Genomic DNA, 57,432 nt, shown 5'->3' with positions numbered 1-57,432 from the left:
TATTGCTGGGCAGGCTGGTCGCTCAATTTATCCAGAATCTGCATTTGCCCACCAAAACCGTTCACAACGACTTCGGTGGAGTAGCGATCCTGACCATTGCTGTCCTGCCACTTTCGGGTCTGGAGCTTGCCTTCGATGTAGAGCTTGCTACCCTTGCGAACCAGCTGCTGGGCAATTTCTGTCAGCTTGCCGAAGATGACAATGCGGTGCCATTCGGTTCTTTCCTGTTGTTGCCCGTGCTGGTCTTTCCACCTTTCCGATGTGGCAAGGCTGATGTTTGCTATCGCATCACCGCCGGGGGTGAATCGAACCACCGGATCCTGCCCGACATTACCTACAAGAATGACTTTATTGATGCCTCTGGCCATCGTGATATCTCCTGATGCTTTTATTGGTTGCCCGGTACAGCGAGAATTTAATCACGATCGTACAGGCAAGATTTATTCACAGGTTTGACTTTCCTTTTGGGGTTCAGTGCCGTCAGAGGGCTTTTACTGTCCATGAGATGGAACTCTCTCCTTTGAAGGGCTCCAGATCTTTCGCGGAGACTTCTGGTACCATCGCTTTAAAAGCAGCCTTCCATCTCACTGCTCCATCTTTATGGGTGGGATAGAGATGCAGATTGTCGCCTTTGGTTTTCAGGCCGCCGGTGAGATTGATCAGTTTTTCTCTGGCCTGATCCAGCTGGGTGTCTGCGATTTTCTTCTGGCTCATAGCTTGCAGGTACTCCAGCTCGGCATCCCGGAAGGTTGCGTCGTTGCGGATAACCACCTTCTGGTATGGGGATTTGATGTCACCAGACTCCAGGTCTGCCTTGTACTGCTCAAGATCCTTTTGAAATTGTTTCCAGCCAGCGATCAGGGCATCACGGCGATAATCCTGTGATTCGTAGTAGACATAGCGAAAGTTTTCCGCCGTACCATCGGAGCAGACCAGCAGGGCTCGTTCAGCTTGTTCAGCAACCAGTAGCTGGTGTTCAAGCTGCCAGTAATAAAGAGGTTCCAGGCCTTCACCTTCGATCTGGGCAACCAGCTTTTTGTTCCACAGCTTGTGTTCAAAAACCAGGGTCTTGTCCAGGTCCAGACCATCGAAGCTGGCCAGCAGTGGGAGGTCATTAATGGTACGAACGGCAGTGACTGGAAACAGTTCCTGTCCTTCACGGCGTTCAACCAGGGGGCGGGCAAGTGCTTCGGCAGCATGACCTTCATCAAACTTTTTCTGCTGGTAAGGGGTGACTACCGGGCGGTAGCCGGTGGCTTTTTGATATAGCAGTTCCACCCGTTTGGTATAGGGGCTGTCGCCCATCATGGCCGGTGCTTCACTGGCGGTGAAATGTCCCAGGCGCAGGGCCAGCCATTCAGGCGAACCCTGTTGTATATCGATCAGTTGCATTTAATGACCCTTTTTCTGAATGGATTGAAGGTGTTTTACCTGTTGGGGTGTTGCAGGAGCTTTACTATTCATACTGATGATGATGTCTTGCACCGTGTTCCGACCGGATTCAATGCGGGCGGTCCAGTCGGGCAGGTTCAGGCGGAAGTCTTCATCGGGGTAGGCTGCGGGTTTTTCCTCTTCTTCCGTTTTGATATCCGGTGAGTAACCATCCACATCTTCATCGGTACAGGCCACGCCGAGGATGCCCACCAATGCAATGCGGCGCAGGTAGGTGACGGCAGACGACATTTGCTGAATAGGGTTTTTCTTGCCACTGCTGTCCATAGGTCCGGACACGGTATTACTGATAGAGTGGCCGGATACATGGCCCAGATGACAGGTAATCGTGATCATGGTTACCGTGACTGGTCGTGTTTCCATGATGCCCGGTTGCAGTTCAAACTCTTTCTGTGTTTGTACCTGCTTCTGGGCTGACTCTTGATCACATCTCTCCAGCGCTGAACTGCCGGGCTATCTGCCAGGTTTTTACCCGATCCTGCAATTTCGCCCAGCCTTCCCATACCACTAACCAGCCGGGCTGCCCTGTATGCTTTGAATCACCCCAACCACCAAGCCGAGCAATCGTTTGAAGCAGCCAAGTGACTGTTGGCGGCTTATCGGGCAACGCTTTTTTTTCATAGGTTAGCCAGAGAACCTGCCATTCATCATCACTGACCACCTCATTCGCGAGTGTTTTTTCACTCCAAAGCTTTCTGTCTTTGTGCTGCCTGTCATTCGGTAACATTAATGCTTCACGGATTTGCATTAGTCTGACAGCGACAAACATTAATATGACCGCAAGTCGTTCAATGTTATCCGGAGATTGCAGACGAAGCCTTTCTACTCCTGCTCCCGATTTCCAAGCCTTATGGAACTCTTCTATTCGCCATCGGAGCTCGTAAAATCGAATGATAGAGCGACAGTCTTCGAATGTTTCAATATCTTCAGTTGTCAATAGTACCCAGTGCAAACGGTCTTCGGAGTCATTGCCAATCTCTTCAGCCGACACAATATTCATAGTTAGTTCTCGTCCAAAAACGCATCAGGCAATCATAATTAGATTGTACGTGCGTTTTGATATTTCCTGAAATTCCAGAGAGCCGCAAAAACTCTTCCCTTTTTTTCTCTAATCTGGGACGGATATTGGAGAAAAACGCGAAAAGCAGGCAGAAAACATCCTCCCACCATGCTGGAAAGGTACTTTCATGTAGCGTGGAGGTGGCTATCAGGATGGTGCCGGGTGTCTGGCCAGAATCACCAGGTTGTAACAGACCACCGATAACCAGCAATGAGAATCAAAACGCTCAGAACCCTTGCAGTGGCAACGTGATAGCCCAAAACATCTCTTTAGCCACGAAATTCCCGCTTCAATACCTGCCCGGAAGCGAAAGAGCGTTTTATACACATACTGACTTTTAGTCATCTCTTCGACTTCAAGTCCGCGCTTCTTATTAAAAGCTACATCGCTGATTCCCATGGCCTTGGCTTTTTCCAAATTAGCGCGACACGCGTATCCGCCGTCACCGCTTGTCTGGCGAGGTACACGACCATAAATTTCTTTTTGTCTTTCCATCATCGGAATGAATTGGTCCGAATCCGCTGGGTTACCTTCCTCAATAACCAGGTCCAGGATCAATCGACTTTTTCCCTGAACCAGGTTCAGTTTATGGCCATACTGTACTTGCCGCCTGTCTTTTACGATGATATCCGTATGGGGTTCATACAGGCTAACCACTTTTTCCTGGGCTGGCACCTTTTCACCCTTAAAGACCCTGCGCTCTGTCTGGGAGACTATTGCATCCACCAGGGGTAACAGGTGATCCACATCGGCCTGCCACTTGTCGGCATCATCAGCCAGGAGACACTGCCCCTGCTGACGGGCGTTTGCTAGCGTGACAGTAGCTTCGATAAGTACCTTCCGGGATTTTCGGGTCAACTACAGCAGTTTTTTATAATGCTGATGCCGCTCTTCTTTGCCAGCGTAGATGCATTTTCTGGCCGCATCTTTTACGGCTCGGTTGTGATGGGTATATTCATAAAGCGGTGTCGCTGTCAGTGTTTGTCCCCGTTCCAGCAGCCGACAAATTTCTTTAACGGAACTGGCTAAAAGATCACTGTCGCAAGGAGGTTTGATATCCGATTCGGTGACTGTGCTGTCAATAGCCACAGTGCGCCCTTTTTCAATACCCTGATCTTTAGCGGTCATTAGCTGACAGTTATTAATCCGTTCCCATGTAGATGCAGTAAGAAGGCTGATGAGCCCATGCAAACTGGAGCGACTGGGGCGCTGGTTTGGTTCGAGGCGACAAAAGTCTCGAAAGAGCATGGAGTCCATCAAAACAAACGACAAGTAGTCATAATCACAATTCAAATACTGTTTCAGGAGTGCCGCACGAAGAACGGATTCTGCTGATAGTCCGTTCCGCCCAGTGTTCTGTTTATCACCAGAACTTAAGTCCTCATAAATCCAGTCATTGAACTGTGGATGGGCGTCAAGCCATTGCGAGATACCGGAAAGCTGGGAGCAGATTTCATGAGGTACGTAATGGAGTTCCATACTACACTGCGGGTTGCGTTTTTTGCGCATTTGGAGTCCTCTGTTTTTGGCAATCCCTTATGTTTCTTGCTCTTGGGAAGTTTAGTCGCCAGATAGCAGTAGGGCTCCACTTAATTTTTCAGGATAAAATCTACAGTTTTCAATTGGTTGTTGTTTTGGACGAGAACTAGTTACCGGTTCCGGCCTGCCGCCTGGCCTTTGCGGCGCCTGTATTGTCATCTTCTTTCTTTTGACCTGCAGCGTTGCCTTTCGCTTCTTTCTACCTCCTTTTTGAGGAACCACTATCGTATATTTCCCCAACACTTCAGTCTGAGCTAAGGAATCAAATAATAAGAGTCGCCATCCACCAGGATTCTGTTTTGTGTAGCTCTTACAACAAACCGCTGTCGGTTATCCAGTTTGTAGTGCATATATTCGTATATATCCGCCCGGTCGCAAACACTGATGATGTCAGGCATTTTACCCCCCATCCTTTGTCTGTGTTTTCAGAGGCTCTTTGCCACTTAAAGTTCTTTTTCCCTCGTAGGTAGCTGACGACGTTGGTTCTTTTTCCCCCGCTGAACGTCCTCTCTAACCCATCGTTTTGATCAATAAGCCCAATGCTTCGCTCTGTATCCGCATCAACCAAGAAGACAGAGTGGACGTGGAATCCTCTGTTTTAGAGCCTTCAGGACCTCCAAGATCACCAAGCTCGGATCTGACAGCATGTTTATAACCCAGGGTTGTTGTATCTTCGAGAGCCAGAAGTAGGCGAGACTGTCTCGCTATTTTGGCAGTTGCCTGAAAGCCTGCCTCAGCTATTGCTTCAGGCTTTACGGCCTCATTCTCAATCAGCCGGTAAGCTCCAGTTACCAGTGCGGTATAACCTTCGCATGAAGATGACAAAGAATTACCGGTATGAGCTGAAAGCTCGGCAGCAACTTTGACAAGTCGTTTTGTACGTCGAGTATCGCCCAAATCAGCACATCCAAAAGTTAGTTCTGACCATGGTTTAGGAGAAAGTGGAAGCATGACCTGTTTTATCAGTGAGAAATGATAGAACAAGGTAGCTATTTGTGATCAAGAGACAGGCTTCTGGGACTGCTCAAACCAGTAACTCAGGCCAACCTTGTGCAGTACCGGCTGCACCGCTTGCACCACATCATCCATGGATGCGTAGCTATACGACATGGTTCCGCCTTTACTGGTGGGGAAACTGGCTTTTTTGCTTTTCTTTACCACCGGTAACTCTTTCTGAAAGGCAGCAAAAGCGTGGTTGAACTGTTGCTTTGCCAGAATCTCCTGACCTTGTTCGTAGAGTTTCATTACCCGTTCAAGGGTTTCTATATCAGAGCCTTTCTCCAGAGCCCTGTTGAGCAGCTGCCCTATTTCGCTAACGGTTGTGGTATCCGGAGCCATCATCGGTGTGGCTTCCTGGGTGATCAGTTGCTGCTCTTTCTTTTTAGCGGGCATGGCGGAGGGCCTCATCGTTGTTGATCCGGTTTCTGACGGCCAGAACCTGGTCGGCAATTTCCATACGGAAACTTTTCTCCAGTGCTTTGGATAATGTGCGGTGCAGTTCACACCAGGCACGGAAATCAACGATGGCTCTTGTAGGATTTCAGACTGCTACTGGGTTGAACATTGCTGAAGCCCTTTATCTACAAAGGTTGTCAGCATATTGTCCGGTAATGTTGCTCAATCCTTGTTTTTCGTGACCTACAGTCAGTTTTCACTGTAGAGCAGTTCGTAATCAAAATAGAGCCTCAACGATTACGGCATCGGTGTTTTCCGGATCCTGACGCCATGCGGTGATTTCGTTCCTGATGACCCGGTAAATCTGGAGAACCGTCATATCCGGAGAAACTTTTCTGACAATGCTGTCTTTCAGCTTGCAGAGCATGCCGTAGTCATAGGTGTATTGATTGATGCTCAGCCAGTCGCTGATGCCGTTGATTACTGGTTCCTCGAGCCGGTTTATTGCTGTCGAATGGTCAGCCATGGCAGTAACCTCGTTTGCTTGCATAGTTGATAATGTCCCAGCCGGAATAACGGGCATTCGGGCCATTGCAGTCGGACACCAGCTGCTTGACCGCCAGCCAGCGAAGGCCCTGCATGGGGTGAAATTCTTCCGCCAGTAGAAAGTGGAGAAAGGAGAGCGGTGTGAATGTCTGAAATCCACTGACCTTGAAGCGCGAGTTTTTCTGAAGATCAGTCAGAAATTCGCTTTCCAGGCCTTCGAGTTGTCGTTCGACGGCGTCTTCGAAGGCTTCAGCAGCATCTATGCTGGCGAGGTAGCGGTTCAGGTCATGGTTGACTACGTCCATAAAACCTCCATAGGTGGTTACTGTGTTTATACAAAACATCATTGTTGTTTATTTAAATAGCATATAGAGTAAAAAAAATAACAGTAATAGTATTTTTAAATCAGTTTCTATCTATTGATATATTTTCTCTTTTTTATGCTGTGAGGTGCTTTATTTAAAGGCGTTGAAGCCAGAACAGAAAAGCGGGATTAGCGAGTTCGAGCGGAGAATGGAATATTCAGGGCGTCAGCGGGTTTTGTATTGGTTGTTATAAAATCTACGTTTTGAGGGGATTTGCGCAGGAGAAGTGACAGGGTGATTGGCAAGGCTGCCCCAGTGAGGGGCAGAGTGGAAGGGATGATTACATTAACGACTGGCTGAAGCCGACCGCCGTACCACGGTAGATGTCGTTGATATCCCCTTCGTAGTTGAAGTTGAGGGTTTCATAGAGGGGGTTGATGACCCGCAGGCTGTGGAGATTCCTGTCCAGCTTTTTCCAGATCCGCAATATCATGCTGCCTTCGTGTTCAATCAGCAGGATCTGGCCACTTTTCGGTGGCATGTCGGCATCGATCTGAACGGTTGCCCCTTCGGGGATATGCCGTATATCCCCCCGGAGCGGGTCGATCATGGTGTCGTTGTCCAGCTGAACCAGGAAACTTCGTTTGCTGTCGGTTTCCATAATCTGGATAGCGGAGCTGGCGATGGTTTTGAACATCTGCTTCTTTTCATCGTACTCCCTGAGCAGGGCAGAGATATCGTCCATGGATATGGTGGGCAGGTGTTTATCCGGCAGACCCTCTTCTCCGGTTTCCAACCAGTTCAGGCTTATCTGGAGGGCTTCGGCCAGCTGCATCTTCTGCTCAAGCCGGGGCTCGCGCTTGCCATTCATCCAGTTACTGACAGTCGGGCGGCTGACACCGCAATGCGCCGCAATCCGGGTATCGGTGATTCCGAGGGCCTTGGCCCGTTCATTGGCTCGTTCAACCCATGTGGTCACGGGGACTCCTTGTCATATCCGGTGGTCTGGTTGGGGGATCCCTGAAATGGGAAACCGTTGAAACAGAATACGCAAAATTGTGAAAAAAATGCAGCGGCATAAGGTAGATGAGTGCCGCTATATTGGTATCGGCCGTTCATCTATTGAAAATATAGGAAAATAACGTGACTATAATATCGGATTAAGGTTAATAAGATAACGGGTGAGGAAAGTATGGGAGCAGAATGGTCATGACAAGGATGTCATTGCTGTGGTGTTGTCTCTGTGGGGTTTTCGTCGGGGGCGGGTTTATCAAGGCTGGCCAGCAAGCTCTGCCGGGAGGTTGCTGATGAGGGAATTTGGCAAGGTGTCGGCCCATTTCTGGATCGACAGCGAGATGGAAACTCTGTCGGACAATGGCAAGTTGCTGGCGCTGTATCTACTGACCACTCATCATGGCAATCTGCTGGGGATCTTCAGGATGCCACTGGGGTACATTGCCACCGATCTGAAATGGGATCTGGAGAAAACGGAGCAAACGTTTGACGAACTGGAAAGCAAACGTTTCGCCAAACGATCGTCAACCGGTGACCTGGTCGTCATCAATAACTACACGAAACACAACCGGACGGATAACAATCGTCAGCTTGACGCTCGTTTACGATTGCTGTTGACGATGCCGGAAAACCTTGACGATCTGCTGCCGGAAGCCGCCAACGTCATCGACGTTATTATTCGCAAAGCCAGAGAAAGCGAGGGCTCCAGCGAAACGTCACAGTTGCTCGAACAGATCCATACCCGATACATGCATGGTGAGGAAAATGTTCGCCCAGAGAAAAGAGAAGAGAGAAAAGAGAAAAGAGAAAAGAGAAGATAAAAGACTTTGTAAGACTTATGTCCGATCTGACGATCAGACGACGGAACGGAGCGAACCGTCAGACGATTCGTTAGTCTCGGCAGAAGCTGAATCGTTAAACGGTTCGTCAAACCAATCGTCAGCCAAATCGTCAAAGAACCGAACGGAGCCAAAAACGACGGCCTACGATGCCTACCCGAATGATTTTATCGAATGGTGGACTCAGTACCCGAAGCGGGAGGGTGACAAAGGCCACAAAAAGCAGACGTTCGGCAAGTACAAAAAACGGCTCAAGGAGGGGCATACCCCGGAATCGCTGTTGGCCAACCTTATGAATTAAGCCCGTTACTGCGATGACACCGGTGCGACGGGTACCCAGTATGTCAAGACCACGGTGGTCTATCTCAATAATCCTGAAAACCTGAGCAACCCATGGACGGTAAATTATGCCGCACGCCAACGAGCTAATCGACGACCAGAGCCGCTTGATCAATTCCTCGAAGCCAACGCGGAACACTACCGGACGGAGACCGGAGCCGGAGGGTATTACTCCGAAACGGATAGCGGACCTGTTTGGGATCATGATCGGCCTGTTCGGTGGGAAATGGGTTCAGAGTCACGGCTCGTCGGATCGAACGGGGCAGTGGTGGGAGACCCTGAAGGATCTGCACCCGAACCAGTTGCTGATGGGGATTCGGCGGGTGCGGCAGGAGGGCAGAGAGTGGCCACCCTCGGCTCCGGAGTTTCGGAAGTTGTGCCAGCCGCTGCCGGAGGAGCTGGGGTTGCCGACTCTGGCCAAAGCCTGGCGGGAAGCTAATGAGCATGCCAGTCAACCGGGGGTTCATGGCTGGAGTCATCGGGCAGTGTATCTGGCAGGTCGGGCGGCAGGTTGGTATGAGTTGCGCAATGCGGGTACTGCGGAAGAGTGTCGGGAAGTTAAACGTAAGTTTGGAGCCGTCTATCAAGAGTTTGTTAATCGTGAATGCCAGGGGTTGCCTCTTGAGGAACGCTTGTCCATCGAACACCAGTTTGATCCGGCGAATCACTCCAATCAGTTGCAGCGGGAGACGATGATGGATCAGGGGATTGATCCTCTGGATGGTCAGGGTGCCAGGGCAAAGCTGAAGGGGATGTTCTGATGGGTGAACTCAGGGATGGCGTTTTGCTGGCGGTGGTTTGGGTAATGCTGGTGATGGTGTTCTGCTGGATTTTTGTGGAGGCGTTGTGATGGGAGCAGAGCTGGAACTGGTTCGCAGTTATCAGCCTCAACCGATTCTGCTGCCAGTGTCGGCTAACGATGAGGAATTTATTCTCAAGCTGAAGCCGGGCCAGATGATCAGCGCTGAGTTTCGCAAGACTCGCAATGGGCTATTTCATCGAAAGTTTATGAAGCTATGCACGTTGGCTTACGGGGTGTTTGAGGAGTTGCCACAGGCACCGGTGAGGATTGCCGGTTCTAACCAGTGGGTAACGCCGCAGCCCAACTTCGATGAGTTCCGTTATTGGGCCGTGGTCAAGGCCGGATTCTATGACGTGTTTGGTTACCCCGATGGCAAGGTGCGAGTGCGGGCCAGAAGCGTAGCGTTCCGGAATATGGATCAGATGGAATTTGAGAAGGTTTATTCAGCGGTGCTGGATGTATTTCTCCGGTATGTGCTGAGCCCCAGGCGTGGTTGGAGCCGGGAGAAGGTCGAGCAGCTGGTGGCGCAGCTGGTGAATTTTGATTAGAGGGCATTGGTCCGGGAGCACAGTACCAAGGATGACGGCATATTCACGGATTGAAGCGAAACTGGCAGATGAGGACCATTGCCCTTGTCTGAACTGTGGCTGGCGTGATTATTGTCAGCAACAACGGGCAGCCTGTGGACGGTTTGCCCTGTATGTGGAATCCGGGGAGAACAGCAGTTTTCCCAGACTCAGTGACCGGCAGATCCGGAGGCTGAGGAGTGGCAAATCACGGTCAGAGCTGGATAGCTTTTACTGGGCTTATCCGACACGGGCGATCTACTACAAGGTATTTGCTGCAGAGTTAAAAGACGATGTGCTGGCGTTGTGTCGAGAGATGACGGTGACCGAGGCCGCCTTTGTGTTGAAGATCGACCGGCGCTATCTGGCTCGTAAACTTAAGGCATGGCAGAAGGCCAGTGACCCGCAGAGAGCGTGATTATCTGCAGACGGTTGCGCAACTGGGCTGCCTTGCCTGTCGGATCAATGGTCTGCATGGTGTTCCGGCGGAAGTGCATCATCAGCGACAGGGGACTGGCATGGGGCGCAGGGCCAGCCACTTTGACACCATGCCGTTGTGCCCGGGGCATCACCGGTTTTATGAAGATGCTATTCATGTCAACGCCAGTCTCTTTGTCCAACGATATGGACAGGAAGAAGCGCTGGTGCGAAAGACGCGGGAAGATGTTGAGTTGTTCCGGGGGAGTTTTGTCGGTTCAGAGATTAGCGAGGATTGGCGGTGAACAATCTGTGTGGGTTTTCAGGGAGTGAGCCCATCCTCTGTACATTGAGTCAACAGGGAGACTGATATGTACCAGGCACTGGAGCAGGCGTTGATACGGATTTTCGGGACACCGGAGCTGATGATGAACGCCGTCAGCTGGCATCGGGATATCAACTCTGGCTACCGGAAAACGGTGTCGGGTATTGAAGCCAGTAGCCGAGATGAACGACTGTGGCATGACGGTCTCTGGCAGAGCCGACTGCGGCAGGGAATGACTCCAGAGTGGCATGACGTTCTGACCATTCGGTATGGCGATGATTACAGTAAACGGATCATGGCCTGGCAGCGGATTCAGCTCCGCTTTTCCAGAGATGAACGCCTGCCGGAACCGATCCGCAGCAATCCAGTGTTGATCAGGCTCTGGCTGATGTATGAACTGCAGCATCCGCAGCTGAGGTCTCGAAAGGGACAATTTGATATCACCGGTAAAAGTGAACGGACAGTCTATCGTTGGAAGAAAATCTGTCGCAGGGTTTGCAGTGAATGGATTACGTTGGCAGAAGATGAGGCCCAGGCCTTGCTGGAGCAGGCGGGCAGTATCCGATACGAATAGCAGGACAGCATTTGACCCCTGACCTTGACTCAGGATGTCAGTAAACGTACGTTAAAACCCTATGTTGGGAAAGTTCCCTGCTACTGATTTTCCATTGCTTAAACCGTTCAAAAAAGCCCGGCCCTGCTGCCGGGTTTTTAGTTTCTGTCACTCCCAAACTGAACCACTATAAAAAAGGGGCTTCATGTTTCACTTTTCCGCTTCGTCCAGGCGACATTTGTCGACTTGTGATGAGCGGCTTCAGCGTGTCTTCAGGAAAGTGATTGAGCATTACGATTGCACGATTATTTGTGGTCATCGGAATGAAGTTGCCCAGATGCTGGCGTTTGAAAGTGGCAAGTCTGAATTGCAGTGGCCAGAGAGTAAACATAATCAACTGCCGAGTAGGGCTGTGGATGTGATGGCTTATCCCATTAACTGGTTTGATTATCAGAGAGCGGCACACTTTGCCGGCTTTGTTCTTGGTGTTGCCCAAGGGATGGGTATCAAACTGCGTTGGGGTGGTGACTGGGACCGAGATGGTGAAATCAAGGATCACCGGTTTAAAGATTACCCGCACTTTGAGCTGGTGGATGATGATTAATTTGAATCCAATGGCTGGGATTGCCAAAGAGTTGATGGGTGGGCTGGATGGTTTGTTTACCTCTGATGAAGAACGAGCCAAAGCTGAACTGTCTTTGAATCACCAGTTACAGCAACCTCATATCCTCCAGGCATTGACCAATATCGAAGAAGCCAAACATCCTTCGGTATTTGTTTCCGGTTGGCGTCCTGCTCTTGGTTGGCTCTGTGTATTGATTCTTGCCTGGACCTGGATTGTTCGGGATCTGGTCATCATTGGTTTGATGCTTGTGGATAAGTCGGAAGTGGTTCAGCAGTTACCCACAGCCGACACCAGTACCGTGATTACTTTGCTGCTTTGTTTGCTGGGCTTGGGAGGTGCCCGAACGCTAGAGAAACTCAAGGGTGTTGCCAGGAGATAGCTATGGGTGATGAAGACCGCTTCAACCGTATAGAGCAAAAGCTGGATGGCATTACCCAGATCCTGCAGACGCTGGCCAAGCACGATGAACGGATGGTGAACCTGGCACTTCGGGAAAAGCGGAGCGAGGAACGGCTGGATGCCATTGAAAAATCGGTACTGAAAAACTCGACCATCAGCAGTGTGATTCAGTGGATTGCTGCGACCACCACAGCGGGCATTATCGCTATTGCCATCAAACAATTTTTTTAATCATGGCCAATCACAGTAAATACACTCCTGAGATGTGTGAGCAGGTGAAGGCGTTGATGAGCACAGGTCTGAGCCGGAAAGCTACCGCAACGGAGATGGGTATCAGCTATAACACGTTTCTGTCGTACATCGACAAGTATGAGGAGTTTGCCGAAGCTGTAGCTCAGGCGGATGTACTGGCGGAGGTGTTCTGGGAAGAGAAATACATGCAGGGAGCACTGGGTATGAACAAGGATGTTTCCCCTGCCATGCTGATTATGTATATGAAAAACCGTTACCACTGGCGGGATCGCCATGAGCAGACCGTGGTAGCGGAAAAGATACCGACGCTGGATGAATGGCTGGAAGAAAAGGACGGGTAAAGCCAGCCAGAGAAAGGCTGCTGACGGAGTTTACCTTCTACGCCAGCAAGTGCCTGAAGATTCGTACCAAGAATGCCAAGGTGATTCCCTTTCAGCTTAACAAGGCTCAGCTTTACCTGGACAGTCGGATTGAGGACCAGCGAGAGCGCACCGGCAAGGTAAGAATTGTAGTGCTCAAAGGCAGGCAGCAGGGCTGCTCCACCTACACTGAAGGCCGGTTTTACTGGCTGGTGAGCAATCGCAAGGGATTAAGAGCCTATATCCTGACCCACGAAGCGGATGCCACCGCCAACCTGTTTGATATGGTGCAGCGATACCACGAAAATCAGCCACCGTTTACCCAGAGGGAACTGAAAAACAAAAGCTCCAAGCTGTTGGAGTTTTATCACGATTCCGGGTATCGGGTGGGAACCGCTGGCAATAAGGGAGCTGGACGTTCATCCACAGCACAATTGTTCCACGGATCGGAAGTGGCGTTCTGGCCTAATGCGGATGAACACCTGGCCGGTGTATTACAGGCAGTACCCAATGAAAACAATACTGAGGTCATTCTGGAGAGCACTGCTAACGGCGTTGGTGGTGTGTTTTATGATTATGTTATGGATGCTGATGCTGGGCGCGGTGATTTTGAACTGGTTTTTATACCTTGGTTCTGGCAGGACGAATACCGTGCCGAAGTCTCCACCGACTTCACGACAGATGCCGACGAAAGATACTTGAAGCAGCAGTATGACCTGGATGATGAACAGCTGCAGTGGCGCCGCCAGAAAATCTATGAGCTGAAATCAGAAGACAAGTTTAAGCAGGAATATCCCTGCAATATTCAGGAAGCGTTTCTGTTTTCTGGTAGACCGGTGTTCGACCCGAAACATACCGAAGCTGCCAGGCTGGAATGCTACTCACCCAAGTGGCAGTGTGAGCTGACACCCAATGGACTGAATCGTCAGAAAGAAGGCTTGTTAAAAATCTGGTACCCACCAGATGGTGCCCAGCAGTACGTGATTGGCTGTGATGTGGCGGAAGGGCTGGCGCCGATCAATGACAAACACAAGCACGGCGATTATTCATCCATCGACGTATTGGACCGTTCCGGGTACCAGGTTGCCCACTGGTCTGGCCATGTAGCACCGGATGACCTGGGCAAGATGCTCAACCATTTGGGGCGTTATTACAACAATGCCCTGATCGGAGTGGAAAGAAACAATCACGGTCTGACCACTATCACCAAGCTGAAAGACCTGAAGTATCCCAATCTCTACATGGAAACTACGGTGGATCAGCGCACCCAAAAGCGCACCAAACGTTTGGGATGGCTCACCACCACCAAATCAAAACCACTGATGATTGACCATCTGGCTGCACTGCTCAGGGATGCTGACGCAGGGATCTGCAATCTCGACACCGTGAAGGAATGCCAGACCTACGTGATAGAAGACAATGGAGCCACCAATGCCCAGGAAGGTTGCTTTGATGATCGGGTGATTAGCTAGTTCTCGTCCAAAAACGCATCAGGCAATCATAATTAAATTGTACGTTCGTTTTGATATTTCCTGAAATTCCAGAGAGCCGCAAAAACTCTTCCCTTTTTTTCTCTAATCTGGGACGGATATTGGAGAAAAACGCGAAAAGCAGGCAGAAAACATCCTCCCACCATGCTGGAAAGGTACTTTCATGTAGCGTGGAGGTGGCTATCAGGATGGTGCCGGGTGTCTGGCCAGAATCACCAGGTTGTAACAGACCACCGATAACCAGCAATGAGAATCAAAACGCTCAGAACCCTTGCAGTGGCAACGTGATAGCCCAAAACATCTCTTTAGCCACGAAATTCCCGCTTCAATACCTGCCCGGAAGCGAAAGAGCGTTTTATACACATACTGACTTTTAGTCATCTCTTCGACTTCAAGTCCGCGCTTCTTATTAAAAGCTACATCGCTGATTCCCATGGCCTTGGCTTTTTCCAAATTAGCGCGACACGCGTATCCGCCGTCACCGCTTGTCTGGCGAGGTACACGACCATAAATTTCTTTTTGTCTTTCCATCATCGGAATGAATTGGTCCGAATCCGCTGGGTTACCTTCCTCAATAACCAGGTCCAGGATCAATCGACTTTTTCCCTGAACCAGGTTCAGTTTATGGCCATACTGTACTTGCCGCCTGTCTTTTACGATGATATCCGTATGGGGTTCATACAGGCTAACCACTTTTTCCTGGGCTGGCACCTTTTCACCCTTAAAGACCCTGCGCTCTGTCTGGGAGACTATTGCATCCACCAGGGGTAACAGGTGATCCACATCGGCCTGCCACTTGTCGGCATCATCAGCCAGGAGACACTGCCCCTGCTGACGGGCGTTTGCTAGCGTGACAGTAGCTTCGATAAGTACCTTCCGGGATTTTCGGGTCAACTGCAGCAGTTTTTTATAATGCTGATGCCGCTCTTCTTTGCCAGCGTAGATGCATTTTCTGGCCGCATCTTTTACGGCTCGGTTGTGATGGGTATATTCATAAAGCGGTGTCGCTGTCAGTGTTTGTCCCCGTTCCAGCAGCCGACAAATTTCTTTAACGGAACTGGCTAAAAGATCACTGTCGCAAGGAGGTTTGATATCCGATTCGGTGACTGTGCTGTCAATAGCCACAGTGCGCCCTTTTTCAATACCCTGATCTTTAGCGGTCATTAGCTGACAGTTATTAATCCGTTCCCATGTAGATGCAGTAAGAAGGCTGATGAGCCCATGCAAACTGGAGCGACTGGGGCGCTGGTTTGGTTCGAGGCGACAAAAGTCTCGAAAGAGCATGGAGTCCATCAAAACAAACGACAAGTAGTCATAATCACAATTCAAATACTGTTTCAGGAGTGCCGCACGAAGAACGGATTCTGCTGATAGTCCGTTCCGCCCAGTGTTCTGTTTATCACCAGAACTTAAGTCCTCATAAATCCAGTCATTGAACTGTGGATGGGCGTCAAGCCATTGCGAGATACCGGAAAGCTGGGAGCAGATTTCATGAGGTACGTAATGGAGTTCCATACTACACTGCGGGTTGCGTTTTTTGCGCATTTGGAGTCCTCTGTTTTTGGCAATCCCTTATGTTTCTTGCTCTTGGGAAGTTTAGTCGCCAGATAGCAGTAGGGCTCCACTTAATTTTTCAGGATAAAATCTACAGTTTTCAATTGGTTGTGTTTTTGGACGAGAACTAGCTACTCGATAGCCCAACAAATGGTGCTAAAGCTGCCAAGACGGAAGATCAATATCAACGAGCTGCAGTATCGCTCCCCAGGGAAGTCCGCGTACTGATGGAAAGGAACATTATTATTTTGTAACTGTTCAGCACCCCCACATAAATCTGGAATTTTCTGATTTTTATACCATCCTCTTAAGCACCATTTTTCCACAATATTCGCCAGCATGATTCCAGAACTACCCGCAACTATGTCGGCTGAGATTCTCTTGAAAGAGAATGCAGAGCTGCGGATGAGAGTTGCCTGTCTGGAAGAGCGATGTCGAGAATTGGAAGAAAAGGTTGGCAAGAACAGTCAAAACAGCAGCAAGCCGCCATCGTCTGATGGTTATCAAAAACCTTGTAAAAACAGTAATTCTCCAGATCATTCTGACGACCTTTCCGCAGATAAAGGTACCGATCCATCGGATGAAAAACCCAATCCTAAAAGTCTGAGACAGTCTTCTGGTAATAAAGCCGGTGGAAAGAAAGGGCATCAGGGCACTTGTCTTAAACAGGTCGATATCCCTGACTATATTGAGTACCTTCCGGTTAAAGAATGCAATAAATGTCAGGCGTCTCTTCTTGATAGTGAGCCGGTCAAATATATTGAACGACAGGTGTTTGAACCAGGGAGACCGGGTGAATTTGAAGTAACGGCCTAACGGCCCATAGAGCTGAAGTAAAAATCTGCACTTGTGGTTGTCGGAATCAGGCTGAATTCCCGGAAGGTGTTACCGCTGCCGCACAATATGGCTCAGCCACACAGGCTATGGCCGTCTATCTTAACCAATACCATTTCCTGCCTTTTAAGCGCGTGTCAGAGTATTTTAATACTCTCTATAAAATGAGTGTAAGTGCAGGCACTGTCGCCAATTTTGTGGCCAGAACCTATGAAAATCTGGCTTCTACTGAAGAGGTTATTCGTGACGCCTTGCGGGAATCGTCTGTTGCCGGAGCCGATGAAACGGGTATGCGGGCCGAGGGCTCTTTGCACTGGCTACACGTTATGCGGGATGAACAATGGACGCTCTACTACTTGTCTGAAAAGCGAGGTCGTGAGGCCATGGACACGATGGGCATACTGCTAACATTTGCAGGCGTTCTGGTTCATGATCATTGGAAATCCTATTTTGCATATGCGGCAACTCACGTACTTTGCAATGCCCATCACCTGAGGGAGCTTTTGGGTGTTGTTGATAGGGACAGCAATCAACTGGCGTTGCGATTGATGAAGCTACTGAGGCTTTCCTGGCATTACTGCAAGGGCTTTAAGACCATAGGTATGCTACAGATGCCAAGTGTTGTCTGTGAACGAATCGAGAAGATTTATGACCGGTTGCTTCAGCGGGCTCTAATGAAAGAAGTCGTCTATATGGAGAAGCAACGAGAGGAGCTTAAGCGCAAGAAAGTCAAGAATACTAAAGCTTACAATCTCTTCAAACGACTCACTGAGTTCAAGGCTGAGACACTGCGCTTCATGTCAGATTTTACCATTCCCTTCGATAACAATGGCAGTGAGCGGGATGTTCGAATGGCCAAGTTAAAGCAGAAAATCTCAGGCTGCTTCAGGAGTGCAGACGGTGGTTCTATGTTTGCACGGATTCGCAGCTATTTGTCGTCTGCCAGAAAACAGGGAATGGACATATATCAATCACTTCATAGAGCTGTTCGGAATTACTGTAATATGCCTTTGCTCAGTGCTGAATAGTTACATTATTTTTACTCAGCAGATGGTTGGGAACTGGCCAGCCATTATGGCCGGTCACCAGCTTGAGTGGCGTCGGCGCAGCGGCAAAAGGAAATAGGACTGGCATGGAACACGGACTGGTTCAGATCGCCACACCCGATGAGGTAACTCAGGCGGAAATAGCAGAAGCCAAGGGTAAAGAGCAGGCCGTAAAAGATGCGTTCGCCTCGGATTTATTCAGCTGCTGGCAAGGTTACCGTGAAGCTCGCCGGGAAGTAGAAGACGAGTGGTTGGATGCCCTGCGTGCGGTGAAAGGTGAATACGGACCAGAGCAGGAAAAGGTGATGGAAGAGCAGCAGGCCCTGAGCCGGGTGTTTATCAAGATCACGGCCACCAAGGTCAATGCTGCCTACTCCCGACTCATTGATCTGCTGTTTCAGAATGTGGATTCCTTTTGGGATATTGTTCCCAGTCCACTGTCTGATATTCCCGCTTCCATTAAGCAGCAGATCCGGATGATGGCTATTCAGGAACTGCTTCCCTATCGACTTGATCCCCGAACCCGAAACCAACTCATCCAGGAACGTAACGATGAAATGCAGCGGGAACTGCTGGCAGAAGCCTTGGAAAAGGCCAATACCGCTGCCATGAAGATGAAGCGGTTGATCAAGGACTACCTGCTCAATGCCAACGCACTCACCGAAATAAAAAAAATGGTTCGTGAGCAGGTAACCCTGGGAACCGGCTGCATCAAGGTAGCTAGTTCTCGTCCAAAAACACAACCAATTGAAAACTGTAGATTTTATCCTGAAAAATTAAGTGGAGCCCTACTGCTATCTGGCGACTAAACTTCCCAAGAGCAAGAAACATAAGGGATTGCCAAAAACAGAGGACTCCAAATGCGCAAAAAACGCAACCCGCAGTGTAGTATGGAACTCCATTACGTACCTCATGAAATCTGCTCCCAGCTTTCCGGTATCTCGCAATGGCTTGACGCCCATCCACAGTTCAATGACTGGATTTATGAGGACTTAAGTTCTGGTGATAAACAGAACACTGGGCGGAACGGACTATCAGCAGAATCCGTTCTTCGTGCGGCACTCCTGAAACAGTATTTGAATTGTGATTATGACTACTTGTCGTTTGTTTTGATGGACTCCATGCTCTTTCGAGACTTTTGTCGCCTCGAACCAAACCAGCGCCCCAGTCGCTCCAGTTTGCATGGGCTCATCAGCCTTCTTACTGCATCTACATGGGAACGGATTAATAACTGTCAGCTAATGACCGCTAAAGATCAGGGTATTGAAAAAGGGCGCACTGTGGCTATTGACAGCACAGTCACCGAATCGGATATCAAACCTCCTTGCGACAGTGATCTTTTAGCCAGTTCCGTTAAAGAAATTTGTCGGCTGCTGGAACGGGGACAAACACTGACAGCGACACCGCTTTATGAATATACCCATCACAACCGAGCCGTAAAAGATGCGGCCAGAAAATGCATCTACGCTGGCAAAGAAGAGCGGCATCAGCATTATAAAAAACTGCTGCAGTTGACCCGAAAATCCCGGAAGGTACTTATCGAAGCTACTGTCACGCTAGCAAACGCCCGTCAGCAGGGGCAGTGTCTCCTGGCTGATGATGCCGACAAGTGGCAGGCCGATGTGGATCACCTGTTACCCCTGGTGGATGCAATAGTCTCCCAGACAGAGCGCAGGGTCTTTAAGGGTGAAAAGGTGCCAGCCCAGGAAAAAGTGGTTAGCCTGTATGAACCCCATACGGATATCATCGTAAAAGACAGGCGGCAAGTACAGTATGGCCATAAACTGAACCTGGTTCAGGGAAAAAGTCGATTGATCCTGGACCTGGTTATTGAGGAAGGTAACCCAGCGGATTCGGACCAATTCATTCCGATGATGGAAAGACAAAAAGAAATTTATGGTCGTGTACCTCGCCAGACAAGCGGTGACGGCGGATACGCGTGTCGCGCTAATTTGGAAAAAGCCAAGGCCATGGGAATCAGCGATGTAGCTTTTAATAAGAAGCGCGGACTTGAAGTCGAAGAGATGACTAAAAGTCAGTATGTGTATAAAACGCTCTTTCGCTTCCGGGCAGGTATTGAAGCGGGAATTTCGTGGCTAAAGAGATGTTTTGGGCTATCACGTTGCCACTGCAAGGGTTCTGAGCGTTTTGATTCTCATTGCTGGTTATCGGTGGTCTGTTACAACCTGGTGATTCTGGCCAGACACCCGGCACCATCCTGATAGCCACCTCCACGCTACATGAAAGTACCTTTCCAGCATGGTGGGAGGATGTTTTCTGCCTGCTTTTCGCGTTTTTCTCCAATATCCGTCCCAGATTAGAGAAAAAAAGGGAAGAGTTTTTGCGGCTCTCTGGAATTTCAGGAAATATCAAAACGAACGTACAATCTAATTATGATTGCCTGATGCGTTTTTGGACGAGAACTAGCTACTTTGAATATCCGGAACCATGAGAAGTGGGAAAGTGAAGGTGATGAATGGAAACTTAACGAGCATCAAAGCATTGAGCCGGATATTGAATGGGCCAGTGTCTTTGATCTGTTTCCCGACCCCTATTCCCATGATCCGGGGAAACCTAATGATCTGTTTCGCCATCATGTGCTGACCAAGCATGAGTTTCGGGAGTTGGCAGGCAGCCCTGGTTTTGAGACCGATACCATTCACGCCATTCTGATGGAGTCTCCCCAGGGTAATCATGTTCCTGAAGATTACGAACGGGAACTGCGCAATATCAACAATAATGATGAGCAGTATGTTACGCCCCAGCGCTTTGATGTGCTGGAGTATTGGGGACCGGTAGATGGCCATCAGCTGATGGAGTATGGCGTTACCGATATTGATGAGCAGGCAGAGTACCAGGCCAATATCTGGATCTGCGATGGCCGGATGATTATGGCCAGACTCAACCCACTGAAACCGGAAGCGATCCCCTACAAGTTTGTTCCCTATGAAAGTGTGCTGCACCGGTTCTGGGGCATCGGTATCCCCTACATGATGAACGACAGTCAGGATGTGATGAACTCCACTGGCAGAGCATTACTGGATAATGCTGCACTGACCGCTGGCCCCATGTTCCAGATGGATGTGAGCAAACTTCCGGAAGGCATGAGCCTGGAAGATGCCAAGAAGATCTACCCCTATCGACTCTGGTTTTATGACGGTGAAGCTGGTGAAGGTCCAATGATTCAGGCCATCAATATCCAGAGCAACCAGAAGGATCTGTCCGGCATTTTTGAAATGTTCCGACGATTTGCGGATGAAGAAACGTCACTCCCCAGTTACACCCATGGCGAACAGACCCAGAGCCTGAACAAAACCGCCAGCGGCATGAGCATGCTGATGACTGCAGCCAATGTGGCTCTGAAAAGCGTAGTGAAAAATATAGACGACTACGCCACGGTTCCCCTGATCGACAGCCTGTTCAATTTCGCCATGCGCTGGAGCGACAGCGAAGATGCCAAGCGGGGCGATCTGGATGTGGTGGCCATGGGCAGTGCCGCGCTGGTGGCCAAAGAGCTGCAATCGGAACGGATGATGAATGCCCTGAATGTCAGCATGAATCCGGTGCTGGGTCCCATGACTGACCACCGCTATCTGTATAACGAATACCTGAAATCCCTGGATATTGATCCGGACAAAGCTCTGAGACCCGAGGAAGAACTCTATGCCCAATCCCATGCACCTGAAGCCGCAGGAGGCGGAAGCCGTTCTGACGATGAGCAATCGTCCGGAGTACGAAGTGGTGGAGGAGTATCTTCTGCGTCGACGCAAGTTGCTGCTGGAGAAACTGGCAACGTGCCAGGATTCAACCAATTTGCGCGTCCTGCAGGGTAGAGTGCAGGAGTTGGATGACATTATCGCCTTGCAGCTCAGGGCAGCGACGTATTTGAAACAGCAGTAAAAACTAATCCGCTTCGGCGGTTTTTTTATGTCCAGGGATGGGCGGTATGCCGGTAACGCATGGAGCGGTTACCGGTGAATGCCTGAAATATGTGGATAAGCCCGAGCCCCACAAAATCAGGCTAAACCAAATGTGGACAAGCCAGAGTGCCCCACAGGGAGAGTGAAGATGGCAATTGATGCCGAAAAGCTGGATCAGGAAACGGATGCCGAACTGGCAGCCTTAATGGGTCTGAAAACGGAAGCCCCTGCTGCTTTTGCACAGCAAGAAGACGAGCAGGACAAGCAGACCGACCAGAACCCGCCCGCTGATGAGTTACCCCCGCCACCTGCACCTGAGCCGGATGCTGCTGACGAAGAGTCAGAGCCGCCTGCCCCAAAAGACAGCGGTGAAGACTGGCAGGACAAGTACACCAAAGCGGAAGAGTCCCGCAAGAATGCCCATGCCCTGATGACCCAGGCCACGCAGAAAGCCGCCGATCTGGAGCGTAGCAATAGCGACCTTCAGCAACAAATGGCAATGCTGCAGGCCAAGGTTGATCTGCTGAGCCAGCAGAGCATCAACCAGCAAGGTGCGCCGTCGTCTAACAGCGAACCAGCGTCGTCGGATCAGTTTCAGGAACTCCGCAAGGATTACCAGGAGCTGGACCCGGTGTTCAACAAACTGGATGAGTCGGAGCAGCTTAACCAGAAACTGGAGCAAAGGCTGGCCGCTATTGAGCAGGCTCGGAAGGAACAGGAGGCCGAGCAGGCCCGACAGGCATTTTGGGAAAAAGTACGAAGCCTTCATCCTGATGTGGAGCAGATTTCCGCCAGTGAAGACTTTAAGGGCTGGTTTGCCAGACAAGGTGCTGACGTACAGGAGTTAAGCCGTGTCAGCCCCCTGGGAGCTGCCCAGGTGATGACACTCTACAAAGAGTCTGCCGGTCTTAATGCTCCCAAGCCCAATCCAGCACAAAAAATACAGCAGGCAAAACAGATGAGCGAGCCGCCAGTGCGGTCCCGCTCGAAACCGACCACTCAGGGTCGCCAACCCGCTATGACACTGGACCAGATTGCGGCTATGCCGCAGAAAGAGTTTAACGACAACGTAACTATTCAGCACTGAGCAAAGGCATATTACAGTAATTCCGAACAGCTCTATGAAGTGATTGATATATGTCCATTCCCTGTTTTCTGGCAGACGACAAATAGCTGCGAATCCGTGCAAACATAGAACCACCGTCTGCACTCCTGAAGCAGCCTGAGATTTTCTGCTTTAACTTGGCCATTCGAACATCCCGCTCACTGCCATTGTTATCGAAGGGAATGGTAAAATCTGACATGAAGCGCAGTGTCTCAGCCTTGAACTCAGTGAGTCGTTTGAAGAGATTGTAAGCTTTAGTATTCTTGACTTTCTTGCGCTTAAGCTCCTCTCGTTGCTTCTCCATATAGACGACTTCTTTCATTAGAGCCCGCTGAAGCAACCGGTCATAAATCTTCTCGATTCGTTCACAGACAACACTTGGCATCTGTAGCATACCTATGGTCTTAAAGCCCTTGCAGTAATGCCAGGAAAGCCTCAGTAGCTTCATCAATCGCAACGCCAGTTGATTGCTGTCCCGTAACTGTTCAGCACCCCCACATAAATCTGGAATTTTCTGATTTTCTCGACTTTAGAGTTTTAAGAGCACAATAGTTCCGGCGCATAATCTGCTAAAAGCAACCATCCCCAATGACGAAATTCGAGATGGTTGCCATGCTCACTTCAGATCATCAAGTAATCCTCAGGGAGCTCGCTTCATATACAACCTTTCTTGCTGGAGCGCTATCATCAACTGCAGTACCAACGTTCTGCGAACTGCTGTTCGGTTGCATGCTTTCAGCCGACGGCTTTGTTACACAGGCGTTGTTAACAATTGATTTTCATTGTGTGTGGAGCAGCTACCACCACTGGCTATCTCAGGGCAAGTGGCAATGGAAGAACTTGGCACGCCACTTGATCCGTCTGGTCTGCTCCAAAGCTCCTGAGAATCAACCTGTGGTCCTGGGGCTTGATGACTGGGTAATCGAACGGTTTTCCGACAAAGCCCCTGCTTGTCGTACACATCATCAACACAGCAAGAAACGCAATCGGCCGACGTACATCTGGGGGCAGTGTTGGGTTTCCCTGGCCATCATATTTGAGCGGGCTGCAGATGAAGTATTTACCGCCATACCGGTGATCTCATTTCCGACACCAGCTTCAGGTAACACCAGCAAACTGAAAATTGCCGTGGCCATGCTCAGGGTGGTACGCAATGAAGTGAAGGATCGAGTGCTACGCCTGCTAACCGATTGCTGGTATATGAACTGGACACTGATAAAGCCAGCTCTGGAAATGAACATAGAAGTTGTTGGTCAGATACCTTCAAATCGGGCCCTCTATGCTTTGCCGCCAGCACCCACCGTAAAGAAGCGAGGGCGCCCAAAAAAGTACGGCATCAAGATGACGACAGAACAGGTTAAGAAACTGCCGGAAGAAAAAGCAACAGTATGGATGTACGGCAAATTTCGCAAAATACGTTATCGTACCCTGATCTGTCGCGCCAGATTCCTTAAAGGTCGTGAAGTACGCGTCGTCTGGAGTCGCTTTGAAAATGACAAAGGTCTGACCGAAAGCAGAATATTCATCTCGACCAATCCGGAACTTGAGGGACTGGAGGTGCTTCGTGCCTATTCCCGGAGATGGCCGGTAGAGCCAATGTTTCACCAACTCAAACATGCTTTTGGCTGTTGCCATTTATGGCAGCAGAAATTGCGAACACTGCTTCGATGGATGCATTTGAAAATGGCAGGCTATGCATTATTGCAGTTATTAACCGTTTGTAAAAATCAGGCATGTCTGAATATTTCTCGGATACCCTGGAGAAGCCCGGATACAACCACTGCAGGCATGATGAAAATTGCTCTTTCAGGAATTATTCCGAGGTTCTCTATTCGCAAGGGCTGGAACAGATATAAGCAAAAATATGAGTTCAATTTTCGCGATCTGATCGACCAGTTAATACCGGATAATTCAGAAGCAGCATAACTAAAGGCTTTTAGGCAAAAAACGGAAGTAATAACGAACTTGGAAAAACAGTTCACTGATTTCGGCTTGCTTCACTATAAAAAGCTGACCGAATTATCGTTTTATACAGACTCTAAAGTCGAGCTGATTTTTATACCATCCTCTTAAGCACCATTTTTCCACAATATTCGCCAGCATGATTCCAGAACTACCCGCAACTATGTCGGCTGAGATTCTCTTGAAAGAGAATGCAGAGCTGCGGATGAGAGTTGCCTGTCTGGAAGAGCGATGTCGAGAATTGGAAGAAAAGGTTGGCAAGAACAGTCAAAACAGCAGCAAGCCGCCATCGTCTGATGGTTATCAAAAACCTTGTAAAAACAGTAATTCTCCAGATCATTCTGACGACCTTTCCGCAGATAAAGATACCGATCCATCGGATGAAAAACCCAATCCTAAAAGTCTGAGACAGTCTTCTGGTAATAAAGCCGGTGGAAAGAAAGGGCATCAGGGCACTTGTCTTAAACAGGTCGATATCCCTGACTATATTGAGTACCTTCCGGTTAAAGAATGCAATAAATGTCAGGCGTCTCTTCTTGATAGTGAGCCGGTCAAATATATTGAACGACAGGTGTTTGAACCAGGGAGACCGGGTGAATTTGAAGTAACGGCCCATAGAGCTGAAGTAAAAATCTGCACTTGTGGTTGTCGGAATCAGGCTGAATTCCCGGAAGGTGTTACCGCTGCCGCACAATATGGCTCAGCCACACAGGCTATGGCCGTCTATCTTAACCAATACCATTTCCTGCCTTTTAAGCGCGTGTCAGAGTATTTTAATACTCTCTATAAAATGAGTGTAAGTGCAGGCACTGTCGCCAATTTTGTGGCCAGAACCTATGAAAATCTGGCTTCTACTGAAGAGGTTATTCGTGACGCCTTGCGGGAATCGTCTGTTGCCGGAGCCGATGAAACGGGTATGCGGGCCGAGGGCTCTTTGCACTGGCTACACGTTATGCGGGATGAACAATGGACGCTCTACTACTTGTCTGAAAAGCGAGGTCGTGAGGCCATGGACACGATGGGCATACTGCTAACATTTGCAGGCGTTCTGGTTCATGATCATTGGAAATCCTATTTTGCATATGCGGCAACTCACGTACTTTGCAATGCCCATCACCTGAGGGAGCTTTTGGGTGTTGTTGATAGGGACAGCGTAACTATTCAGCACTGAGCAAAGGCATATTACAGTAATTCCGAACAGCTCTATGAAGTGATTGATATATGTCCATTCCCTGTTTTCTGGCAGACGACAAATAGCTGCGAATCCGTGCAAACATAGAACCACCGTCTGCACTCCTGAAGCAGCCTGAGATTTTCTGCTTTAACTTGGCCATTCGAACATCCCGCTCACTGCCATTGTTATCGAAGGGAATGGTAAAATCTGACATGAAGCGCAGTGTCTCAGCCTTGAACTCAGTGAGTCGTTTGAAGAGATTGTAAGCTTTAGTATTCTTGACTTTCTTGCGCTTAAGCTCCTCTCGTTGCTTCTCCATATAGACGACTTCTTTCATTAGAGCCCGCTGAAGCAACCGGTCATAAATCTTCTCGATTCGTTCACAGACAACACTTGGCATCTGTAGCATACCTATGGTCTTAAAGCCCTTGCAGTAATGCCAGGAAAGCCTCAGTAGCTTCATCAATCGCAACGCCAGTTGATTGCTGTCCCTATCAACAACACCCAAAAGCTCCCTCAGGTGATGGGCATTGCAAAGTACGTGAGTTGCCGCATATGCAAAATAGGATTTCCAATGATCATGAACCAGAACGCCTGCAAATGTTAGCAGTATGCCCATCGTGTCCATGGCCTCACGACCTCGCTTTTCAGACAAGTAGTAGAGCGTCCATTGTTCATCCCGCATAACGTGTAGCCAGTGCAAAGAGCCCTCGGCCCGCATACCCGTTTCATCGGCTCCGGCAACAGACGATTCCCGCAAGGCGTCACGAATAACCTCTTCAGTAGAAGCCAGATTTTCATAGGTTCTGGCCACAAAATTGGCGACAGTGCCTGCACTTACACTCATTTTATAGAGAGTATTAAAATACTCTGACACGCGCTTAAAAGGCAGGAAATGGTATTGGTTAAGATAGACGGCCATAGCCTGTGTGGCTGAGCCATATTGTGCGGCAGCGGTAACACCTTCCGGGAATTCAGCCTGATTCCGACAACCACAAGTGCAGATTTTTACTTCAGCTCTATGGGCCGTTACTTCAAATTCACCCGGTCTCCCTGGTTCAAACACCTGTCGTTCAATATATTTGACCGGCTCACTATCAAGAAGAGACGCCTGACATTTATTGCATTCTTTAACCGGAAGGTACTCAATATAGTCAGGGATATCGACCTGTTTAAGACAAGTGCCCTGATGCCCTTTCTTTCCACCGGCTTTATTACCAGAAGACTGTCTCAGACTTTTAGGATTGGGTTTTTCATCCGATGGATCGGTACCTTTATCTGCGGAAAGGTCGTCAGAATGATCTGGAGAATTACTGTTTTTACAAGGTTTTTGATAACCATCAGACGATGGCGGCTTGCTGCTGTTTTGACTGTTCTTGCCAACCTTTTCTTCCAATTCTCGACATCGCTCTTCCAGACAGGCAACTCTCATCCGCAGCTCTGCATTCTCTTTCAAGAGAATCTCAGCCGACATAGTTGCGGGTAGTTCTGGAATCATGCTGGCGAATATTGTGGAAAAATGGTGCTTAAGAGGATGGTATAAAAATCAGAAAATTCCAGATTTATGTGGGGGTGCTGAACAGTTACCTCGCAGTTACTGACTTTTACCTGTCAGGCACAAGCGGTTCAGTCGCTGCCTCCTGGCACATACCGGCTCCTGGATATTGTGGATAACCCATCCACAGGCAGAACGGTGATTGCCACTACCCGCAGTTCTCTGGATAGCCTTTTGCCCAACTGGACGACTGCTACCGGAGAGTCTGTAGAGCAGTACGTTTACGACCAGAAAAGCCCATCGGTCTTTTATGTGTACCCTGTGCCCCCTGCAGATCATCAGCTCAACCTGTTGGTCAGTCAGGCTCCCGCACGAATAGTGATTACCGATTTTGACACCGACACTCAGTTATTCAGCCTTGATGATCTGTGGCTGAACCCGGTGATCAACTACATGTTATTCAGAGCTTTCAGCATGGATATGGAAACGGAAGCCAATATGCAGCAGGCCCAGAGTTACCTGGCCATGTTTGCCAATGATCTGGGGTTGAAGTGGAACGTGGATCAAATGTTCCGGCAGATGCTTCAGGGCAGCATCGGGGAGAACTAAGTGGAACTGGACGCCTACCTTTCCCGAATCCGTCCTTATGCCAAGGGCTGTCCGGATCAGGTGATCCGTAATTACCTGATTATTGTCCTGCGGGATATTTGCCACCGGGCAAACCTTTGGCGGCACCATGACAAACTGTTTATGGTAGAGGGCATCAAGGACTACACCTTGGCTTCTCCTGCGGGCACTGATATCGCCACGGTTCAGAACTTATTACGGGAAGACGGCACCCGACTGGAAAGCCGTGATCTGCTGCCCCCTTACCTTTCTGCTGGAACCCCTTACTACTATCGCCACTTTCAGACCACGGCATTGCACGTTGCCCCGATCCCTGACAAGGATGTAATGCACGACATTGAACTGACATTAATGCCAGCCTTTGATGCCACCGAAGTACCGGACGATCTGGCCAATCTTACCCTTGAGTTTGCCTGCTGGGGTGTACTGGCGGATCTGCAAATGATGCCGGACGAGCCCTGGACCAATCCGCAACTGTCGGAAGTGAACCGGCAGAAGTATGAGCGGGAATTGAACAAGAAACGTATCCGAGGGTTGGTCGGCGTCAGCAGTGGCGAGCAATCGGTGACAAGAAGGAGATTTGTCTGATGGCTGTGACCGAGGTGAATCTTGAACCCCATATCCGGGGGAATAACATCAGTTTCCCCATTGAGTTCCGGAAAAATGATCTGCCTGTGGATTACACCGGCTGGACGTTGATTTTTTCCATGAAGTATCACCCGTTGCAGAGTGATGAAGAAGTGGCGTTACGCAAGGAGATCTCCGTTACCGGCAGTGAGGCGACGTTGGATATTACTCCGGAAGATACCCGCAGCCTGGCAACCCAGAAATTTTATTACGATCTGCAACTGGTATCACCGGATGCAGAGGAAGTGCAGACTGTTATGACCGGACGCTGGCAGCTGTTGGCCAGTGTTACCCATAACGTGGAGCTGTCGTCGTAATGGATAACAGCAGTTACCAGCCCATCGTCCTGCATCTGGATGATAACCATGATGTTATTCAGGTTGCTGTGGAAGATGTGGTCAGGCCGATCGCTGTCCACCTTGGCCCCTTTCTGAGCTGGGAACAAGTCACGGATAAACCGAATGATTTTCCGCCAACCCCCCATCAACACACCGTCGCTGAAACGGAAGGACTGGCCGAAGCCCTGGCAGGCAAACCCGATGAGGCCCCGGACGATGGCAAACAGTATGCCCGTAGAAACAGAACCTGGGCAGAAGTCGATGGCCTACCGGATCAGACTGGCCATCAGGGCAAGGCTCTGGTCACCGATGGTACCAGGGCTAGTTGGCAAGAACAGACAGGAGGTTCAGGTGGTAGTTCAGGCGATGTCGAAGAAGCCCCGCAGGATGGTCAGCTTTATTTCCGACATAACGGTGCATGGACCGCAGTCAGCGACACCTTTCTGGAAACCACACCCGTTGGATTAACAGCATTGTGGGATGGTTCGGCAATCGCACCGGCAGGATGGCTGGAATGTGACGGAGCAGAGATTGATAGTACTCAATACCCGGAGCTTTATGAGCTTTACAAAGACCGGATCGAAATCGGCAAGGCATTCCTGCCCGATTACCGGGGTGAGTTTATCCGGGGTTGGGACCATGGGCGCGGTGTAGATACAGACCGGGAGCTGGGAAGTGGGCAGGCCGATGAGATGGCGAACCATGCCCATGAAGTCGCTATCGCTATTAATGAATCCAAGTGGGATGCGATGCCGTTCGGTACCTCTGCCGATCCGGCGGTGATCAGAGGCCAGTATCACGACCTTGGCACCGGTGACACTGCGGAAGGCACTGAACGGTGGATGCTGAGTAATACCCGTGGTGGTGATGAAACCCGTCCCCGTAACCGTGCTGCCATGGTGATCATCAAGGGAATAGCCGGACCCAACCTGGTATCGCAGCTTGCCGTTCCCCAACGCTCGGTTTATAGCGGCATTGCCGGACAGCAGACGTTTAGCCATCACTATGAAATCAACCGGCCTGTCAGTGTGTTTGTGGATGGCCTGAAGTTGATTAAGGGTACGCATTTCACCGCAGAGTCCGGCACTGATATTTATTTAAACACCCCTTTGTCTGTCGACGCTGATGTTGAGATTGAGTCGTTGGGCAAGCTGACTCTGTACGAATCGAGTTCCAGAAATCTGCAAACTCAGATCGACTCACTCAGCGATGACGTGAGCCAGATGCAGACACAACTGGCTACTCAGGAAAGTGGGCTGACTCAGGTGCAGTCACAGGTCGCAACCCAGGCCAATGACCTGGCGCAGATGCAATTGGATGTGAGTAACCAGGGTAATGATGTTGTTCAACTGCAGACAGATATAGCCACGATTACCTCTGGCCTGTCCCAGTCCCAGGCTGACATCGCTTCCGTCAACTCCGACTTATCTCAGGCTCAGTCTGATATCACGAAGGCCACTTCTGACCTGAGTCAGGTAGAGAGTGATGTATCCGACCTGCAAAGCAACATGAACACCAATTTTTCCGATCTGGTGCCAAGGGTGGAGGCACTGGAAAGCCGGGTAATTCCCCCTGACCTGTCTGCCGCCATTGCTGATCTGGCTGCACGGGTGGAAGCCCTGGAAAACTCGACACCGACAGAGCCACCGGCTGATGAGGACGATGATATGAAATTACTGGGTACGTTTGAGCATACCAATAGTGACGATATTTCAATTACTGATGGCTTCGATGACTCGCTCTACTCTGGTTACCATCTGGTCATCAGCAATCTTGCAATAGAAGACAGTGATTACCGGCAAAAGAAACTGGGCATCGCTTTCTGGAATGGCAGCGCATGGCAGGATGGGTTTGGCATGGCCACTACCTCGGTGATCAAAACCGGAGGGGCTGATGGTTCCATGGAGGGCTCTTACACAGGCTACGTGTTGGCTGAAGCAGAAATGGATAGTGTCTACCTGTCCGGTACTCTGAGTATATCCATGAGTGGTTCATCAAAAGGGGCATGGACGGCAAACTTTAATTCTGGCAATGGCAACCCTTACCTATCAGCCATGCTGTCGGCACCGGTTTTTGAGTCTATCCAGGGTGTCAGGTTCTTCACTGATGCCCAGACCAACAATGTAATCAGTGGTACCTTTTCCATCTACGGGCTAAAGAAGTAACAGCTCATGAAACTCGACATTACCTCCTTTACCGGCGAAGTTCCCTGGCTGGACAGCCATCTGCTGGAAGATACCCAGGCCGAGACAGCTATTGACTGTCGTTTAACCAATGGCAGCCTGCGAGCTTACCGTGCTCCGTTGGATGAGCAGGTATTGAACGATAGCCCGAAGACCATCTATCTCTATCGCAATGAAGGCGAGCGGTACTGGTTCGACTGGACTACGGATGTTGATGTGATCCGTTCCCCCGTGGCCGACGATCCCAATAACCGGGTCTATTACACAGGCACAGTGAAAGGTCCCCGTTACACCGATAACGGCCTGGCCTTGAGTGGCGGCAGTGACTATCCAGTCAATGATCTGCAACTGGGCATACCGGAACCGGACGTAGCTCCCGTAGTCAGCCTCAGTGGCACACCGCTGGAGGATGCGGAGGAAGTGGACGCTGAAACCCGCTTCTATACCTACACCTGGGTGGACCAGAACGGTCGGGAAGGGCCGCCATCCTTGCCATCGGGTGAGATTGTGGTAAAACCCGGCGAGACAGTGGATATTAACGTGGGCGCCAGTCCCGGTGCAGTAGACCTGAACATTACCCATTACCGGATTTACACCAGTACGCAGGTGGGCGTGTATCAGCTCTGTACTCAAATAAACAATTCAGGAACCATCGGTACTGACACTCCGGTTGGCGTCACCAGTGTGGTGGACGAAACCCCCATGGACCGGCGAGGCGATATTCTGGAAACCATCGGCTGGGTTGCGCCACCCAATAACCTGAAAGGATTGGTGGTACTGCCCGGTGGTGTGGCCGTCGGGTTCTCTGGCAAGGAGCTGATGTTCAGTGAGCCGTATCACTTGTACGCATGGCCAGCGGCTTATCGGCTGACCGTGGAGTATGAAATCCAGTCACTGGCGGTTGCCGCCAACAGTGTGATCATTACCACGGACGGTTATCCCTACGTGGCCTTTGGTACTGAACCGTCTGCCATGACGATGGAACGGCTCGATACGGCACACGCCTGCATCAGTAAACGCAGTATGGTGGATATGGGCGATATGGCCCTGTATGTCTCCCCCGATGGCCTGGTGCGGATCGCTGGCGGCCGGGCAGACTTGATGACCCGAAACATCATCAACCCGGAAGACTGGCGGGAACGATTCCAGCCAGACACCATCCACGCTTGCTTCCATGATGGCCGGTACTTTGGCTTCTATGGTAATGCTGTCAACGGCGGCGGTTTCATTTTCAGCCCCGACAGCGGCACCTTTACCGAGCTCGGCACCTATGCCGATGCCTGTTACCGCGACCTTCAGGATGACAGCCTCTATCTGGCCATCGGGGATACTATCAAGGCATGGGACAAAGGCTCTGAACTGATGCCCTATCGATGGCGCAGCAAGGTATTTCAAGGAAAGCCTGCCGCTTTTACCTCGGCAAGGATCATGGCCGACAGCTATGACAATCTGGGCTTTCGTGTGTTCCGGGATGGCGATCTGGTATTGGAATTACAGGTGGCTTCTGACCGGGGCTTCCGACTCCCTGCAGGCCGAGGCAGCCGGTGGCAGTTTGAGCTGGCCGGTACTGATACGGTCACCGCCGTGATTGTGGCCAGCAGTATGGCGGAGCTTTAAGGAAACCAGTCATCGTCTATTAACTGATCATAGGACCATGGGCATTCAGCCGGGAAACTCTGGTCGGTAAGCTGCTGGTCTTTCGGCAGGTATTTATTCATCTGGTTGATGGCACCGGCTTTGGCATCAGGGTAGCTGTCCGTGATTACCTCTGCCATACGGCTTTTCAGAGAAGGGTTTTTCTTCATTAATCGCCTGGTTTCACGCCGGGCAGTATCAATGCTGTCATACCAGCTTCGGAACTCTTGTGGTTCATACCGTTGAGGGTTAATCACTTGAGTCTGGTACTGATGCTTGAGCAGGTGCAGGATCAGGTTGATTAAGTGCGATTCCAGAGCGTGCTGGTTTTGTTTGCCCACTTCACCCAGTTCCTCCAGCAGGTTTTTTATATCCAGCCGATCAAGCTGGCCGGATTGTAATAGCTGTTTTTGCTGTTCTACCCATTGGTGGTAGTCGGTGTCATAGAGATTGTTGATGTTTTCCATTATTTGAGTCCCTTGATTCACTGCTCACTATTTTAGGGTACCCATGGCCAAATTTCCTGCACTGCCTGCAACGTTAGACCGCTACGTGCGCGAGTTCCTGAACCGGCTGGCGGGACGTTCCGGCAACGCCGGAGACAAAGCAGTACTACACAGTGAACTCGCTGAGCTGGGTCTGGCGAACGAGATTGGTCAGCGGCTCAGTCTGCCTGCCACCGCCGTGGGTTCCATTACTGACACCCTGGAACCTGCCCTGCCATCAGTTCCCGTGATCGAAACCGACCGGCCTGATAGTCCGACCAATGCCAGCGGTCTATCAGCGACCGGAATCTTTGGTGCCGTTATTCTGGAATGGGAAGCACCGGCCTACAAGGGCCATAACCATACCGAAGTCTGGCGTGCCCAGGTAGATGACCGGGAACAGGCGTCACTGGTCCATGAATCCAATGGCAGCCGTTACACCGATGTCACCGGAAACACTACGCTGCATTATTACTGGGTGCGCCATGTAAACCGTGGTGGCCAGGTCGGCGGCTTTAACGCGCTGGCCGGAACGCCAGGACAGGGAACCGCCATTATCAACCTGGCCGATCTGTTGCTGGAAAGCCCGGAGCTGTCTGAGCAGCCATTTTCGGTGCGGAATATCGGTACTGAGTCAGAGCCGGAATATGTGTTGATTTTCAATGGCTATCTGGCGGTAAACGGGCCGGTGAATATCAGCCAGCTCAAATCCGGTGAATTACAGAATGGCACTGCTTTAACCGTGGGGCGTGGTTCTGTTGAGCTGAGTACCGGCACCGATGGTTTTGGCCAGATGGTGATTACCGGCAGTGGCGGCATTGCCAACAACGATTACCTGCTGCTGAAAGAGGGCCGGATAGAGTCCTTTATCTATTCTGAAACCGCCGGTCATATTCGCTACAAAGAGGTACGCAGAACGGAAAGCGGCGTGGCTACCAATGGCCAGGAAGTTGTGATTCCCGCTTATTTCAAGGCCATGCCCACAGTGAACCTCTATCCTCGCGACATCACGGTTTATAACGCAGACTATCCCGACCAGTCCCAGCGGCTGGAAATGGATCACAGTGTACCCCAACCCCATCCCAGTATTGAGGGAGCCTGGGTGTTTACTCCCTACGCCCGATTGCTGCTGGCCGATGGCACCAAAACTGATGCCAGCGGCAAGACCTATCTGGGCAGCAGTAACAGTCGGTGGTGGGCGGTGTACAACACCGATCAGGTGAAGAAAGTAACGGTCAACTGCCGTGTAGCCAGCCATCGCTCCACCGGTGAATCAACGGGCTACCAGAACCGCAAGGCCACCCTGACGCTGGAGTATCGTCCCGATGGCAGCGACTGGATCACCAGTGAATCTACCAGCGTCGATATTAACGAGTTTGAAACCCACGTATTGCAAGTCAGCAAAACCCTCACCCAGGCCAATTACGATATTGCCGTATCGCTGACCACGGAAGATCGGGAGGGGACGTTTACCTGTGGGTCCATTGATTATGAGTATGATCAGCGGGGCAAACTCGGCACGGCTCTGGATGTCACATTAAGCCCGGAGTGGTACGCAGAGTCTGCAACTTACGATATTACCATCAATAATCATGAACTCAGCGGCTGGGAAATTACCCGCATTGAATACACGGCCACGGTGGATATAAACATAGTGGTCAAAAACCTGTTCTACAGCGCCACTAATGGCGGGCTTATCAAAGGTCGGGTCAGGGTTAAACTGCCTGATGGCGCTGGCGGTCACCAAACCTATGAAGAAACCACCCATCACGACTATGTTCACACGGACGGTGACCTGAACCAACGGATAGTTGAGTACAAGAATATTTTGCTCAGTTGGGCTGACACTACTTATTTAGACGGGAAAATCCATCCATCGATAGAGGTGTGGTGTGAGAGAGCCGGACATAGATATATAGGTATAGAAGGGCTAAAGCCAAGCAGTGTGGCCAACCTCTATGTCAGAAGCATCAAAGCCACGGTTTACTACCGCAGGCCCAGATCCATCAGTACCTCCCCCGTTAATACCTTTTACTGGGACAGCACCAGCTACGACCTGGGGGCTACCGATGTCAGTCTGACCGACGCCATCATTCACTGGACTGCTACAGGAGAATAACTATGGGACTCTCTACATCGCAGGGTATTACCCGTTATGGAAGACCCTCCGGATCCGTGGGATCGGGGCTTCAGCCGGGCAGTGCCTACCAGGCCAGCCTGGATCAGATGGGGACGTTTAATACTTTCTCTCTGGGCTCCAGTACCTGGCCAGGGAAGAATAATGAACAGCCAGAAATGCCCGACATCGCCCCTCGCTATGGCTACGATGATCAGGACGGCAGCTATCAGCTGAATATTGAAGCAGCGACTGATGCGGCAGACACGCTGAAGGAATACGGCGACAAGCTGTTTGATGTGTTCGATAACTACCAGCCCAACTTTCAGTACCTGGGCGACAATGCCACGGTATCCGATGCCCAGCTTGAGAGTCGGTTGGGGGAGGCCAGCAGCGATTACCAAGCCAATGCGGATCTGCAACAGGCAGAGTATGAACGGGATATGCGACGAATGGGCGTTAATCCCAACTCGGTACGGTTCGCAGGTTTTGGTACCAGTAATGCTCTCCATAAAGCCGCCGGACTTTCTGCTATCCAGAACCAGGTGCGGGACACCGCCAGGGAAGAAAGCTGGAATCGTAACCTCGATGTGGCTGAGTTGGGACTGGATACTGCTAAAACCGCTACCGATGGTGTAAGCAGTGCCGCCAGTGTCTACAAGCTGGCGGCGGATATGTTCACGGATAACAAGATCAAGTACGACCAGCTTAACGAAGCGGCCCGTCAGTACGACCTTGGTTACGGCTTCAAGCAGGATGAGATGAAGCTGGCGGCGCAGAATCAGGCATTTAACCAGGGACTTCAACGGTGGCAGCACGGCATCTTGCAGACCTATGAAAATAACGGGCAGCCCAACTACCGGGAAAGTTTTGGGTACGGGATTTAGGAGAGAGCCATCATGTACATCGGACCAGACGGAAGGGTTTACCAGAACAAGTTTGACTCCCTGGGACATTCCACCAAAATGCCGGGTTATGCGGATGAGCAGTTTGCCATCAACCAGCGGCTGGCAGAACTGCGCAATCAACGAAGTGAAGCTATTGATCAGCGTCAGCAGCAGGAAATAAGACAGCAGCAGATTGATGCTGGTGATACCCAGAACTTCTACAATCGCCAGAAAGAGCTGGCGGCACTGACTGGTCAGCCTTATGGCGGTTATGGCCAAGGAACCATGCCGGTAACTGGAGGTCAGCCCGGACAGCAGCGCAGTGGTTCCGGTTACGGAATGCCCATGGAGAGAAAGGAAACGGTTATGGATCCGCTGGTGCAGGATGCCGGACGGTTGCACGATATGCTGAACAAGGAATATCGACGGCAACGGGGCATTGCCAAACCGTCAGCCGCTGACCCCAATGACCTCTATAATGCCAAAGCGACCAGAGGTGATGACGGGTTTGAAGGGCTTACCCGTTTTATCAATCAGCATCCTGGCATCAAGGCGAATAATGTCAGTGGTATCCAGTTCAGCGACAGTGATCGTAATAACGACCCACTGGTGAGCTTGATTGGTGACGATGGCCATCCAGTGAAACAATTCTTCCTCAGCTCCCTCTCCAACCAGAATAACTTTGCCGGTCAGAAGACTCAGCAATACAACCCCGGCAGACAGGCCAAAGAACCGGAAAAACTGATGGAACAGGTTCAGGCCATGGCGCAGCAACTGGCAGCGCAGGAACTGGCTGGGGAGTCCGAAAGTGTCCGTAAAAAGCAAATTTGATTACCACTGATCGTACGTCATGACACAGGGAAAGATAATTTAAGAATATACGTGCAGCTTTTCATTCTTTATGTCTATAACCCGGTAAAGAAATAATAGAACCTCTCCAGTATTACCGGTGGAGCAGGCATCATGACGGCTTGTTCTCCAGATTATCAACTAAATTCGGTTTCATAACCGCTCCGAACAAGCAAAGACCCACATCATCATTCGAAATAATGATATTAATACGTCAACTGACTTTCAATTATCGGTTGATGGCTAACCCGGTTTCCACTGGACGTCTGGCAGTTTGAGAAGTCGATCCGGCATCGGTGCTGTATTGACTGCAGCCCGACCTAGCCTTGAGATCATTGAAGGCATATCAAAACGCCGGTTAAACCGATAGTTGAACTCTGATAGATAACGGCCCAGATGCTTGGGGTCGAGCTTATGGTAAGTACCGGTAATCGCTGTTTTCACGTTTCCCAGCATGGTATTTACCCAGGTGAACAACTCATTCTCCATGGATGCATGCCCACCACCGGTAATGATGGCTGTGTGCTGGCATCCGGCATCTTCAATACCCCGGAAACAGGACAAGCCATCGCTGACGGCCCGGACACCCTTTTTCAGGGCATGTTCTGCCCACTCCTGAATGGTTTTTCGCCGGAAGTTATCAACGGCATTGAACTTCATGTAGATAGGGTGGTTATCAGCATCTGTCTGAACTGCGGCCACGAAGGGGGCTTTGTTCTCTGAGCCTCTGCCCCGGCGGCCTCCGTGGCGCTCTCCGCCCCAATAGGCGTCATCAATCTGAACAAAACCACTCAACTGCCAGCTGTTATCTCTTTCCATCATGACCTGCATGAGTTTGTGTTTCATGCGCAATGCGGCATTGTAGGAAATGCCAAGTTGTCGATGAAGCGTCAGGCAAGAAATCCCCGCTTTATTCTGGGTGACGAGATAGATACCCAGAAACCAGGTAGCTAGAGGCAGCTTTGTTGAGTCAAAGATAGTGTTACTGGTAAGCGAGGTTTGGCAACGGCAGCAATTGCACTGGAATTCAGCTTTCCGGTGAAGCTTGCAGAAACTGCGGGAGCCACACTTCGGGCATTGGAAGCCATCTGGCCAGCGCCAAGAGGACAGCGCGTTCTCACACTGCTCTTCACTGCCGTAATTAGCCAGAAATTGCATAATGCCAAGGCCTTTTTGGAACTGAATGGTGTTTTTACACATCAGTTTTACCTCCAAAACACATGACTATCGACGTTTATTATAGCAGCTGGCTCACGACGTAGGGTCGGTGGTAATCAGGAAAAATATTAATTGTTGCCCACGGCCACCCGGACCACAGTAAAGGTGGTGCTGAAGTGGCGGCCTATAACCTGTTTAAAGAGTATGAGCGCCGAGGGATTGATACCCTGTTTCTGGCTCGCTCTGGTGAGCCTTCTCATGGTGGCTCCGTATTTTCTACCCGTAATGGTGGCCGTGAAATTTTGTTCCATACTGCCATGCACGACTGGTTTAATTTCCGCTGTGTCGAAGCCAAGCATATCTGGCACGACTTTCGGGATTTGCTGAAGCGTTATCAGCCCACCGTTGTTCATTTTCATCACTATGCCCATATGGGGATGGAAATGATCCGGGAAGTGAAAAACACTCTTCCCAACGCAAAGATTATGTTTACTCTTCATGAATATCTGGCGTTGTGTTTTAACAATGGTCAAATGGTCAAACCAGGCGGTACCAAACTCTGTTATGGTGGCTCACCGGTTGACTGTGCCCGCTGCTTTTCGGATAAATCAGCAGCAGACTTTTTCCTACGGGAAACCTACTTCAAAAGTTTGTTTGACCTGGTGGATGTATTCATATCGCCGAGTCACTTTCTGATTGACCGTTACAAAGCCTGGGGCCTGCCTGAAGAAAAAATGGTCATGATCGAAAAAGGCCAGCCAGTGGCAGAAAATGACCAGCCTCGACCCTTGGCAAAAGGCGAAAAACGCATGCGTATTCTGGTTAACTTGAACACCTATTCTGTTTCATTTGAACACCCTGAACTCCTTACACATTGCCCAGTGTGATTTTTAGACCAGGTGTTCAACTGCGTCCAATTTTCCAAGCTTTTTGCGCATGGATTCGCCTTTGAGTTCAATCCGGTGGGCATTGTGCATAAGCCGGTCAAGAATGGCGTCGGCCAGAGTTTCATCACCAATGCTGGCATGCCACTTCCGGGTGGGCAATTGACTGGTAACCAACGTGGAACCTTGCTCGTGCCTGTCATCCATGACTTCCAGCAGATCGTTCCTTTGTTGCTGCGTCAGTGGTTCCAGGCCCCAGTCGTCCAGAATCAGCAAGTCTACTTTTGCCAGTTGTTTCAACTGCCTGCTGTAGCTGCCATCACCGTGGGCAAGGATCAGTTCATCCAGTAGCCTGGACATCCGATAGTACCGGACACTGTAGCCTTTCAGACAAGCCATGTGCCCAAGGGCGCAGGCCAGGTAGCTCTTACCGGAACCACAAGGTCCGGTGATCAACAGGTTCCTGTACCGGTCAAGCCAGCCTCCTCCAGACAGGCTGGCCATCTGGTTCTGTTTGAGACCTCTGGGGTGTTCATAGTCAATGTCGTGTATCCGGGCAGCCAGTTTAAACCGGGCGCTTCTGAGCAGCCGAGCCAGACGTTTATTGTTTCGCTCTGTTTCTTCCTGCTCAGTAAGCAACGACAGTCGTTCTTCAAAGCTAAGGCTACTGTAGGTGCCCGGCTGGTCCAGCTGTTGATTGAGGGCATCTGCCATTCCGGTCAGTCGCAGTGACCTAAGGCGAGCCAGTGTTTCATTGATCATGTTCGCCTCCGGTTATTGATAGCAAATAGCGCCACGAATATTTTCGTGATCATCATGCAAGGGACCTGTCGTTTGTTTTAACTGTGGCTCCAATGGCATCAGGTCTTTGCCTGACTGGAGGATTGATCGGACATTTTTTAACCGATAACCCCCGATGTTCCTGGCATGGGCGCAGGCGTTGTTGAGTCGTTCAGTTCCATATTCCCGCTGCAGGTTTAGCAGCCCCAATGAAGCTCGATAGGCTTGTTCAGGATGCTCCTTGCTATCCAGCAGTGATTGAATAAAACAATAGACTTCCTGACCAATGTCGTTAGCCCAGTTAAGTAAACGCTCAGGCGTCCAATCCTGATGGTGACGATGTCGTTCCGGCATATGAACTGCTAACGTCGTAAATCCACGTGTGTGCTTGCGAGCGTGGCTGGCCACCACTTTACCGTTAGCGTAGATCGTGACGCAGTGCTCAGTCGCCTGTACTTCTACTTCCTGCCTGGCAAGCTGATGGGGAACCGAGTAGGCGTGCCCCTTGCAGATAATATGATAATCCACATTCACCCGGGCCTTGATAAACTCAGCGAACACAAAAGATTGCTTCGGCAGTGGCTTGAGGGCTGGTTCATCCAGTTGTTCAAACGCACTACGTCGCGTTCCTGGCAACTGCTTAAAGGGCTTCAGGTTCAGTTCGATTAACAGCTCACGTATCCGCAGGTTCAGCTCTGCCAGGGTAAAGAACATTTCATGACGAAGCCTGGCCAGTATCCACCGCTCCACTACCTGTACACCGACTTCTGCTTTGGCCTTGTCTTTGGGTTTGTAGGGGCGTGCCGGAATGACTGCCACCTGGTAGTGACAAGCCAGGTGCTGGTATGATGGGTTGAGATCCGGCTCGTACCGACAGGCTTTGATAACTGCGCACTTTGGGTTGTCTGGCACAACAATTTCTGGCACCCCACCAAAGAACTCAAAGGCCCGTTCATGAGACCCCAGCCAGTCCTCTGTTTTTTGTGACAGAGTCGCTTCAGCGTAGGTATAGTTGGACGCTCCCAGCACTGCCACAAATATCTGGGCATTGTGGGCAATTTCGCCGGTGTCCGGGTTGATGATTGGCATGGTTGGCCCGGCATAATCAACAAATAACTTTTCACCTGCATTGTGCAGCTGTCGCATAGATCGCTTTTGACAACCACGCCACTGATTGTAACGGTGACAGTACTGGGCATAGCTGTAGGCATTGAGGGGGTGGGCCTGACAGTATTCTTCCCAGAGTCGTTGTTTGGTCACTTCCTTGCGCTTCAGTTCCTGATGCACCTCAGCCCAGTCAGGATCAATCAACCCTTTTCGATTGGCTATCGAGGCATCGGGAAACAGCGCCTGAATAAGCTCAGGCTCAGATATATCCTCTGCCAGGGGCCAGCTTAATTCCGATTCCTGAAAGGCCTTAACGTAGTTGGATACCGTCCCCACACTGACCCGTACACTGCGGGAAATTTGTCGGAAGCTGAGTTGGCTGCCAAACCGCATCCGGAGTATTTCTAGTAGCTTACGCATGGTAATCCTGTTTTCTGTCATGGCCGGTTCCCTCTCTTGGTACAGATAAGAACGGCCAAAGTTATGGAAAATCAATGCATAAGAAGATATTTGTTAGCTGTATTAGACCGGTTTATGGTCTGTTGAACAGCGTTTCTGGAAGCTTGAACGGTGATTCTGGAAATCATCAAAAAGTGTTCAAAAGAAACCAGAATAGGTGTTCAAGTGTTACCAGAATGGGTGTTCAAGTGTTACCAGAATGAGTGTTCAAGAGTTACCAGAATATGCAACGCCAGCGGAACGCAGTTTTCAAGTCAATGGCATTCTCAGCAGCAGCTGGTCGCAAGACCATAGAGTGAGTCATACCTGCGAGGTACTTGTTCCATTTTTCAGGGTGCCTGAGCCTTGCCAAAGGCGTTCCACTAAAGGCGTTAAACGTTGAGTCGCAAGTCTTGCAGTGGTAGCGCTGTCGGCCATTTCGTATGCCCCAGCGACCAACGCTATGGCTTTTGCATTTGGGGCACCTGGGGTTTTCGGCAAATTGGGCAAGTATGCTCTTTTCTACGTCAGGTGTTGCATTATCGTTATTGGGTATAGATTCACTGTAAACAGGTTCAGAGTCAGTGGTTTCTACTACCTCGGTAACCTCTATTTGAGTACTAAGGAGCGAGTTGTTAAGAATGTCTCGCTGTTCACTGGTTAATGTTGAAATGGAATCAATAAAATTCTGGAAGAGTTCAGATTGCATATCACTCCCCTACAACGTAGATTTTATGGGAGTTTAGCTGATTCAACCATTAACGGTAACTTAGCCCTGTACAAGGGTGGATAGCAGGTGTCGATTTCCCTGTTCTGCTATACCGTCAGGTCTTTAAAAACAAAGACGGAAGCACAGGCATTCTCTATCTGGTTTGCAGCGATCTTGACTGTGATGCCGAGACTCTCAAGGCAATCTACGAGAAACGGTGGAAAGTCGAGGTCTTCCATAAAACGCTGAAATCGAATGCGTCAATGGCCAAGTCACCGGCGCATACTGTGAGAACACAGAGTAATCATATCTTTCTTTCAATTTACTCAGCCTTCAGGTTGGAAGTATTGTCATTGAAAGTAAATCTGAATCACTTTCAGCTCAGAGCCAAAATCTATATGGCAGGGCTGAAAGCTTCGTTGGGGCAGCTGAGAGAGCTGTTAGCTGCGTAACTTCAGTTAAATAACGTTCAAAAATACCCATGATTTGAACCTCTACAGACTATCGGTAATCGTCGAAAAACGATATTAAACACAAAAAAATTCAACATCTTTCTATCTTGTTCCCACGTTGAACATGGGAACAAAGCAGACCATTTTGTATGGCCTGAAACGGATTAAACGCTGTCAATATCAGCCAGTAACTGCTGAACCCGTTGGATAGTTCTCGTCCAAAAACGCATCAGGCAATCATAATTAGATTGTACGTGCGTTTTGATATTTCCTGAAATTCCAGAGAGCCGCAAAAACTCTTCCCTTTTTTTCTCTAATCTGGGACGGATATTGGAGAAAAACGCGAAAAGCAGGCAGAAAACATCCTCCCACCATGCTGGAAAGGTACTTTCATGTAGCGTGGAGGTGGCTATCAGGATGGTGCCGGGTGTCTGGCCAGAATCACCAGGTTGTAACAGACCACCGATAACCAGCAATGAGAATCAAAACGCTCAGAACCCTTGCAGTGGCAACGTGATAGCCCAAAACATCTCTTTAGCCACGAAATTCCCGCTTCAATACCTGCCCGGAAGCGAAAGAGCGTTTTATACACATACTGACTTTTAGTCATCTCTTCGACTTCAAGTCCGCGCTTCTTATTAAAAGCTACATCGCTGATTCCCATGGCCTTGGCTTTTTCCAAATTAGCGCGACACGCGTATCCGCCGTCACCGCTTGTCTGGCGAGGTACACGACCATAAATTTCTTTTTGTCTTTCCATCATCGGAATGAATTGGTCCGAATCCGCTGGGTTACCTTCCTCAATAACCAGGTCCAGGATCAATCGACTTTTTCCCTGAACCAGGTTCAGTTTATGGCCATACTGTACTTGCCGCCTGTCTTTTACGATGATATCCGTATGGGGTTCATACAGGCTAACCACTTTTTCCTGGGCTGGCACCTTTTCACCCTTAAAGACCCTGCGCTCTGTCTGGGAGACTATTGCATCCACCAGGGGTAACAGGTGATCCACATCGGCCTGCCACTTGTCGGCATCATCAGCCAGGAGACACTGCCCCTGCTGACGGGCGTTTGCTAGCGTGACAGTAGCTTCGATAAGTACCTTCCGGGATTTTCGGGTCAACTGCAGCAGTTTTTTATAATGCTGATGCCGCTCTTCTTTGCCAGCGTAGATGCATTTTCTGGCCGCATCTTTTACGGCTCGGTTGTGATGGGTATATTCATAAAGCGGTGTCGCTGTCAGTGTTTGTCCCCGTTCCAGCAGCCGACAAATTTCTTTAACGGAACTGGCTAAAAGATCACTGTCGCAAGGAGGTTTGATATCCGATTCGGTGACTGTGCTGTCAATAGCCACAGTGCGCCCTTTTTCAATACCCTGATCTTTAGCGGTCATTAGCTGACAGTTATTAATCCGTTCCCATGTAGATGCAGTAAGAAGGCTGATGAGCCCATGCAAACTGGAGCGACTGGGGCGCTGGTTTGGTTCGAGGCGACAAAAGTCTCGAAAGAGCATGGAGTCCATCAAAACAAACGACAAGTAGTCATAATCACAATTCAAATACTGTTTCAGGAGTGCCGCACGAAGAACGGATTCTGCTGATAGTCCGTTCCGCCCAGTGTTCTGTTTATCACCAGAACTTAAGTCCTCATAAATCCAGTCATTGAACTGTGGATGGGCGTCAAGCCATTGCGAGATACCGGAAAGCTGGGAGCAGATTTCATGAGGTACGTAATGGAGTTCCATACTACACTGCGGGTTGCGTTTTTTGCGCATTTGGAGTCCTCTGTTTTTGGCAATCCCTTATGTTTCTTGCTCTTGGGAAGTTTAGTCGCCAGATAGCAGTAGGGCTCCACTTAATTTTTCAGGATAAAATCTACAGTTTTCAATTGGTTGTGTTTTTGGACGAGAACTGGATAGCTTCCGGGCGAAGGCTAAAGCAGGTTTTGGGGTGCTTTACTTCGGCATGTACCAAACCGGCTTCCCGCAGGATCCGAAGATGTTCTGAAACCGTGGACTGAGCAAGACCAAGCTGCCCGACCAGGTCAGAACCCAGACACACACGCCCCGCCAGTATCCGTAGCAGCCTTACCCGTGCCGGATGCCCAATGGCTTTGGCATAAGCAGCCAACTCCTTCTCTTCCGACTCGTTAAACTGAAAATCAGCGAGACTTTGCAGGCATTGTGTCATTATGCTAACCACTTACACCTTAATCGTTAAATTACGATGAACGATACGCCAGTATTTTTCCCGCTGCAAGTACCAATGAACAAAAAAATAAAAATACGACCCTGCGAACAATACACCTGTTAATATACCGCCTGCGTTTCTGCAATATAGAGCATTCACATGTCCCATCATCCTTTTGATATTCTGCCGTTGCCCAATGGTTCAACCTTTATTATTACACCGTGCCCGGGTACAAAAGCGGAAAATCTTTCTGATTCGCTGAGTACACTGAAAAAGGCCGGGGCTGACGCTGTTGTCACTATGCTGCCAAATACCGAAATCACCCTTCTTGAGGTTGCCAGTCTTGGCCAGGAGGCTGAACATGCTGGAATGCAGTGGTTTCAACTCCCGGTAGAAGACGACTGTGCACCGGAAGAAATCTTTGAAATTGCGTTTAAACAGGCCAAAGACTCCCTGCTCGCCCTGATTGAAAAAAAGACGACGATCGCTATTCATTGTAAAGGCGGCTCTGGACGTACAGGGTTGATGGCAGCAGCACTTCTACTGGAAAGTGGTATGAAATGGGACGATGTAAAAACACTGGTTCAATCTATTCGACCAAACGCCTTAACCTTGCCCGTACATCTTGAGTATTTGCAGAAGCGCTATGTTCGCTGAACTGAGATAGGGAAGCTGTTGCAAAGCCCGTAAATAAAGTCTCTCCGCGCAGGTCGGCTCGCTTATGAACCGACCGACATCAAAGCTTAATCAGTTTATTGCTTTACGCTATTACCAGTTTTTTTCATAATAAATCTGGCTTAAATTCTGAACTATTACAGGGTTTCACCCCGCGCTCCCTAGTGCAGCCAAGCGTTGTTATGCATACACAAGCACCTCGTTCCCACGCTCCGCGTGGGAATGCATACGGCTCTGGCAGCATGAGAAAGAGCCACTGCCTGGTAGGGTTTTCGGGGGCTCCATGCGAGTATGGTATTTGTGGTGGGATCGGTATGCATTCCCACGCGGAGCGTGGGAACGAGGGGTCCGGAGGGTTTCGCAACACCCTCTCCCCCGTGGGAATGCATACCGGGCATAAATAGATTGTTTTGTATCTGGCAGGCTCCGGCATGCATTCCCACGCAGAGCATGGGAACGAGGGGTCTGGCTGTATGGGTATTAGCGCTTTCTGCACTAGTACAGCACCTTATGATTGATGGAGTAGTGATTGCCAGCATCAAAAAACATCCCGTCACTGATCAGCACCATCCTGACTCAGGGTATCAGCCTTAAACTGCAACCTGCCGATCTCGCCTACCTGGCAGCACTGCGCTATTGGAAAGAAACGGAATCACAACCGGAATTCAGTGAGGAAGAGCTGCATGTGGTATTCCAAAACGTGGAAAAAGCACGACTGGACGATAGCAGTGAGGATTCTTCAAAACGCTGTAACGAAGTGATCCGTCGCCTCCTTCAGCAGCACCTTTTGATCTGTCTGGAAGGCGGTGGGCATCGACATCACGCTTATCTGATCACACCGCTGTCCGAACAGATCGTCGATTCCGTGTGTGTCGGTATGGAAGCGTCAAAAGAAGCACTGAGTACTCTGTTTATGACGGTTGCCACGCACCTCAGAGAGATCAGGGATTCCGCGGAACAGGGGGGCAACGAACCGTTCTGGAAGCTTCAGGTAGAAGCGCCACTGAACATTACCGTCAACCAGCTGGTCACCTCCATTGACCATCGTCAGCGTCAGCTGGACCAGGAAGCCATCAACACCCGCAAAGAAGTGGTGGAACTGCTGAAGCAGGACTGGCAAAACAGCATCAGCCAGTGCGAACAGTTGCTGACCAGCACCCAGAATCATCTTCAGGATTTACAGCAACTGCTATTGGCCTCGTGCCACGAACTTCGCTCACTGCTGGACGCCATTTCCCGCTATTGCGAACAGGCCAGTCGACACGATGCCATCAACAGTGTTATCCGGCTGGAGCAACATCTTGACCGTATCGAGCACTGGAGTAGCGAACGCATGAACCACTGGGAAGGTTTCCACCACCGGGTTCATCAATACCTGCGTCAGTTTGTCACCATGGATGAGCGCAAGGCGTTGATGGAGCGGGTGCGGGAAGGCATCCGAAGTTATCAGGCATTGCCGTGGTATCTGCGCTACGCCAATGAAGAACCGCTGGCGCGATTGAGGGATATTGAACCACCACGGCCGAAAGAAAATCTGGCACGGATAATCCATGATGAAGGTGAGCTGACGGCCATCGAAGACTTTGATGCCCTGAAGCAGCAGGTTAAGGAATGGCTGGCCAGGCAGCAGCAACAGTCCAAAATACTGCCATCCTACGAACAGGCACTGGAACAGCTGGCCAGCCAGTGGCCTATGGAAAAACTGAACATGGTCGCAGGCTGGCTGTTCAGCGCCCTGACTGAAATGGGCCACCAGCAAAACCGGCAGAACATTGCAGATCATCAGTGGCATGCGGTTCTCCCGGCCATCGCTCCCGAGTTTTACGTGGAACGCCTGAGTCTGACCCCTAACACACTCCGCCTGGAAAGAGAGAAACCGATTGTTGACCGATAACCCCTACCAGCAGATCGCCGATCTGATCAATGATGAATGCTTCCCGGAACTGGATACCCGGCTGCGTCGGGGTGAACATATCGACGCCCGCCACCACCGGATTTTCAATATTATCCAGGACGGTTTTTCCCTGCTGGTCGAACACTACCTCCGCTATGGTATTGACCTTGTTCAGGCACCGGAAGCGTATTACTACCTCCGCCCCGGCACTGCCGGTAAAAGCCTGATTCGTGCCAGAAAACTGGATGAACTGACCATGGTCGTTGGTCAGGTGCTGGCCATGTTCCATCTCGACCCCGAGCAACTGGAAGGCAGTGGCTGGATATCCGCCGATGCAATCTACGAGCGGCTGCGACTGCTGCTGGACAGTGAATACCTTTGCCAACTGCTGGAACGAAAAAAAATCGAGACCCAGGCAGACCGTGAAAAAGCCATGGAAACCCTGCGTAAGGCCATCCGACAACTCGCCAGGCTGGGCATGGTAAGGCTGGAAGGCAACCAGGCCGGCCGTCTGCAGACCCAGGCTCCGTTGCTGCGATTTATTGATCCTGTCCGCTCAACGGCTTCGTCACCAGAAGCCGCCAGGGCAGCCATGGAGCAGCTGGTTCGTGACGGTTATATCAGCCTGAATGACGATGAAGAACCTGTGATGCAGGGAACTTCTGATCCGGAAGATAATCCGGAAAACGCAACACAAGAAAAGCGTCACGGTGAAGACGACACCATTATATCTGAACAGGCCCTTGAACAAGAGCAGGAAGCATGAGCCAGAAAAGAACCCAGATCCGCAGCCTGACCCTGGTTAACTTCCGGGGTGTCTTCTTCAAGACTCTGGATATGCACCCATTAATGAGCAACCTCATCGGCCATAACGGTGCCGGTAAAACCACCATTATGGGTGTCTTGCTGATTAACCGGGTACCCGACAATCGTCTGGTTCGCCTGCGTAACAACTCCGACAGCGGACAGGATCGCAGTGATAATGGAATCTGGGGACGCATCAGTGCCGGTACCTGTTACAGCCTGGTGGATTACGAACTTTACGACGGCAGGCGGGCAATAGCGGGTGTCCAGATTCGTCGCCTGAGCCAGCCAAAAGTCGAGCTGAAACTGTTTGCCATTACCGGTGTCGATGATGATGTTCCGGTGCGTGATCTGGTGATGAGGCCGGTACCCGGCGAAAATGGCTTATACGAACCTCTGGATGGCAAAGCCCTGAGAAATCAGATCACCATGATGGGCGGTGAACTGCAAAGCTTCAACACCACCGCCCAGTATATGAACTGGCAGTTCGAGCAGCGGATTATTCCCCGCCGAATGGAAAACAGCCAGGATCGCCAGCGTTATTACCGCATGCTGGAAACCAGCCTCTACGGCGGCTTGTCGTCAGAGCTGCAAAAAGGACTGAGGGATTATCTGCTGCCAGCGGATGATCAGGTACGCCAATCCATTGGCTCCATGCAGAGTGCCTTGCAACAGACCCAGCGAACCCGTCGCCAGATAGAAAGCACCCGCAGTGACCGGAAGGTCATTCGGGAGATTCTGGAGTCCAGCTATGCCCTTGGCGAACATGTTCTGGCATGGTCAGAAAAACAACAAGCCAAACTTCAGGCTGAGCTGAAAGATAAACGCCAGCAAGAGCATCAGGCACAACTGGAGCTGGAAACCAAAAAACAACAGCTGTCAGCCATTGAAGCACGACTGCTGACCCTGGATACCCTGGACAGTGAACTGGCAATCCGTGAAGAAGACGCTGACGAGCATCTGGATCATGCCAAAAACCTTGAACGACTGCATACCGATCTGCAAAGACTGGAAAATGAGCAGAGCAACCATAACCAACAGCTGGAAGAGCTGAGCGAACAGAACACATTACTGGAAAGCCAGTATGAAGAAGAGTCCGCTGAGCTTAAGCGCCTGCAGGATGATATTGCACAACTGGTAAAACAGCTGACCAGTGTCGAGCAGGCCTATTCTGAAGAAGCCCGAAAAGCCGGATTATACCTTGCCGCCCTCAGGGCGTTGAATGAAGTGCGTGACAGCTTTAACCAGCCAGATCTGGCAGCAGACGCACTCACCCCGTTAATGGGAACGTTGCTGCAGGCTGAAAATGACGTTTCCAGCCGCTATTACAGCCAGAAGCCACTACTGGATGAGGCGGAAACCATTCGCGGGCATTTCGAGGCAACCCTGTCTCTGCTGGCGACCTTTGGTGATACCGATATTGACCTGAAACAGGCAGCCAGCCGCAGCGACCACTGGCGACATCACCATGAACAACAAACAACACTGGCTGCACAGATACCGGTATTGATCAGACAGCAGCAACAGCGCCAGAAAGAAGAAGAGCAACTGAAGAAGCTGCAACAGGCCGTTGCGATGCTTCCCGAAGAATGGCGCAGCAGGATTCAGGATGAAGCCAGCTGGAACACCAGCCTGAACACCGCCACTCATGAGCAACAATTCCAGCAACGGAAAATAGATACCCTTGGCGGACAAATCCAGCAATCCAGACAGACAATGGTACAAATCCAGGGCAGCCTTACCCAGGCCCGTCAGGATAATATTCACTGGCTGGATGCCCGCAGACTGGGTCAGGAGATTCAAGCCATCCGCCCGGCTGCCCTGATGGATAGCCACAATGACTTTATCACCCTGCGCCAGCAAATCAGCCAGGAACAGCAGGAAAACCTGCAGGCCAATGTGCAGCTTGGCAAGCATCTGGAAGAGCTGCGCTCCCGCATGGCCCAGCTGGAAATCAAGGCATCAAAAGAGCTGCAACAACTGCAAAAGCTGGCGGAGATGACCGGCGGAGTGGTGATCAGTGACTATTTTGATAACGATGATATCTCCCTGGAAGAGGCGGCCTGGCTGGAGGCCAAGTTTGGCCCGTTACGCCACGCCATCCAGGTTCGGGACATCAGCAAAGCTGCCGCTATTATCCGCGAAGAAAGTGATCGCCCGGATCACGTCTGGCTTCTGGGTGGCACACCGGGAGCGTCTTTTTCGGAAGAAGAGTATCTCCATACCCCCCTTGAGCAGAAAGAAGACGGCAGTGTCCTGGTAGAAATCGCCAGCAATGTTGCCCGTTTAAGCCGGGAACCTGAGTTCCCGACCATTGGCCGACTGGCCCGGGAGAAAGAGCAGGAAAGACTGCGGCAGCAGGAAGAACAGCTGCTGGATCAGCTGCAGGAACTGGCCATTGGCAAACGACAGTTGGAGAAATGCCAGCAACTTCTCGATCAGCTGTCCGCCAAAAGCCAGTGGCTTGGCGTTCAGGAACCGCCGGTTAATGAGCTTACCGGGCAACTGGAGCAGCTGGAAGCCCGGGTAGAATCACTGACGGTTGATCTGGCCGGTGCCGAACATCAGAAAACCAGTCTGAATAGCGTTGTTCGTTGTCTTGAACAGTGGCAAACCAGTGCCTGGCTATTGAATGACGACCCCAATCGTCAATCATTAGAGGCGCTCCTTGAGCAACTGCAAAGTGCCACTGACGCTAAAGCCTGGGTGGACAAACATCAGCAGACGATTCGGCAGCTCAGTGAGCATCGCTTCTATATTCAGCAGCCACCGGTAGAGAATCTGGATGCCCTGCGAGCAGAACTGGAACAGCTGAAGCAGCAGTTAAGCCATTATCACCAGCAGAAAGACCTTCTGACGTCGGCCATGGACAAAGCCCCTAATCTGCGCTTTGCAGAGTCTGTCGCACGGCAGGAAGAAAAAGAGAATCTGCAAAATCAACTCAGGAATGAGTACGAGACTAAGCAACAGCAGGAACAACAGCAAAACCAGTATGCGACACAACTTCGTGATCAGTGCCACTCACTTGAGAAAAGCATCCACTCTATCAATGCTCTCCTGAGTCAAAATAGTCATCAGCAATCAGAGCTCAAACGACAAATATCTGATATCCCCCTGACCTGGAAAGTGGGTCTGAAGGAAGAGTGTGCTGCACAGTTAACCCGCATCAAGGCAGAAAAGTCTGAACTTATTCAGGAAATCAAACAGCAAAACATCGCACAAAGTACTGTTGCAGCAGAACGGGAAAAAGTCGAGGAGCGACTCAGTGATACCATAGCGGATATTCATCAGCTGGCACCAAAAGCGCAACACGCCACCACCAGCCATGAACGGATTGTGCAACAGGCAGAACAGTCCGGTTTACGACATCGGCTGCATATTCATCACCTGCTGAATCAGGACAGTGACACTTTACGTGACGGTTTGGCGACGGCAAGGGTCGCATTGGCAAAGGCTCTCGAGAATGAACAGAAGAATGAACAGAAAAATGGCCAGGACAGTCTTTATCAACAAATAGAGAAAGGCAGCAGCACGGATTTGCCAGCACTGTTCCAATGCTTTATTGATTCACAAACGTATCTTGCCCAGCGCATGGATAAAACGTTGTATCAATCGGATGACCCAAGGCAAAACCTGGAGTTGCTGGAAGAGCGGCTGACTCGTCTGGAAACCCTGTTAAAAGATGCTGAGAAGCGCTTCCTCGCCGAATCGGACAGCCTCGGGCAGAACATTCAGCGCAAGATCAACAAAGAGCGCAAACAGATTCATCAGCTGAATGCTGCCCTCTCCAGTGTGCATTTTGGCACCATTCGGGCGATCAAAATTGAGCTGGAAGTGATCGACAGTTTCCAGAAAATACTGGATGCCCTGCAGCAGGAATTTTACGCAGACCTGTTCCGTAAACCCGATATCACGGTGGAGGCGGCGCTGGAATACCTCTTTAAGAAGGAAACCGGGGGTACCATTGTTGGTGATAAACTGCTGGATTATCGTGAGTACATTCGCCTGAATATTCTGATTCAGCGGGCTGGCAGCAGTCAGTATGAACCGGCCAACCCGACCAATCTTTCTACCGGAGAAGCCATTGGCACCGGTCTTGCCATTCTCACTATGGTGCTGCATTCATGGGAAGTCGCTACCAATAACCGCGATGGCAAAGGACACGCCGCCAGTCGTCTGTTATTCCTGGATGAAGCGGCACGGCTTGATGCCAGGGCACTGGCCACCCTGGAAGAACTCTGTGACCATCAATCCCTGCAACTGCTGGTTGGTGCGCCGGATAATGTGCTGCCCAAAAATGGCATTACCTATCGGATGGTACGCCTGATGGAACCTTACGAGCATGTTATTTTCTCTGGCGTAAAAGGCAGGCTGCCTGAGGTAGCTGAATCGTGACATTTTGCCCGGAGGATGCAGTACCTATTGCCTTAAACGGGTTACCAGGCTGACTTCAAAAGACCCAGCACCTGCTCATAGCTGGCATCAACCCGGTTATAGAGCAGTGCTCCATCGTCAACACTCATACGGGCAATGTCTTCCAGTTGCGACTCCAGAACCTTGCCACTTTCTGACAATGTTCTTGGCAGTTCTGTTTGCTCAAAGAGTTCATCCCGCATGGCACGAATATAGATGATGGTTTCAGCCGCCCGTCGCTGTTCAGGTATTTTGCTGTAAAAATCGGCACCGGCCAGGGGAAGCAGCAGTTCACCAATCGCTTGTTTACACCCGGGAAGGTTGTATTCCAGAACATAAGGCAGCATCAGACTCATGCAGACGCCGTGGGGAAGTTGGGTGATCGCCCCCAGTGAGTGTCCAATGGCATGCACCAGCCCAACCATGGAGTTGGAAAAGGCAATGCCCGCCATGGTGGCTGACTCGGCCAGCTTCAATCGCAGATCCTGGCGATCAGGCATAGCCAGCACCCGAAGCAGGTTTTCCCGTATGCCTTTGATAGCGGCAACGGCATAGGCATCACTGAGTGGATTTTTGGCCGTACCCATAAACGCCTCAATCGCATGGGTCATGGCATCCATGGCCGTTGCTGCAGTGATATGCGGCGGCAATGTCAGCGTCATCCGAGGATCGAGAACCGCCACATCCGGCATCAGGAATGAAGAGCTATAAGGTACTTTACGCCCGCTGACATCATCGCGAATCACCGCAATTTTGGTCACCTCTGAACCGGTGCCTGCCGTGGTTGGCAGGATAAATAACGGCTTTAGTCGTTTAGTCAGGGCGCCGGCACCACTGAATGCCAGAAGATCATCACCTCCTTCCGATACGAGAATGTTTACAGCCTTTGATGTATCAATTACCGATCCACCACCAACGGCAATAATCCCATCCGCTCCACCCTCACGGTAAAACTGTGTGATGGCCGAGACGACACGGGTTGATGAGTCGGGCGGGACATCACTGTAGATACCCGCCACCGGAACCTCACCGACCACCAGAGCCCGCTTGACCGGCTCCATTAAACCGGCGTCAAGCACCCCGGCATCGGTGATAATTAAAGGTTTCTTAACCCCAAGGTTGGCCAGTTCATAGGGCATATGCTCCAGGGCTTCGTTTCCTGAAACGATTTTTACCGGATTAAAGAATTCATAATAGCTACGGCTCATTTCGCAAACACTCCCATAACAAAACCGGCCAACACGCCCAGGTAGATTTTCAATGCACCCACCAGTTTCTCTTTTAAGGAAATATCCGGGTAATGACGCATGATGTTCCGGCCTATAAACCGGGGAAGGGTGATCACTTCCAATCGTTCAAAGCAACGCACCAGTTTCATGGAAGAGGGGAGGTCACCATCAACCACCATTCTCTCCCGGGCAAAGGCTTCGGTTGTGCCTTCCTGAAAAGAGAGCGTGTGGTAAGCATGGGCAAGGTGTTTGAATTGAATATCCACATCAGGCCTGGACGAACCGTTTTTCCGGCGCAGTTTTATTCGTCCTTCGCTTTTTTTCATGGACAAAGCCGGACCACGAGGCATGACTCTCATGGAAAAGGTAAAATCATCGGGTAATGCGGCGATTTCCTTTTGAATCAACCGGTCAGTTCGGCAGGCCATTGCCAGACCATGACCAATAAAGGCCAGCATAAAACGGACATACCAACGCTTTACACGCCAGAGAATAGGAAGAGATGGAGGCACCCGTTACTCCTGCCAGCGAATCGCCGGGCAATAGTTATTATTGTTATTCCAGAGCGATATTATCCACAATCAGAGCATGGTGGGCTACACAGGAAGGGGAAACAGGGCAGGTTCCGGAGCAACCTGACAGGCTGCTCCAGAGTATAGTCAGTAACGCATAGCGTTGAACAATATCTGGTCTGCCCTGTCGTTTGTCAGCAATCAATACTAAGCGATACCCCTCAATGATGGTCCAACGTCAACTCTGACAAAGTCAGATATTGCATCAATGTATTTGTAAAGAGCGAATCGCTCTGAAGGATTCACCAGTTCGTCTTGTGCTGCAATAATCTGCAACTCCCACTCTCCGGTCCGCTGCGTTTCCTTTACCACTGCGTAAGCGGCTTCATTGCAATGTTTGAACGCTTTTTCTATTGACCAGCCTTTTAGTAAACCTGCTGTGAACAGGGATGATATCAGGTCACCTACACCAACCAGTGGCTTTTCGAAATCAGGCTTAGGCCTTTGAACCATATAAACCTGATCATCAAAAGCGAGCATCATGGAGAACTTATCATCTGCAATAGCGTATAAATGCTTGACCAGAACAATGCCCGGGCCTTTATTCAACGCTCTTTTGCAGGCCAGTACGGCATCCGATACGTTGTTGATTTCCATAGCTGCAAACTGGCTAAGCTCAAACTGGTTTGGCACGATCACGTCGGCCATGGGCATCAACGAGTGAATGAGTTTCTGAGCAATGCCTTCCCCGACAATACAGCCTTTATCCGGAGCGCCCATCACCGGATCACACACATAGATGGCTGATGGATTATGCTCTTTCACTCGGTTGACAATGTCTGCCACCGCATCGCATTGGTCCGCGTTACCCTGATAGCCCGTTAAGATAGCATCGCACTGGTCGAGGACGCCGATTGTTGCCAGGCCATCGGTTATCTCAGTGAGATCTGTGGCTGGAAAGGCGCGACCTTTCCAACCTTGTGAATATTGGGTGTGATTCGAAAACTGCACCGTATTGACGGGAAAAACCTCAAATCCCATACGTTGCAAAGGAAATACTGCTGAGCTATTTCCGGCATGTCCAAAAACCACATGACTTTGAATTGAAATCACACCACGCATAGTAAAGCCTTAACCTGCCACAAATTGTGAAATAATAATGACGATACCGGATAGAGCAGCAAGTCCCAGCAAGGCATTACCACCAAAAACCTGATAGTGCGTGCCAGAATTGTTGATCTGTCTGGATTTATAAACCATGGCAACGGGCAGGAATACTGCCAACACCACCAAAGCAATAGCCGCGTAACCTAACGCCATAATGAAACCTTCAGGGTAGAACAGGGCAAAACCTAAAGGAGGGAAGTACGTGAGCATGGCAACATAGAGTTTGTTCCCTTTTAACTTGTGAATCGTGGTATCACGGATGAAGTCAAACAGCCCCAGGCTGACACCCAGGAAGGAAGTAATCAGCGCAAGCTCAGCAAAAAGATTAATGAATGTGGACAGGCTTGAACCGTCAAGGGTCGCAGATAGTGAGGCAATCAGTGCGGTCAAACCGGAGTTTTCATATAATTCAGCCTGGCTAACGACACCTAGGGTGCACAACAGCCACAATACATAAATGGCCAATGGCAGACAAGAGCCGATGTACATGGCCTTCTTGAGATTTTTCGTATCACCATCCAGATAAGAAACAATCGCCGGGATACTGCCATGGAAGCCGAAAGAGGTAAAGACCACCGGGAGGGCGGTTAAGACCAGGCCATATTCCACAGGCATACTGGCCAGAAAGCCACCATTAACGTTTGGCATTAGTGACATTAACACCAAAACCATCGAACCAATCATCAGAATAAACAGTACCCGATTGACTTTATCCAGAAAATGAGTCCCGATTGCTACAACCACCGCCACAATAATCGCAAAGATGATTGAGCCAAAGGCATTATGGACTTCCATCGATAATGCTGAATTAAGTCGTGCGGTAATCTGGGAACCACCACCGGCAATATACGCGGCACATAATGCGTAAAAAAGGAAAAACATGGAAAACGCAGCGATATATTTTCCTTTTTCTCCAAGGAACTGTTTTGCCAACGTATGAAGTGTTGCCTTGCTATCGGCAAATTGATGAACTTCCAGCATTAATAATGAGGTATATGTCATTAATGCCCAAAGACCAACAATAATAAATGCTGAAATAGTAAAACCTAAACCTGCAGATACAATGGGCAGTGATAACATACCTGCACCAATTGATGTGCCGGCAATAATCAGTCCACCACCAATTACTTTTCCATTTCCAGCAGTTGAACCAGAGCTACTATCATAGACCCTGTCCATGACATTCAATTCTTTCATAAGTACATCCTTTTTTACACGCAAGGTTTCATTAATTTTATCTACGTGGCTAATTACTTTTTTTGTAAGCAATAAGACATGGAAAACGTGAATGATAAATTCACATTTTTTTAAACTTAAAAAAGCGAATTGACTTAATAAAAAGCCCTCAGAAAGAGGGCTTTATTCATTGATAATTAAATATATTCAAAACGTGCAGTGAAGAAACGCAACTGTTTTGGTTCGTATACGAACTGGAGACCTTTGATTTCTTCACGCTTTTTGTAGAGACGAATAATACCTTCAGCGACAACGTCCATATGGGCATAGGTGTATACGCGGCGTGGGATGGTCAAACGCACCGTTTCGAGCTGTGGGCAGTGGTTCTTGCCGGTGTTGACATCACGGCCAGCAGATACAATACCGCGCTCCATGGCACGAACGCCTGCCTCAACATAGATACTGGCCGCAAGGCTCTGTGCCGGCAACTGGTCCTGAGTCAGATGAGGACAGAAACGACGGGCATCCAGGAATACCGCATGACCACCAACAGGCATAACGATTGGTACACCCGCTTCTTTCAGCTTCTCGCCCAGATAGCGAACCTGCTTAACACGATGCTCAATGTACTCATACTGAATGGATTCGCGCAGGCCAATAGCCATCGCTTCCATATCACGACCGGCCATACCACCGTATGAAGGCATGCCTTCGTATACGACAACCAGCTC

At 50.2% G+C, this 57,432-nt stretch carries 59 protein-coding genes and 1 pseudogene (2 of these 60 running past the window's edge); 32 read left to right on the top strand and 28 right to left on the bottom strand.

The genetic code is table 11. The features are described from left to right. The 12 genes from ssb to MJO57_RS31150 form a co-directional block, all read right to left on the bottom strand. On the bottom strand, positions 1–368 hold the 5' portion of the coding sequence (gene ssb, locus MJO57_RS31205; protein ID WP_252021397.1) for a single-stranded DNA-binding protein. 157 nt of this gene lie to the left of the window's left edge; only the first 368 of its 525 coding nucleotides appear in the window; its start codon is at positions 366–368; the stop codon falls past the left edge of the window. Positions 369–480: 112 nt separating this feature from the next. Further along, on the bottom strand, positions 481–1,392 hold the full coding sequence (locus MJO57_RS31200; protein ID WP_252021395.1) for a YqaJ viral recombinase family protein: 912 nt from the start codon (positions 1,390–1,392) through the stop codon (positions 481–483). After that, complete coding sequence (locus MJO57_RS31195; RefSeq protein WP_252021393.1) at positions 1,393–1,815, bottom strand: ERF family protein; 423 nt, start codon at positions 1,813–1,815, stop codon at positions 1,393–1,395. It lies immediately after the preceding gene. Between the two features lie 61 nt (positions 1,816–1,876). Beyond that, complete coding sequence (locus tag MJO57_RS31190) at positions 1,877–2,452, bottom strand: IS4 family transposase (protein WP_252017317.1); 576 nt, start codon at positions 2,450–2,452, stop codon at positions 1,877–1,879. A 207-nt stretch (positions 2,453–2,659) separates the two neighbouring features. Next, positions 2,660–3,370, bottom strand: coding sequence for a transposase (locus MJO57_RS31185; protein ID WP_252019241.1), 711 nt, complete (start codon positions 3,368–3,370; stop codon positions 2,660–2,662). Continuing rightward, the gene (locus tag MJO57_RS31180) at positions 3,371–4,021 is read right to left on the bottom strand and encodes a hypothetical protein (RefSeq protein WP_252021391.1); all 651 of its coding nucleotides are present in this window, start codon (positions 4,019–4,021) and stop codon (positions 3,371–3,373) included. A gap of 284 nt (positions 4,022–4,305) precedes the next feature. Continuing rightward, a complete protein-coding gene (locus tag MJO57_RS31175) occupies positions 4,306–4,449 on the bottom strand; it encodes a hypothetical protein (RefSeq protein ID WP_252021389.1) in 144 nt (47 codons plus the stop codon). A gap of 112 nt (positions 4,450–4,561) precedes the next feature. Continuing rightward, positions 4,562–5,002 carry a transposase DNA-binding-containing protein gene (locus MJO57_RS31170; protein WP_252021387.1) on the bottom strand — a complete coding sequence of 147 codons (441 nt, stop codon included), beginning with the start codon at positions 5,000–5,002 and terminating at the stop codon, positions 4,562–4,564. A 48-nt stretch (positions 5,003–5,050) separates the two neighbouring features. After that, positions 5,051–5,458, bottom strand: a complete 408-nt coding sequence (locus tag MJO57_RS31165) for an ERF family protein (protein ID WP_252021376.1) — start codon at positions 5,456–5,458, stop codon at positions 5,051–5,053. A 265-nt stretch (positions 5,459–5,723) separates the two neighbouring features. Then, positions 5,724–5,972, bottom strand: a complete 249-nt coding sequence (locus tag MJO57_RS31160; RefSeq protein WP_252021374.1) for a hypothetical protein — start codon at positions 5,970–5,972, stop codon at positions 5,724–5,726. Next, the gene (locus MJO57_RS31155; protein ID WP_252021373.1) at positions 5,965–6,297 is read right to left on the bottom strand and encodes a hypothetical protein; all 333 of its coding nucleotides are present in this window, start codon (positions 6,295–6,297) and stop codon (positions 5,965–5,967) included. The genes MJO57_RS31160 and MJO57_RS31155 overlap by 8 nt, the downstream gene beginning before the upstream one ends. 340 nt (positions 6,298–6,637) lie before the next feature. Continuing rightward, on the bottom strand, positions 6,638–7,276 hold the full coding sequence (locus tag MJO57_RS31150) for a LexA family transcriptional regulator (RefSeq protein WP_252021371.1): 639 nt from the start codon (positions 7,274–7,276) through the stop codon (positions 6,638–6,640). A gap of 202 nt (positions 7,277–7,478) precedes the next feature. Here MJO57_RS31150 and MJO57_RS31145 point away from each other — a divergent pair, with 202 nt between their 5' ends. From MJO57_RS31145 to MJO57_RS31095, 11 genes are all read left to right on the top strand, one after another. Continuing rightward, a complete protein-coding gene (locus MJO57_RS31145) occupies positions 7,479–8,132 on the top strand; it encodes a hypothetical protein (RefSeq protein ID WP_252021369.1) in 654 nt (217 codons plus the stop codon). A 464-nt stretch (positions 8,133–8,596) separates the two neighbouring features. Then, on the top strand, positions 8,597–9,250 hold the full coding sequence (locus MJO57_RS31140) for a replication protein P (RefSeq protein ID WP_252021367.1): 654 nt from the start codon (positions 8,597–8,599) through the stop codon (positions 9,248–9,250). A gap of 88 nt (positions 9,251–9,338) precedes the next feature. Next, positions 9,339–9,839: a DUF1367 family protein gene (locus tag MJO57_RS31135; protein WP_252021365.1), complete on the top strand. Its 501-nt coding sequence runs from the start codon at positions 9,339–9,341 to the stop codon at positions 9,837–9,839. 31 nt (positions 9,840–9,870) lie between these two features. Beyond that, complete coding sequence (locus MJO57_RS31130) at positions 9,871–10,275, top strand: hypothetical protein (RefSeq protein ID WP_252021363.1); 405 nt, start codon at positions 9,871–9,873, stop codon at positions 10,273–10,275. Further along, positions 10,256–10,579: a Ref family recombination enhancement nuclease gene (locus MJO57_RS31125; RefSeq protein WP_252021361.1), complete on the top strand. Its 324-nt coding sequence runs from the start codon at positions 10,256–10,258 to the stop codon at positions 10,577–10,579. Before MJO57_RS31130 ends, MJO57_RS31125 begins: the two co-directional genes overlap by 20 nt. 66 nt (positions 10,580–10,645) lie before the next feature. Continuing rightward, positions 10,646–11,173 carry a hypothetical protein gene (locus MJO57_RS31120; protein ID WP_252021360.1) on the top strand — a complete coding sequence of 176 codons (528 nt, stop codon included), beginning with the start codon at positions 10,646–10,648 and terminating at the stop codon, positions 11,171–11,173. A 184-nt stretch (positions 11,174–11,357) separates the two neighbouring features. Next, a complete protein-coding gene (locus MJO57_RS31115) occupies positions 11,358–11,756 on the top strand; it encodes a M15 family metallopeptidase (RefSeq protein WP_252021358.1) in 399 nt (132 codons plus the stop codon). Between the two features lie 10 nt (positions 11,757–11,766). After that, positions 11,767–12,156, top strand: a complete 390-nt coding sequence (locus tag MJO57_RS31110) for a 3TM-type holin (RefSeq protein WP_252027150.1) — start codon at positions 11,767–11,769, stop codon at positions 12,154–12,156. Between the two features lie 2 nt (positions 12,157–12,158). Continuing rightward, positions 12,159–12,407 (top strand): hypothetical protein, encoded by a 249-nt coding sequence (locus MJO57_RS31105; RefSeq protein ID WP_252021356.1) that lies wholly within the window; start codon positions 12,159–12,161, stop codon positions 12,405–12,407. Positions 12,408–12,409: 2 nt separating this feature from the next. Beyond that, entirely contained in the window at positions 12,410–12,769 is a 360-nt protein-coding gene (locus MJO57_RS31100) for a hypothetical protein (protein WP_252021354.1), read from the top strand. Continuing rightward, positions 12,745–14,259: a hypothetical protein gene (locus tag MJO57_RS31095; protein WP_252021352.1), complete on the top strand. Its 1,515-nt coding sequence runs from the start codon at positions 12,745–12,747 to the stop codon at positions 14,257–14,259. The genes MJO57_RS31100 and MJO57_RS31095 overlap by 25 nt, the downstream gene beginning before the upstream one ends. Positions 14,260–14,460: 201 nt before the next feature. Here the strand turns inward: MJO57_RS31095 and MJO57_RS31090 are convergent, their stop codons facing one another. Together MJO57_RS31090 and MJO57_RS31085 are read right to left on the bottom strand one after the other, a co-directional pair. Then, positions 14,461–15,822 (bottom strand): ISNCY family transposase, encoded by a 1,362-nt coding sequence (locus MJO57_RS31090; RefSeq protein WP_252017318.1) that lies wholly within the window; start codon positions 15,820–15,822, stop codon positions 14,461–14,463. A 140-nt stretch (positions 15,823–15,962) separates the two neighbouring features. Continuing rightward, complete coding sequence (locus MJO57_RS31085) at positions 15,963–16,172, bottom strand: hypothetical protein (RefSeq protein ID WP_252021350.1); 210 nt, start codon at positions 16,170–16,172, stop codon at positions 15,963–15,965. Here MJO57_RS31085 and MJO57_RS31080 point away from each other — a divergent pair. The 6 genes and pseudogenes from MJO57_RS31080 (at position 16,171) to MJO57_RS31055 (ending at position 22,718) form a co-directional block, all read left to right on the top strand. Beyond that, the gene (locus MJO57_RS31080; protein WP_252021348.1) at positions 16,171–16,647 is read left to right on the top strand and encodes a DUF6444 domain-containing protein; all 477 of its coding nucleotides are present in this window, start codon (positions 16,171–16,173) and stop codon (positions 16,645–16,647) included. The genes MJO57_RS31085 and MJO57_RS31080 overlap by 2 nt on opposite strands. Before the next feature lie 14 nt (positions 16,648–16,661). Then, positions 16,662–17,693 (top strand): annotated as a pseudogene (locus tag MJO57_RS31075) (IS66 family transposase); the annotation flags it as partial. Between the two features lie 104 nt (positions 17,694–17,797). Beyond that, complete coding sequence (locus tag MJO57_RS31070) at positions 17,798–18,520, top strand: hypothetical protein (RefSeq protein ID WP_252021347.1); 723 nt, start codon at positions 17,798–17,800, stop codon at positions 18,518–18,520. Positions 18,521–18,571: 51 nt separating this feature from the next. Continuing rightward, a complete protein-coding gene (locus MJO57_RS31065; protein ID WP_252017318.1) occupies positions 18,572–19,933 on the top strand; it encodes an ISNCY family transposase in 1,362 nt (453 codons plus the stop codon). A 210-nt stretch (positions 19,934–20,143) separates the two neighbouring features. Next, on the top strand, positions 20,144–21,544 hold the full coding sequence (locus tag MJO57_RS31060; RefSeq protein WP_252021345.1) for a hypothetical protein: 1,401 nt from the start codon (positions 20,144–20,146) through the stop codon (positions 21,542–21,544). A gap of 235 nt (positions 21,545–21,779) precedes the next feature. Further along, the gene (locus tag MJO57_RS31055) at positions 21,780–22,718 is read left to right on the top strand and encodes a hypothetical protein (protein ID WP_252021343.1); all 939 of its coding nucleotides are present in this window, start codon (positions 21,780–21,782) and stop codon (positions 22,716–22,718) included. Here MJO57_RS31055 and MJO57_RS31050 read toward each other — a convergent pair. Beyond that, positions 22,705–23,184, bottom strand: coding sequence for a transposase (locus tag MJO57_RS31050; protein ID WP_252027143.1), 480 nt, complete (start codon positions 23,182–23,184; stop codon positions 22,705–22,707). The two genes, MJO57_RS31055 and MJO57_RS31050, sit on opposite strands and share 14 nt — an antisense overlap. 140 nt (positions 23,185–23,324) lie before the next feature. Between MJO57_RS31050 and MJO57_RS31045 the strand changes: the two genes are divergently transcribed. Beyond that, positions 23,325–24,662, top strand: a complete 1,338-nt coding sequence (locus tag MJO57_RS31045) for a transposase (RefSeq protein WP_252017304.1) — start codon at positions 23,325–23,327, stop codon at positions 24,660–24,662. 175 nt (positions 24,663–24,837) lie between these two features. Next, positions 24,838–25,869 carry an IS66 family transposase gene (locus MJO57_RS31040; protein WP_252021341.1) on the top strand — a complete coding sequence of 344 codons (1,032 nt, stop codon included), beginning with the start codon at positions 24,838–24,840 and terminating at the stop codon, positions 25,867–25,869. Here MJO57_RS31040 and MJO57_RS31035 read toward each other — a convergent pair. Then, complete coding sequence (locus MJO57_RS31035; protein ID WP_252017330.1) at positions 25,856–27,370, bottom strand: IS66 family transposase; 1,515 nt, start codon at positions 27,368–27,370, stop codon at positions 25,856–25,858. The genes MJO57_RS31040 and MJO57_RS31035 overlap by 14 nt on opposite strands. 99 nt (positions 27,371–27,469) lie before the next feature. On the opposite strand from MJO57_RS31035, the gene MJO57_RS31030 reads away from it, so the two are divergent. The 5 genes from MJO57_RS31030 to MJO57_RS31010 are packed head-to-tail and all read left to right on the top strand — an operon-like array spanning position 27,470 to position 32,759. Next, on the top strand, positions 27,470–27,976 hold the full coding sequence (locus MJO57_RS31030; protein WP_371924935.1) for a DUF6682 family protein: 507 nt from the start codon (positions 27,470–27,472) through the stop codon (positions 27,974–27,976). After that, the gene (locus tag MJO57_RS31025; protein ID WP_252021337.1) at positions 27,977–28,582 is read left to right on the top strand and encodes a hypothetical protein; all 606 of its coding nucleotides are present in this window, start codon (positions 27,977–27,979) and stop codon (positions 28,580–28,582) included. Further along, complete coding sequence (locus MJO57_RS31020; protein ID WP_252021335.1) at positions 28,582–28,938, top strand: hypothetical protein; 357 nt, start codon at positions 28,582–28,584, stop codon at positions 28,936–28,938. The genes MJO57_RS31025 and MJO57_RS31020 overlap by 1 nt, the downstream gene beginning before the upstream one ends. After that, on the top strand, positions 28,938–31,124 hold the full coding sequence (locus tag MJO57_RS31015) for a tail fiber protein (RefSeq protein WP_252021333.1): 2,187 nt from the start codon (positions 28,938–28,940) through the stop codon (positions 31,122–31,124). Before MJO57_RS31020 ends, MJO57_RS31015 begins: the two co-directional genes overlap by 1 nt. Positions 31,125–31,130: 6 nt before the next feature. Further along, positions 31,131–32,759 (top strand): hypothetical protein, encoded by a 1,629-nt coding sequence (locus tag MJO57_RS31010; protein ID WP_252021331.1) that lies wholly within the window; start codon positions 31,131–31,133, stop codon positions 32,757–32,759. On the opposite strand, the gene MJO57_RS31005 is transcribed toward MJO57_RS31010, so the two are convergent. Next, on the bottom strand, positions 32,756–33,244 hold the full coding sequence (locus tag MJO57_RS31005; RefSeq protein ID WP_252021330.1) for a DUF29 domain-containing protein: 489 nt from the start codon (positions 33,242–33,244) through the stop codon (positions 32,756–32,758). The genes MJO57_RS31010 and MJO57_RS31005 overlap by 4 nt on opposite strands. Before the next feature lie 43 nt (positions 33,245–33,287). Here MJO57_RS31005 and MJO57_RS31000 point away from each other — a divergent pair, with 43 nt between their 5' ends. Genes MJO57_RS31000 through MJO57_RS30990 form a run of 3 tightly spaced genes read left to right on the top strand, consistent with a single transcriptional unit; the run spans position 33,288 to position 37,096 of the window. Continuing rightward, positions 33,288–35,381, top strand: a complete 2,094-nt coding sequence (locus MJO57_RS31000; protein ID WP_252021328.1) for a hypothetical protein — start codon at positions 33,288–33,290, stop codon at positions 35,379–35,381. A 2-nt stretch (positions 35,382–35,383) separates the two neighbouring features. Continuing rightward, the gene (locus tag MJO57_RS30995) at positions 35,384–36,265 is read left to right on the top strand and encodes a hypothetical protein (RefSeq protein WP_252021326.1); all 882 of its coding nucleotides are present in this window, start codon (positions 35,384–35,386) and stop codon (positions 36,263–36,265) included. A 12-nt stretch (positions 36,266–36,277) separates the two neighbouring features. Next, entirely contained in the window at positions 36,278–37,096 is an 819-nt protein-coding gene (locus MJO57_RS30990) for a hypothetical protein (protein ID WP_252021324.1), read from the top strand. A 261-nt stretch (positions 37,097–37,357) separates the two neighbouring features. Here MJO57_RS30990 and MJO57_RS30985 read toward each other — a convergent pair whose 3' ends face one another. Beyond that, on the bottom strand, positions 37,358–38,314 hold the full coding sequence (locus MJO57_RS30985) for an IS1595 family transposase (RefSeq protein WP_252017306.1): 957 nt from the start codon (positions 38,312–38,314) through the stop codon (positions 37,358–37,360). A 134-nt stretch (positions 38,315–38,448) separates the two neighbouring features. Here MJO57_RS30985 and MJO57_RS30980 point away from each other — a divergent pair, with 134 nt between their 5' ends. Beyond that, the gene (locus tag MJO57_RS30980; RefSeq protein WP_252021323.1) at positions 38,449–39,159 is read left to right on the top strand and encodes a glycosyltransferase; all 711 of its coding nucleotides are present in this window, start codon (positions 38,449–38,451) and stop codon (positions 39,157–39,159) included. 3 nt (positions 39,160–39,162) lie between these two features. Here the strand turns inward: MJO57_RS30980 and istB are convergent, their stop codons facing one another. The 5 genes from istB to MJO57_RS30950 all read right to left on the bottom strand — a co-directional run bounded on the left by istB (position 39,163) and on the right by MJO57_RS30950 (position 44,831). Beyond that, positions 39,163–39,918 (bottom strand): IS21-like element helper ATPase IstB, encoded by a 756-nt coding sequence (istB, locus tag MJO57_RS30975; protein ID WP_252017309.1) that lies wholly within the window; start codon positions 39,916–39,918, stop codon positions 39,163–39,165. Positions 39,919–39,930: 12 nt separating this feature from the next. After that, positions 39,931–41,484 (bottom strand): IS21 family transposase, encoded by a 1,554-nt coding sequence (istA, locus tag MJO57_RS30970; protein ID WP_252017310.1) that lies wholly within the window; start codon positions 41,482–41,484, stop codon positions 39,931–39,933. A gap of 232 nt (positions 41,485–41,716) precedes the next feature. After that, positions 41,717–42,190, bottom strand: coding sequence for a hypothetical protein (locus MJO57_RS33550; protein ID WP_371924725.1), 474 nt, complete (start codon positions 42,188–42,190; stop codon positions 41,717–41,719). 864 nt (positions 42,191–43,054) lie between these two features. After that, positions 43,055–44,416, bottom strand: coding sequence for an ISNCY family transposase (locus tag MJO57_RS30955; protein WP_252017318.1), 1,362 nt, complete (start codon positions 44,414–44,416; stop codon positions 43,055–43,057). Between the two features lie 109 nt (positions 44,417–44,525). Then, the gene (locus MJO57_RS30950) at positions 44,526–44,831 is read right to left on the bottom strand and encodes a helix-turn-helix transcriptional regulator (protein ID WP_252021321.1); all 306 of its coding nucleotides are present in this window, start codon (positions 44,829–44,831) and stop codon (positions 44,526–44,528) included. 159 nt (positions 44,832–44,990) lie between these two features. On the opposite strand from MJO57_RS30950, the gene MJO57_RS30945 reads away from it, so the two are divergent. From MJO57_RS30945 to mukB, 4 genes are all read left to right on the top strand, one after another. Beyond that, complete coding sequence (locus MJO57_RS30945) at positions 44,991–45,488, top strand: dual specificity protein phosphatase family protein (RefSeq protein WP_256492866.1); 498 nt, start codon at positions 44,991–44,993, stop codon at positions 45,486–45,488. Positions 45,489–46,035: 547 nt separating this feature from the next. Beyond that, a complete protein-coding gene (locus MJO57_RS30940) occupies positions 46,036–47,400 on the top strand; it encodes a hypothetical protein (protein ID WP_252021317.1) in 1,365 nt (454 codons plus the stop codon). Continuing rightward, positions 47,390–48,166: a chromosome partition protein MukE gene (locus MJO57_RS30935; RefSeq protein ID WP_252021315.1), complete on the top strand. Its 777-nt coding sequence runs from the start codon at positions 47,390–47,392 to the stop codon at positions 48,164–48,166. Before MJO57_RS30940 ends, MJO57_RS30935 begins: the two co-directional genes overlap by 11 nt. Further along, the gene (gene mukB, locus MJO57_RS30930; protein WP_252021313.1) at positions 48,163–52,599 is read left to right on the top strand and encodes a chromosome partition protein MukB; all 4,437 of its coding nucleotides are present in this window, start codon (positions 48,163–48,165) and stop codon (positions 52,597–52,599) included. The genes MJO57_RS30935 and mukB overlap by 4 nt, the downstream gene beginning before the upstream one ends. Before the next feature lie 41 nt (positions 52,600–52,640). Here the strand turns inward: mukB and MJO57_RS30925 are convergent, their stop codons facing one another. The 5 genes from MJO57_RS30925 to MJO57_RS30905 form a co-directional block, all read right to left on the bottom strand. Further along, positions 52,641–53,825, bottom strand: coding sequence for an iron-containing alcohol dehydrogenase (locus tag MJO57_RS30925; protein WP_252021311.1), 1,185 nt, complete (start codon positions 53,823–53,825; stop codon positions 52,641–52,643). Further along, a complete protein-coding gene (locus tag MJO57_RS30920) occupies positions 53,822–54,358 on the bottom strand; it encodes a hypothetical protein (RefSeq protein WP_252021309.1) in 537 nt (178 codons plus the stop codon). Before MJO57_RS30920 ends, MJO57_RS30925 begins: the two co-directional genes overlap by 4 nt. A 207-nt stretch (positions 54,359–54,565) precedes the next feature. Then, positions 54,566–55,480 (bottom strand): pyridoxal kinase PdxY, encoded by a 915-nt coding sequence (pdxY, locus tag MJO57_RS30915; RefSeq protein WP_252021307.1) that lies wholly within the window; start codon positions 55,478–55,480, stop codon positions 54,566–54,568. Between the two features lie 9 nt (positions 55,481–55,489). After that, positions 55,490–56,722, bottom strand: a complete 1,233-nt coding sequence (locus MJO57_RS30910) for an aromatic amino acid transport family protein (protein WP_252021306.1) — start codon at positions 56,720–56,722, stop codon at positions 55,490–55,492. A gap of 176 nt (positions 56,723–56,898) precedes the next feature. Next, on the bottom strand, positions 56,899–57,432 hold the 3' portion of the coding sequence (locus tag MJO57_RS30905; protein WP_256493399.1) for a tryptophanase. Its footprint extends 558 nt past the window's final position; only the last 534 of its 1,092 coding nucleotides appear in the window; its start codon lies beyond the right edge, outside the window; the stop codon is at positions 56,899–56,901.

Source organism: Endozoicomonas sp. SCSIO W0465 (assembly GCF_023716865.1).
In the GTDB taxonomy this organism is placed as follows: Bacteria; Pseudomonadota; Gammaproteobacteria; order Pseudomonadales; family Endozoicomonadaceae; genus Endozoicomonas.
Note: the sequence above shows the minus strand (reverse complement) of the source record. Positions and strands in the feature narration are given on the sequence as shown.

What these genes read in the sequence shown, in the direction of transcription:
- MJO57_RS31010 (WP_252021331.1), top strand. Translation starts at nt 31,131, where the DNA reads ATGAAACTCGACATTACCTCCTTTACCGGCGAAGTTCCCTGGCTGGAC.
- MJO57_RS31080 (WP_252021348.1), top strand. Translation starts at nt 16,171, where the DNA reads ATGATTCCAGAACTACCCGCAACTATGTCGGCTGAGATTCTCTTGAAA.
- MJO57_RS31015 (WP_252021333.1), top strand. Translation starts at nt 28,938, where the DNA reads ATGGATAACAGCAGTTACCAGCCCATCGTCCTGCATCTGGATGATAAC.
- MJO57_RS31035 (WP_252017330.1), bottom strand. Translation starts at nt 27,370, where the DNA reads ATGATTCCAGAACTACCCGCAACTATGTCGGCTGAGATTCTCTTGAAA.
- MJO57_RS31195 (WP_252021393.1), bottom strand. Translation starts at nt 1,815, where the DNA reads ATGGAAACACGACCAGTCACGGTAACCATGATCACGATTACCTGTCAT.
- MJO57_RS31050 (WP_252027143.1), bottom strand. Translation starts at nt 23,184, where the DNA reads ATGAAGCTACTGAGGCTTTCCTGGCATTACTGCAAGGGCTTTAAGACC.
- MJO57_RS31160 (WP_252021374.1), bottom strand. Translation starts at nt 5,972, where the DNA reads ATGGCTGACCATTCGACAGCAATAAACCGGCTCGAGGAACCAGTAATC.
- MJO57_RS31000 (WP_252021328.1), top strand. Translation starts at nt 33,288, where the DNA reads ATGGCCAAATTTCCTGCACTGCCTGCAACGTTAGACCGCTACGTGCGC.
- MJO57_RS31175 (WP_252021389.1), bottom strand. Translation starts at nt 4,449, where the DNA reads ATGCCTGACATCATCAGTGTTTGCGACCGGGCGGATATATACGAATAT.
- MJO57_RS31070 (WP_252021347.1), top strand. Translation starts at nt 17,798, where the DNA reads ATGGAACACGGACTGGTTCAGATCGCCACACCCGATGAGGTAACTCAG.
- MJO57_RS31155 (WP_252021373.1), bottom strand. Translation starts at nt 6,297, where the DNA reads ATGGACGTAGTCAACCATGACCTGAACCGCTACCTCGCCAGCATAGAT.
- istB (WP_252017309.1), bottom strand. Translation starts at nt 39,918, where the DNA reads ATGATCAATGAAACACTGGCTCGCCTTAGGTCACTGCGACTGACCGGA.
- MJO57_RS31065 (WP_252017318.1), top strand. Translation starts at nt 18,572, where the DNA reads ATGCGCAAAAAACGCAACCCGCAGTGTAGTATGGAACTCCATTACGTA.
- MJO57_RS30950 (WP_252021321.1), bottom strand. Translation starts at nt 44,831, where the DNA reads ATGACACAATGCCTGCAAAGTCTCGCTGATTTTCAGTTTAACGAGTCG.
- MJO57_RS30925 (WP_252021311.1), bottom strand. Translation starts at nt 53,825, where the DNA reads ATGAGCCGTAGCTATTATGAATTCTTTAATCCGGTAAAAATCGTTTCA.
- MJO57_RS31095 (WP_252021352.1), top strand. Translation starts at nt 12,745, where the DNA reads ATGGCTGGAAGAAAAGGACGGGTAAAGCCAGCCAGAGAAAGGCTGCTG.
- MJO57_RS31115 (WP_252021358.1), top strand. Translation starts at nt 11,358, where the DNA reads ATGTTTCACTTTTCCGCTTCGTCCAGGCGACATTTGTCGACTTGTGAT.
- MJO57_RS31120 (WP_252021360.1), top strand. Translation starts at nt 10,646, where the DNA reads ATGTACCAGGCACTGGAGCAGGCGTTGATACGGATTTTCGGGACACCG.
- MJO57_RS31170 (WP_252021387.1), bottom strand. Translation starts at nt 5,002, where the DNA reads ATGCTTCCACTTTCTCCTAAACCATGGTCAGAACTAACTTTTGGATGT.
- MJO57_RS31180 (WP_252021391.1), bottom strand. Translation starts at nt 4,021, where the DNA reads ATGCGCAAAAAACGCAACCCGCAGTGTAGTATGGAACTCCATTACGTA.
- MJO57_RS31135 (WP_252021365.1), top strand. Translation starts at nt 9,339, where the DNA reads ATGGGAGCAGAGCTGGAACTGGTTCGCAGTTATCAGCCTCAACCGATT.
- MJO57_RS31110 (WP_252027150.1), top strand. Translation starts at nt 11,767, where the DNA reads ATGGCTGGGATTGCCAAAGAGTTGATGGGTGGGCTGGATGGTTTGTTT.
- MJO57_RS31100 (WP_252021354.1), top strand. Translation starts at nt 12,410, where the DNA reads ATGGCCAATCACAGTAAATACACTCCTGAGATGTGTGAGCAGGTGAAG.
- MJO57_RS31165 (WP_252021376.1), bottom strand. Translation starts at nt 5,458, where the DNA reads ATGAGGCCCTCCGCCATGCCCGCTAAAAAGAAAGAGCAGCAACTGATC.
- MJO57_RS31005 (WP_252021330.1), bottom strand. Translation starts at nt 33,244, where the DNA reads ATGGAAAACATCAACAATCTCTATGACACCGACTACCACCAATGGGTA.
- mukB (WP_252021313.1), top strand. Translation starts at nt 48,163, where the DNA reads ATGAGCCAGAAAAGAACCCAGATCCGCAGCCTGACCCTGGTTAACTTC.
- MJO57_RS31190 (WP_252017317.1), bottom strand. Translation starts at nt 2,452, where the DNA reads ATGAATATTGTGTCGGCTGAAGAGATTGGCAATGACTCCGAAGACCGT.
- MJO57_RS31045 (WP_252017304.1), top strand. Translation starts at nt 23,325, where the DNA reads ATGACGAAATTCGAGATGGTTGCCATGCTCACTTCAGATCATCAAGTA.
- MJO57_RS31085 (WP_252021350.1), bottom strand. Translation starts at nt 16,172, where the DNA reads ATGCTGGCGAATATTGTGGAAAAATGGTGCTTAAGAGGATGGTATAAA.
- MJO57_RS31090 (WP_252017318.1), bottom strand. Translation starts at nt 15,822, where the DNA reads ATGCGCAAAAAACGCAACCCGCAGTGTAGTATGGAACTCCATTACGTA.
- pdxY (WP_252021307.1), bottom strand. Translation starts at nt 55,480, where the DNA reads ATGCGTGGTGTGATTTCAATTCAAAGTCATGTGGTTTTTGGACATGCC.
- MJO57_RS31200 (WP_252021395.1), bottom strand. Translation starts at nt 1,392, where the DNA reads ATGCAACTGATCGATATACAACAGGGTTCGCCTGAATGGCTGGCCCTG.
- MJO57_RS31020 (WP_252021335.1), top strand. Translation starts at nt 28,582, where the DNA reads ATGGCTGTGACCGAGGTGAATCTTGAACCCCATATCCGGGGGAATAAC.
- MJO57_RS33550 (WP_371924725.1), bottom strand. Translation starts at nt 42,190, where the DNA reads ATGCAATCTGAACTCTTCCAGAATTTTATTGATTCCATTTCAACATTA.
- MJO57_RS30990 (WP_252021324.1), top strand. Translation starts at nt 36,278, where the DNA reads ATGTACATCGGACCAGACGGAAGGGTTTACCAGAACAAGTTTGACTCC.
- MJO57_RS31055 (WP_252021343.1), top strand. Translation starts at nt 21,780, where the DNA reads ATGGCAATTGATGCCGAAAAGCTGGATCAGGAAACGGATGCCGAACTG.
- MJO57_RS31130 (WP_252021363.1), top strand. Translation starts at nt 9,871, where the DNA reads ATGACGGCATATTCACGGATTGAAGCGAAACTGGCAGATGAGGACCAT.
- MJO57_RS30955 (WP_252017318.1), bottom strand. Translation starts at nt 44,416, where the DNA reads ATGCGCAAAAAACGCAACCCGCAGTGTAGTATGGAACTCCATTACGTA.
- istA (WP_252017310.1), bottom strand. Translation starts at nt 41,484, where the DNA reads ATGACAGAAAACAGGATTACCATGCGTAAGCTACTAGAAATACTCCGG.
- MJO57_RS31040 (WP_252021341.1), top strand. Translation starts at nt 24,838, where the DNA reads ATGATTCCAGAACTACCCGCAACTATGTCGGCTGAGATTCTCTTGAAA.
- MJO57_RS30945 (WP_256492866.1), top strand. Translation starts at nt 44,991, where the DNA reads ATGTCCCATCATCCTTTTGATATTCTGCCGTTGCCCAATGGTTCAACC.
- MJO57_RS30995 (WP_252021326.1), top strand. Translation starts at nt 35,384, where the DNA reads ATGGGACTCTCTACATCGCAGGGTATTACCCGTTATGGAAGACCCTCC.
- MJO57_RS31105 (WP_252021356.1), top strand. Translation starts at nt 12,159, where the DNA reads ATGGGTGATGAAGACCGCTTCAACCGTATAGAGCAAAAGCTGGATGGC.
- MJO57_RS30985 (WP_252017306.1), bottom strand. Translation starts at nt 38,314, where the DNA reads ATGTGTAAAAACACCATTCAGTTCCAAAAAGGCCTTGGCATTATGCAA.
- MJO57_RS30910 (WP_252021306.1), bottom strand. Translation starts at nt 56,722, where the DNA reads ATGAAAGAATTGAATGTCATGGACAGGGTCTATGATAGTAGCTCTGGT.